This is a genomic window from Paracoccus sp. IB05, assembly GCF_016405985.1.
Lineage (GTDB): Bacteria > Pseudomonadota > Alphaproteobacteria > Rhodobacterales > Rhodobacteraceae > Pseudogemmobacter.
Window position 1 is genome coordinate 1 of sequence record NZ_JAEFCF010000026.1, and the last position, 56,593, is coordinate 56,593.

Annotated in this window: 51 protein-coding genes and 1 riboswitch (1 of these 52 cut by a window edge); of the genes, 20 read left to right on the forward strand and 31 right to left on the reverse strand. The window is 64.2% G+C overall.

The window, feature by feature from the left end; genetic code table 11:
- Positions 1 to 275: 275 nt before the first annotated feature.
- The 4 genes from JC607_RS16335 to JC607_RS16350 all read right to left on the reverse strand — a co-directional run bounded on the left by JC607_RS16335 (position 276) and on the right by JC607_RS16350 (position 3,267).
- Positions 276 to 935 (reverse strand): pyridoxamine 5'-phosphate oxidase family protein, encoded by a 660-nt coding sequence (locus tag JC607_RS16335; protein WP_198837966.1) that lies wholly within the window; start codon positions 933 to 935, stop codon positions 276 to 278.
- Positions 936 to 1,110: 175 nt separating this feature from the next.
- On the reverse strand, positions 1,111 to 1,398 hold the full coding sequence (rpmB, locus tag JC607_RS16340; protein ID WP_092895652.1) for a 50S ribosomal protein L28: 288 nt from the start codon (positions 1,396 to 1,398) through the stop codon (positions 1,111 to 1,113).
- Positions 1,399 to 1,584: 186 nt separating this feature from the next.
- Positions 1,585 to 2,565 carry a methylmalonyl Co-A mutase-associated GTPase MeaB gene (gene meaB, locus JC607_RS16345; protein ID WP_198838020.1) on the reverse strand — a complete coding sequence of 327 codons (981 nt, stop codon included), beginning with the start codon at positions 2,563 to 2,565 and terminating at the stop codon, positions 1,585 to 1,587.
- 39 nt (positions 2,566 to 2,604) lie between these two features.
- Positions 2,605 to 3,267 carry an XRE family transcriptional regulator gene (locus tag JC607_RS16350; RefSeq protein WP_092895648.1) on the reverse strand — a complete coding sequence of 221 codons (663 nt, stop codon included), beginning with the start codon at positions 3,265 to 3,267 and terminating at the stop codon, positions 2,605 to 2,607.
- A gap of 134 nt (positions 3,268 to 3,401) precedes the next feature.
- On the opposite strand from JC607_RS16350, the gene JC607_RS16355 reads away from it, so the two are divergent.
- Complete coding sequence (locus tag JC607_RS16355; RefSeq protein ID WP_198837967.1) at positions 3,402 to 4,409, forward strand: GlxA family transcriptional regulator; 1,008 nt, start codon at positions 3,402 to 3,404, stop codon at positions 4,407 to 4,409.
- A gap of 174 nt (positions 4,410 to 4,583) precedes the next feature.
- Here the strand turns inward: JC607_RS16355 and JC607_RS16360 are convergent, their stop codons facing one another.
- From JC607_RS16360 to JC607_RS16375, 4 genes are read right to left on the reverse strand one after another with little or no spacing between them, the layout of a single operon-like run.
- A complete protein-coding gene (locus JC607_RS16360; protein ID WP_198837968.1) occupies positions 4,584 to 5,171 on the reverse strand; it encodes a sarcosine oxidase subunit gamma in 588 nt (195 codons plus the stop codon).
- Entirely contained in the window at positions 5,164 to 8,115 is a 2,952-nt protein-coding gene (locus JC607_RS16365; protein WP_198837969.1) for a sarcosine oxidase subunit alpha family protein, read from the reverse strand. The genes JC607_RS16360 and JC607_RS16365 overlap by 8 nt, the downstream gene beginning before the upstream one ends.
- A complete protein-coding gene (locus JC607_RS16370; RefSeq protein ID WP_198837970.1) occupies positions 8,112 to 8,399 on the reverse strand; it encodes a sarcosine oxidase subunit delta in 288 nt (95 codons plus the stop codon). Before JC607_RS16370 ends, JC607_RS16365 begins: the two co-directional genes overlap by 4 nt.
- 11 nt (positions 8,400 to 8,410) lie before the next feature.
- Positions 8,411 to 9,664: a sarcosine oxidase subunit beta family protein gene (locus tag JC607_RS16375; RefSeq protein ID WP_198838021.1), complete on the reverse strand. Its 1,254-nt coding sequence runs from the start codon at positions 9,662 to 9,664 to the stop codon at positions 8,411 to 8,413.
- A gap of 214 nt (positions 9,665 to 9,878) precedes the next feature.
- Between JC607_RS16375 and JC607_RS16380 the strand changes: the two genes are divergently transcribed.
- Genes JC607_RS16380 through xylB form a run of 8 tightly spaced genes read left to right on the forward strand, consistent with a single transcriptional unit; the run spans position 9,879 to position 19,476 of the window.
- Positions 9,879 to 10,967 (forward strand): LacI family DNA-binding transcriptional regulator, encoded by a 1,089-nt coding sequence (locus JC607_RS16380; protein WP_198837971.1) that lies wholly within the window; start codon positions 9,879 to 9,881, stop codon positions 10,965 to 10,967.
- The gene (gene xylA / locus JC607_RS16385) at positions 10,964 to 12,280 is read left to right on the forward strand and encodes a xylose isomerase (protein WP_198837972.1); all 1,317 of its coding nucleotides are present in this window, start codon (positions 10,964 to 10,966) and stop codon (positions 12,278 to 12,280) included. The genes JC607_RS16380 and xylA overlap by 4 nt, the downstream gene beginning before the upstream one ends.
- 25 nt (positions 12,281 to 12,305) lie before the next feature.
- Positions 12,306 to 13,358: a sugar phosphate isomerase/epimerase gene (locus tag JC607_RS16390; protein WP_198837973.1), complete on the forward strand. Its 1,053-nt coding sequence runs from the start codon at positions 12,306 to 12,308 to the stop codon at positions 13,356 to 13,358.
- A gap of 16 nt (positions 13,359 to 13,374) precedes the next feature.
- Entirely contained in the window at positions 13,375 to 14,508 is a 1,134-nt protein-coding gene (locus tag JC607_RS16395) for a Gfo/Idh/MocA family protein (protein ID WP_198837974.1), read from the forward strand.
- Positions 14,505 to 16,016: a sugar ABC transporter ATP-binding protein gene (locus JC607_RS16400; protein WP_198837975.1), complete on the forward strand. Its 1,512-nt coding sequence runs from the start codon at positions 14,505 to 14,507 to the stop codon at positions 16,014 to 16,016. Before JC607_RS16395 ends, JC607_RS16400 begins: the two co-directional genes overlap by 4 nt.
- Positions 16,013 to 16,999, forward strand: a complete 987-nt coding sequence (locus JC607_RS16405) for an ABC transporter permease (protein ID WP_092895630.1) — start codon at positions 16,013 to 16,015, stop codon at positions 16,997 to 16,999. Before JC607_RS16400 ends, JC607_RS16405 begins: the two co-directional genes overlap by 4 nt.
- Positions 17,000 to 17,034: 35 nt before the next feature.
- Positions 17,035 to 17,976 carry an ABC transporter substrate-binding protein gene (locus JC607_RS16410; protein WP_198837976.1) on the forward strand — a complete coding sequence of 314 codons (942 nt, stop codon included), beginning with the start codon at positions 17,035 to 17,037 and terminating at the stop codon, positions 17,974 to 17,976.
- A gap of 54 nt (positions 17,977 to 18,030) precedes the next feature.
- Positions 18,031 to 19,476 carry a xylulokinase gene (gene xylB / locus JC607_RS16415; protein ID WP_198837977.1) on the forward strand — a complete coding sequence of 482 codons (1,446 nt, stop codon included), beginning with the start codon at positions 18,031 to 18,033 and terminating at the stop codon, positions 19,474 to 19,476.
- A gap of 9 nt (positions 19,477 to 19,485) precedes the next feature.
- On the opposite strand, the gene JC607_RS16420 is transcribed toward xylB, so the two are convergent.
- The 10 genes from JC607_RS16420 to JC607_RS16465 form a co-directional block, all read right to left on the reverse strand.
- Entirely contained in the window at positions 19,486 to 19,803 is a 318-nt protein-coding gene (locus JC607_RS16420) for a DUF3775 domain-containing protein (RefSeq protein ID WP_198837978.1), read from the reverse strand.
- 36 nt (positions 19,804 to 19,839) lie between these two features.
- On the reverse strand, positions 19,840 to 20,178 hold the full coding sequence (locus JC607_RS16425) for an AzlD domain-containing protein (protein ID WP_198837979.1): 339 nt from the start codon (positions 20,176 to 20,178) through the stop codon (positions 19,840 to 19,842).
- Positions 20,175 to 20,879, reverse strand: coding sequence for an AzlC family ABC transporter permease (locus tag JC607_RS16430; RefSeq protein WP_198837980.1), 705 nt, complete (start codon positions 20,877 to 20,879; stop codon positions 20,175 to 20,177). The genes JC607_RS16425 and JC607_RS16430 overlap by 4 nt, the downstream gene beginning before the upstream one ends.
- Positions 20,880 to 20,996: 117 nt before the next feature.
- Positions 20,997 to 23,843 carry an aminomethyl-transferring glycine dehydrogenase gene (gcvP, locus tag JC607_RS16435; RefSeq protein WP_198837981.1) on the reverse strand — a complete coding sequence of 949 codons (2,847 nt, stop codon included), beginning with the start codon at positions 23,841 to 23,843 and terminating at the stop codon, positions 20,997 to 20,999.
- A gap of 280 nt (positions 23,844 to 24,123) precedes the next feature.
- The gene (gene gcvH, locus JC607_RS16440) at positions 24,124 to 24,483 is read right to left on the reverse strand and encodes a glycine cleavage system protein GcvH (RefSeq protein WP_198837982.1); all 360 of its coding nucleotides are present in this window, start codon (positions 24,481 to 24,483) and stop codon (positions 24,124 to 24,126) included.
- 19 nt (positions 24,484 to 24,502) lie between these two features.
- Positions 24,503 to 25,624 (reverse strand): glycine cleavage system aminomethyltransferase GcvT, encoded by a 1,122-nt coding sequence (gcvT, locus tag JC607_RS16445; protein ID WP_198837983.1) that lies wholly within the window; start codon positions 25,622 to 25,624, stop codon positions 24,503 to 24,505.
- Positions 25,625 to 25,780: 156 nt separating this feature from the next.
- Positions 25,781 to 25,885: riboswitch (glycine riboswitch) on the reverse strand.
- A 113-nt stretch (positions 25,886 to 25,998) separates the two neighbouring features.
- Positions 25,999 to 27,402, reverse strand: a complete 1,404-nt coding sequence (locus tag JC607_RS16450) for an MATE family efflux transporter (RefSeq protein ID WP_198837984.1) — start codon at positions 27,400 to 27,402, stop codon at positions 25,999 to 26,001.
- A gap of 113 nt (positions 27,403 to 27,515) precedes the next feature.
- Complete coding sequence (gene gltX / locus JC607_RS16455; protein ID WP_198837985.1) at positions 27,516 to 28,847, reverse strand: glutamate--tRNA ligase; 1,332 nt, start codon at positions 28,845 to 28,847, stop codon at positions 27,516 to 27,518.
- A gap of 160 nt (positions 28,848 to 29,007) precedes the next feature.
- A complete protein-coding gene (locus JC607_RS16460; protein ID WP_198837986.1) occupies positions 29,008 to 29,949 on the reverse strand; it encodes an MBL fold metallo-hydrolase in 942 nt (313 codons plus the stop codon).
- Between the two features lie 151 nt (positions 29,950 to 30,100).
- On the reverse strand, positions 30,101 to 30,511 hold the full coding sequence (locus JC607_RS16465) for a metallopeptidase family protein (RefSeq protein ID WP_198837987.1): 411 nt from the start codon (positions 30,509 to 30,511) through the stop codon (positions 30,101 to 30,103).
- Positions 30,512 to 30,623: 112 nt separating this feature from the next.
- Between JC607_RS16465 and polA the strand changes: the two genes are divergently transcribed.
- A complete protein-coding gene (gene polA / locus JC607_RS16470) occupies positions 30,624 to 33,440 on the forward strand; it encodes a DNA polymerase I (protein WP_198837988.1) in 2,817 nt (938 codons plus the stop codon).
- Between the two features lie 223 nt (positions 33,441 to 33,663).
- Here polA and JC607_RS16475 read toward each other — a convergent pair whose 3' ends face one another.
- The 6 genes from JC607_RS16475 to JC607_RS16500 form a co-directional block, all read right to left on the reverse strand.
- A complete protein-coding gene (locus JC607_RS16475) occupies positions 33,664 to 33,849 on the reverse strand; it encodes a zinc-finger domain-containing protein (protein ID WP_198837989.1) in 186 nt (61 codons plus the stop codon).
- Positions 33,850 to 33,982: 133 nt separating this feature from the next.
- Positions 33,983 to 35,014 carry a Holliday junction branch migration DNA helicase RuvB gene (ruvB, locus tag JC607_RS16480; protein ID WP_198837990.1) on the reverse strand — a complete coding sequence of 344 codons (1,032 nt, stop codon included), beginning with the start codon at positions 35,012 to 35,014 and terminating at the stop codon, positions 33,983 to 33,985.
- A gap of 171 nt (positions 35,015 to 35,185) precedes the next feature.
- Positions 35,186 to 36,112, reverse strand: a complete 927-nt coding sequence (gene htpX, locus JC607_RS16485) for a zinc metalloprotease HtpX (RefSeq protein ID WP_198837991.1) — start codon at positions 36,110 to 36,112, stop codon at positions 35,186 to 35,188.
- Between the two features lie 60 nt (positions 36,113 to 36,172).
- The gene (ruvA, locus tag JC607_RS16490) at positions 36,173 to 36,850 is read right to left on the reverse strand and encodes a Holliday junction branch migration protein RuvA (protein WP_198837992.1); all 678 of its coding nucleotides are present in this window, start codon (positions 36,848 to 36,850) and stop codon (positions 36,173 to 36,175) included.
- A gap of 13 nt (positions 36,851 to 36,863) precedes the next feature.
- A complete protein-coding gene (gene ruvC, locus JC607_RS16495) occupies positions 36,864 to 37,376 on the reverse strand; it encodes a crossover junction endodeoxyribonuclease RuvC (protein WP_198837993.1) in 513 nt (170 codons plus the stop codon).
- Positions 37,357 to 37,701: a hypothetical protein gene (locus JC607_RS16500; RefSeq protein ID WP_198837994.1), complete on the reverse strand. Its 345-nt coding sequence runs from the start codon at positions 37,699 to 37,701 to the stop codon at positions 37,357 to 37,359. The genes ruvC and JC607_RS16500 overlap by 20 nt, the downstream gene beginning before the upstream one ends.
- On the opposite strand from JC607_RS16500, the gene JC607_RS16505 reads away from it, so the two are divergent.
- Positions 37,700 to 37,903, forward strand: a complete 204-nt coding sequence (locus tag JC607_RS16505; RefSeq protein WP_092895596.1) for a DUF1127 domain-containing protein — start codon at positions 37,700 to 37,702, stop codon at positions 37,901 to 37,903. The genes JC607_RS16500 and JC607_RS16505 overlap by 2 nt on opposite strands.
- A gap of 304 nt (positions 37,904 to 38,207) precedes the next feature.
- Here the strand turns inward: JC607_RS16505 and JC607_RS16510 are convergent, their stop codons facing one another.
- Positions 38,208 to 38,567 carry a hypothetical protein gene (locus tag JC607_RS16510; RefSeq protein WP_198837995.1) on the reverse strand — a complete coding sequence of 120 codons (360 nt, stop codon included), beginning with the start codon at positions 38,565 to 38,567 and terminating at the stop codon, positions 38,208 to 38,210.
- 120 nt (positions 38,568 to 38,687) lie between these two features.
- Positions 38,688 to 39,560 (reverse strand): 50S ribosomal protein L11 methyltransferase, encoded by an 873-nt coding sequence (locus JC607_RS16515; RefSeq protein WP_198837996.1) that lies wholly within the window; start codon positions 39,558 to 39,560, stop codon positions 38,688 to 38,690.
- A 163-nt stretch (positions 39,561 to 39,723) separates the two neighbouring features.
- On the opposite strand from JC607_RS16515, the gene JC607_RS16520 reads away from it, so the two are divergent.
- The 6 genes from JC607_RS16520 to JC607_RS16545 all read left to right on the forward strand — a co-directional run bounded on the left by JC607_RS16520 (position 39,724) and on the right by JC607_RS16545 (position 45,829).
- Positions 39,724 to 40,143 carry a cytidine deaminase gene (locus JC607_RS16520; protein ID WP_198837997.1) on the forward strand — a complete coding sequence of 140 codons (420 nt, stop codon included), beginning with the start codon at positions 39,724 to 39,726 and terminating at the stop codon, positions 40,141 to 40,143.
- A 1-nt stretch (position 40,144) separates the two neighbouring features.
- Positions 40,145 to 41,500, forward strand: a complete 1,356-nt coding sequence (locus JC607_RS16525; RefSeq protein WP_198837998.1) for a thymidine phosphorylase — start codon at positions 40,145 to 40,147, stop codon at positions 41,498 to 41,500.
- Positions 41,501 to 42,697 carry a phosphopentomutase gene (locus JC607_RS16530; RefSeq protein WP_198837999.1) on the forward strand — a complete coding sequence of 399 codons (1,197 nt, stop codon included), beginning with the start codon at positions 41,501 to 41,503 and terminating at the stop codon, positions 42,695 to 42,697.
- Between the two features lie 55 nt (positions 42,698 to 42,752).
- The gene (locus JC607_RS16535; protein ID WP_198838000.1) at positions 42,753 to 43,739 is read left to right on the forward strand and encodes an adenosine deaminase; all 987 of its coding nucleotides are present in this window, start codon (positions 42,753 to 42,755) and stop codon (positions 43,737 to 43,739) included.
- 15 nt (positions 43,740 to 43,754) lie between these two features.
- Positions 43,755 to 44,390: a uracil phosphoribosyltransferase gene (gene upp, locus JC607_RS16540; protein WP_198838022.1), complete on the forward strand. Its 636-nt coding sequence runs from the start codon at positions 43,755 to 43,757 to the stop codon at positions 44,388 to 44,390.
- A gap of 164 nt (positions 44,391 to 44,554) precedes the next feature.
- Positions 44,555 to 45,829, forward strand: coding sequence for an SPOR domain-containing protein (locus JC607_RS16545; protein ID WP_198838001.1), 1,275 nt, complete (start codon positions 44,555 to 44,557; stop codon positions 45,827 to 45,829).
- 60 nt (positions 45,830 to 45,889) lie between these two features.
- Here JC607_RS16545 and JC607_RS16550 read toward each other — a convergent pair whose 3' ends face one another.
- Positions 45,890 to 46,960, reverse strand: a complete 1,071-nt coding sequence (locus tag JC607_RS16550; protein ID WP_198838002.1) for a hypothetical protein — start codon at positions 46,958 to 46,960, stop codon at positions 45,890 to 45,892.
- Between the two features lie 163 nt (positions 46,961 to 47,123).
- Between JC607_RS16550 and JC607_RS16555 the strand changes: the two genes are divergently transcribed.
- Positions 47,124 to 48,053: a DMT family transporter gene (locus JC607_RS16555; protein WP_233092961.1), complete on the forward strand. Its 930-nt coding sequence runs from the start codon at positions 47,124 to 47,126 to the stop codon at positions 48,051 to 48,053.
- A 54-nt stretch (positions 48,054 to 48,107) separates the two neighbouring features.
- Here JC607_RS16555 and JC607_RS16560 read toward each other — a convergent pair whose 3' ends face one another.
- A complete protein-coding gene (locus JC607_RS16560) occupies positions 48,108 to 48,689 on the reverse strand; it encodes a thymidine kinase (protein ID WP_198838003.1) in 582 nt (193 codons plus the stop codon).
- Between the two features lie 649 nt (positions 48,690 to 49,338).
- On the opposite strand from JC607_RS16560, the gene JC607_RS16565 reads away from it, so the two are divergent.
- Positions 49,339 to 49,791: a hypothetical protein gene (locus JC607_RS16565; protein WP_198838004.1), complete on the forward strand. Its 453-nt coding sequence runs from the start codon at positions 49,339 to 49,341 to the stop codon at positions 49,789 to 49,791.
- Between the two features lie 19 nt (positions 49,792 to 49,810).
- Here the strand turns inward: JC607_RS16565 and JC607_RS16570 are convergent, their stop codons facing one another.
- The 3 genes from JC607_RS16570 to carB all read right to left on the reverse strand — a co-directional run bounded on the left by JC607_RS16570 (position 49,811) and on the right by carB (position 55,618).
- On the reverse strand, positions 49,811 to 51,172 hold the full coding sequence (locus tag JC607_RS16570) for a DEAD/DEAH box helicase (protein WP_198838005.1): 1,362 nt from the start codon (positions 51,170 to 51,172) through the stop codon (positions 49,811 to 49,813).
- A 300-nt stretch (positions 51,173 to 51,472) separates the two neighbouring features.
- Positions 51,473 to 52,069 carry a PRC-barrel domain-containing protein gene (locus JC607_RS16575; RefSeq protein WP_198838006.1) on the reverse strand — a complete coding sequence of 199 codons (597 nt, stop codon included), beginning with the start codon at positions 52,067 to 52,069 and terminating at the stop codon, positions 51,473 to 51,475.
- Positions 52,070 to 52,288: 219 nt separating this feature from the next.
- Positions 52,289 to 55,618, reverse strand: coding sequence for a carbamoyl-phosphate synthase large subunit (carB, locus tag JC607_RS16580; RefSeq protein WP_198838007.1), 3,330 nt, complete (start codon positions 55,616 to 55,618; stop codon positions 52,289 to 52,291).
- A 249-nt stretch (positions 55,619 to 55,867) separates the two neighbouring features.
- Here carB and JC607_RS16585 point away from each other — a divergent pair, with 249 nt between their 5' ends.
- On the forward strand, positions 55,868 to 56,593 hold the 5' portion of the coding sequence (locus JC607_RS16585) for an aminodeoxychorismate synthase component I (RefSeq protein WP_198838008.1). Its footprint extends 432 nt past the window's final position; only the first 726 of its 1,158 coding nucleotides appear in the window; its start codon is at positions 55,868 to 55,870; the stop codon falls past the right edge of the window.

Consider the following 56,593-nt stretch of genomic DNA (forward strand, 5'->3'; position numbering starts at 1 on the left):
AGACCCAATCGATTCGCCATAAAGACGCGCATAGCCCGCAGCATCAACATGCGCGCCCGCCGAAAACTCCAATGATGGCGCGCGGCTCGTAACCGGACCTGACATGACACATTCCTCCCTTGCTTCGGGCGGTCTGTGCCCCTGGCCGGGATTTCCCCCAAGGCCCGGTTTCCGCCCCGATCTGCTGGCCGGGGCCGGATCCAGGACCGCCCCCCCTGAACGCGATAGGGGGCCTCGGGAGCGGAAAGGTCAAGAAGGGGCGACAGCCTTCCTGTTCAACCGAAGGTGAAATCGCGCAGATAAGAGGGCGGATCAGCGGCAAGCCCGGGCGCCAGGTCAGGGGCCGGGCGCGGCGCCCCCATCACCATCTGCATCGGCAGAACGCCGGCCCAGACCGGCCAGCCGGCATCTTCCGGCGGGTCGGTCGGATCGCCGGCGCTGATCTTGGCCGAGGCCTCCGAGATCGGCAGTGACAAGACCGCCGTCGCCTTCAGCTCCTGCACCGTCATCGGGCGCAAAGTGTCCCAGCGGCCGGGGAATAGCCGCTCCATCATCGCCTTCAGCGCGGCCTCTTTCTCGCCCGGGTCGTGCAGCAGGACCGCCTCGCCAAAGACCATCACCGAACGATATTGCGTTGAATGTTCCAGCCCTGAGCGCGCCAGTACCATTCCATCCACCGCCGTCACCGTGACACAGACCTTCGCGCCAGACGCCGCCTTGATCATCCGGCTGGCCGAAGATCCATGCCAGTAAATCCGGTCGCCGATCCGCCATTGCAGCGTCGCGGTCACCACCGGCTGCCCGTCGATCAGATGGCCGATATGGGCCAGCGGAATGCGGTCCAGCACATCACGGATCACCTCCGGGTCATAGCTGGCCATCCCATGCTGACGGCGGGCACGGGTCAGGGTCGAAGGCGGCTTATGGTCGGACATGCTGGCTCCAGGCGGTGGCTCTGCACGCAGTCTTCGGCTGTCATGCTGCCGCCGTCCACCCCGTTTCAGCCAGCGCATCGCCCGGATCCGACAACAGAAAACCCCGCCCGGGCGTTACCCGGACGGGGTTTAAATCTCACCAGGGGCCCCACTGCTGCGTGAAGCCCGGCACGCCTCAGGCGGCGGCTTGTGCTTTCTCGATATCGCGCTTGATCTTCAGCGCATCCGAGGAGAGCTCTGCATCCTTGGCGCGCGCGAGGAACGCGTCCAGACCGCCGCGGTGATCCACGGTCCGCAGTGCGGCTGCCGAGATGCGCAGGGTATAGGTTTTGCCGAGCACGTCGGATGCCAGCGAAACCTCATTCAGGTTCGGCAGGAAACGACGACGGTTCTTGTTATTCGCATGGCTGACCGTGTTGCCGGTCATCGGGCCTTTGCCCGTCAGTTCGCAAACGCGCGACATTGCGGTATCCTTCAGGTCTGGTCAGCTTTCGCTGTATTGGGTCAGCTTGCGCTGTGTTCAAAGGACAAACCCAAGGGAATCCCCCCGCTGTCCGAATTCGATCCTGGGGCAAATACGGGGAATCCGCTCCGGCGTCAAGCGATTCACCGCGGGAAGCCGCCGGGAAACGCAGCTGTCAGGCAGCTTTCATACCGGGCGCCCAAGCGCTGCCATCATCTGCCGCGCGGCGGCCTCGGGCGTGGCTTCTCCGGCCGCGACCTGAGCCCCGAGCCGGGCGAGGATACCCTTTGCCGGTTCCCGCTCCAGCACCGCCAAAAGCCCGTGGCGCACTTCCTCCCCGAACCAATGCGCCGCCTGTTCCGACCGCCTGCGCGCCCAATGGCCCTGGTCCTTGCGCCAGGTGGCAAGCCGGGTCATCTCGTCCCAGGCCTTGTCGAGCCCTGCGCCGCTATAGGCGGAAACCGGCATCGCTTTGGGGAAGCCTTCGGGGTCCTGCGCGCGCTTGCGCAACAGCCGCAGCGCGCCGGCATAATCGGCCACGGTACGGGTCGCGGTCGCCAGCAGGTCGCCATCCGCCTTATTGACCAGAATCATATCGGCCATTTCCATGATGCCGCGCTTGACCCCTTGCAGCTCATCGCCGCCTGCCGGTGCCATGAGAAGCAAAAACACATCACAGATCTCGGCCACCATGGTCTCGGACTGGCCGACGCCCACCGTCTCGATCAGCACGAGATCAAAGCCGGCCGCCTCGCACAAAGCCACCGCCTCACGGGTGCGCCGCGCCACACCGCCCATATGGGCCTGGCTGGGCGAAGGGCGGATATAGGCATTCGGGTGGCGGGAAAGCTGCTCCATCCGGGTCTTGTCGCCCAGAATCGAGCCCCCCGACCGCGCCGAAGACGGATCCACCGCGAGAACCGCGATCTTTTTGCCGGTCTCGGCGAGCTTCATGCCGAAAGCCTCGATAAAGGTGGATTTCCCCACCCCCGGCGTGCCCGAAAGCCCCAGCCGCAGCGCCTGACGCCCCGAGGCGCGCAGCGCGGAGATCAGCTCCACCGCCTGTTCCCGATGGTCAGGCCGCGCGCTTTCGATCAGGGTGATCCCCCGCGCCAGCGCCCGCCGGTCACAGGCCAGGATCGCCCCGGCCATTGCGCCAATATCCATAGATTTCACCTCTGCGCTCCGCTCCCGCATCTGTCAGCCTCAGTTCGCCTGCGGATAGGAGATCACCGAAAGATAGCGTGCCGGCAGCGTGTTCAGCTTTTCCGGCCCATGTGGTGCATCGGCGTCAAAGAACAGGCTGTCGCCGGGCTGCATCAGGAAGGTCTGCTCGCCATGGCGGTAGACCACCTCGCCTTCCAGCATATAGAGAAGCTCGATCCCGTCATGCTGGAAGGTCGGGAAGATATCGGATTGCTCGTTGAGCGTGATCAGATAGGGTTCGACGATCACACCGCTGGCATTCTCGCCGATATGGCCAAGAAGGCTGTATTGATGGCCCGCCCGCGTGCCGGCGCGCTCAGTAATCACCGCCTCGCCCGATTTCACATGCATGACCTGACGGTTTTCCTCATAGCGGCGAAAGAACGAGGTCAGCGGCACGGAAAGCGCATGGGCCAGCACCTGCAGCGTGGTAAGCGAGGGCGAGGTGATGCCATTTTCGATCTTCGAGACCATGCCGATCGAGAGCCCCGTCTGCTTTGAGAGATCAGCGACCGTCATCCCCTTCTGGCGGCGAAAGCTGCGCACGGCGCGGCCAATGGCCACCTCGAGCACTTTCTCGCGCGGCTCGGAAACCCGGTGCGGATCCTGGGAGAGGGAGCGAAGTGGCTTGGCGGGCTCTGCTTTCTTCGGTCGGCTGCTCATCAAATCCCTCTGTTTCCCACAGTTTGCCGTCAGGCCTTGTCGGCCCGGACCTGCCGGTCCACTGACGGAGCTTGTATCATGGCCGTAAAATATGACTATGCTAGCGATAAATGTTTCCTGAGAGAATAAGAAACATGAACCAGGATGAAAGCGGCCTGCATCTGGGCTTTCTGATCTTTCCGGGCTTTCCGATGGCCTGCCTGACCTCGGCCATCGAGCCCCTGCGCGCGGCCAATGAGATCACCGGCAAACGCGCTTTTCGCTGGAGTGTGGTCGGCGAGACCGCAAGCCGCGTGGTCTCGTCTGCCGAGGTCGGTTTCGATCCCGATCTGGCGCTGGCCGATCTCGCGGATTGCGACCAGCTTTATATCCTGTCGGGCCCGGCGGGGAAGTTCAGCAATGCCCGCGGCTCAAATGCGGTGCTGCGCCGGCTCGCGCGCCATGGCACCGGGATCGGCGCCTTCTCGGGCGGCATCTTCCCGCTGGCCCGCTCCGGCCTGCTCGACGGACATAAAACCTCGGTCCACTGGTGTTATGAGGCCGCGTTCAAAACCGAATTCCCCGGCGTGATCGCGTCGGAAAAGGTGATCACCATCGACCGCGGCCGCCTGACCGCCGCCGGGGCCACCGCTGTGTTTGATCTGATGCTGCGGCTGATCGAGGAACAGCTCGGCCCCGAGGCGATGACGGAAGTGGCCTGCTGGTTCCAGCACCCTTTCATGCGCGGCGAGGAGGTCGAACAAAAGACCCCGACGCTCCGCTCGGACCGCACCGAGGATATGCTGCCCCCTCCCGTGGCCCGCGCGATCCGGCTTTTCGCCGAACATATCGAAGACCCGATCCAGATCGCCGAGGTCGCCGAGGCGGTGGACCTCTCCTCACGCCAGCTCGACCGCTCGTTCAAACGGTCAACCGGCCAGAGCCCGCTGAAATATTACCGGCTGCTCCGGCTGAAAAAAGCGCGGCAAATGGCGCTTTATTCCAACGACACGATCACGGAAATTGCGCTGGCGGTGGGCTATGCCAGCACCACCCCCCTCGTGCGCCATTATGCCCAGGCCTTCGGGGTGACCCCGCAAGAGGACCGCAAACAGGCCAATCAGTTCCGGGTGAAGGAAAACGCGCCGCTCCCGGCGGTCTGACCCCGCACGATGCGGGCCGCCCGCTTCTGTCCGGATGCGGAAGCCTCCGGCGGGGATATTTAAGAGACAGAAAATAATACAGAAGAAATCTTGCTATTTTCTGTCTCTAAATATCCCGGGGGCGAGGGGGCAGAGCCCCCTCTCCGCAGTTCCAACCTCGTGCGGCGCCGCGGATCAGAGCGCCGATTTCGCTGCAGTCATCAGCGCATGATGCAGCGAGGCCGCCGAGGAACGCCCGCCATAGACGGTGTAGCTCTTCCCCGCTGCACGACAGACCAGGATACAGCCCAGATGTTCGATAACTGTACGGCTGGCGCCACCTGAGGGCAGTTTCCCCAGATCGAGGTTCGAGAGAAGTTCGAAAACGGAAAGGGCACCCTCGCCTTCCAGATCGAATCCACCCCAGCCATCGGTCTGTTCGGTGATCGATGCGCTATCGCCGAAGCCGCGTTTCAGGATCGGCGCGATGTCTTCATGCGTGGCGAAAGGCGCCTCGATGAACCATTGCTCCGGCCCGGTCCAGATCGCGGTATAGGCGCCGCCCGTTGCACTGCGCGCCGGAGCGGGCAGATCGAAGCCAAAGAATGCCCTGGCCGCCGCATGGAACTCTGCCGGTTTCCCCTGCCGCGCGGACAGCGAGGCCAGGGCGGTGTCGGTCCGCTCAGTGATGGTCAGGCCGGGGAAGCTGTCCTTGCGGGGCAGGTCGCCCCCCAGCTGGGTGATCGGTTTGAGCGGGCTCATTTTCAGAACGGGATCAGCCACGGAGACGTTCTCCTTCCGGGTCGACAAAATGGGCGGAGACGACTTTGACCAGCGTCTCCTCTCCCGCCAGCGGGTTCACGGCGCGCAGCGTCTCGCCTTTGCGGGCGGCACCGTCTTTCAGATAGCCAAGGCCGATCGAATGGCCGAGCGAGGGTGAAAACGCGACCGAGGTCATATAGCCCTGGTCATTCTTCGCATCGGCCGGCGCGCCCTGGTTGATGAAATGCATCCCGCCAAGCAGGGGTTTCGTCGCATCAACCGGCTGGAAGCCCACGAGATTATAGGCGCCCTCGCGGTTCATCCCCTCTCGTTCCGACAGGGTCGAGCCGATCGAGTCCTTCTTCTTGTTGACCATGCCGGCCATACCGAGGTTCAGCGCCGAAGTGGTGCCGTTCAGCTCATTCCCCGCCGCATGGCCTTTCTCGATCCGCATGACGCCGAGCGCTTCGGTGCCATAGACAAGGGCATTGAACTCGCGCCCGGCCTCCATCATGGCGCGGACAAGGCCGTCGCCATAACGGGTCGGCACTGCGATTTCATAGGCCAGCTCTCCCGAGAAGGAGATCCGGAACAGCCGCGCCCTGAGGCCGCCACAAACCGTGATCTCGCCGCAGCCCATATAGGGGAAGGCCTCGTTCGAGATGTCGAATTCCGGATCGACGATCTTTTGCAGGAGCTTGCGGGCATTGGGTCCGGCGACCGAAAACTGCGCCCAGGCCTCGGTGGTCGAGATGATCTGCACATCAAGATCGGGCCAGAGACATTGCCGGGCGAATTCCATATGGCGGTAGACGCCGACCGCATTCGCCGTGGTGGTGGTGGTGACGAAGTGATCCTCGGCCAGACGGGCCGTGGTACCGTCATCCATTGCGATACCGTCTTCGCGCAGCATCAGGCCATAGCGGACCTTGCCGATACCGAGTTTGGCAAAGGGGTTGCAATAGATGCGGTTGAGGAACTCTGCCGCATCCGGCCCCTGAACGTCGATCTTGCCCAGCGTGGTCACGTCGCAGATGCCGACCGAGCCACGGGTCGCCAGCACTTCGCGGTCGACCGATTGCCGCCAGGTGGTCTCGCCCGCTTTCGGGAACCACTGGGCGCGCAGCCACATGCCGACCTCAACAAAGACCGCGCCCTGTTCCGCTGCCCATTTATGCGAGGGCGTCAGGCGTTTCGGGCGGAAATCCGCGCCGGCAGACCGGCCCGCAAAGGCCGCAATCGGCACCGGCGTATAGGGCGGGCGGTAGATGGTGGTACCGGTTTCCGGGATCGACTTGCCGGTCATCTCGGCCATCACGGCAAGGCCCGAGATATTCGAGGTCTTGCCCTGATCCGTCGCCATGCCCATCGTGGTGTAGCGCTTCAGATGCTCGACCGAGCGGAAGCCTTCCTGATGCGCCAGCTTGACGTCCTTAACGGTGACATCGTTCTGCTGGTCGAGCCAGGCGCGGCCCTTATGCGGCACATACCACAGCGGCGTAACGCGCACCGGCGCATCCTCGGCCTGGGGCAGATCGGCGGATTTCACCGTCAGACCAAGGCCTTCCAGCGCCTCGGCAGCAGCCTCTGCACCAGAGGCCAGCGCGCCGGCGGTCGAAAGCCGGCCATTCGCCGCGCCTGCAACAACCATACCCACCGGAAGCGTGCCGGGAACAAAGGCGGCAAGGTCTGCATTCCAGACCGGGAGGCCGCGCTGATGGCAGGTCAGATGGACATTCGGGTTCCAGCCGCCCGAGACGCCAAGCGCCTCGGCTGTGATCTGGCGGGTCTCGCCCGAGGCAAGTTTCACGCTGATCGAGGACAGGCCAAGGCGGCCATGCGCATCGGTCACCACGGCGCCGCGCAGATGCTCGGCCCCCTGGAAGGCAGGGCCATCGGCGCGGCTGTCGATCACCGCACTGATCTTGACGCCCTTTGCGAGCAGGTCGGATGCCGTGCGCAGCCCGTCATCATTATTGGTGAAGACCGCGACCGTCTGGCCCGGCGTCGCCGCCCAGCGATTGGCATAGGCGCGCATCGCACCGGCCAGCATCACGCCGGGACGGTCGTTGTTTTTGAACGCAATCGGGCGCTCGGTCGCGCCGGCCGCCAGCACGGCGCGCTGCGAATAGATCCGCCACAGGATCTGGCGCGGCTTGCCTGACGCCGGGGTCGCGATGTGGTCCGACACCCGCTCCAGCGCACCATAAATGCCGTGATCAAAAGAGCCGATCACAACCGTCCGCGTCAGGATGCGAACATTCGGCAGGCTCGAAAGCTCGGCAATTGCAGATTTCGCCCAGTCCGCGCCCGAGGCATCGCCAAGCGTAAAGGTCTCAGAGTTCAGCCGCCCGCCCGGGGTGAAATCCTCATCCGCAAGGATCACCCGCGCACCGGACCGTGCCGCCGTCAGCGCCGCCGCCAGACCCGAGGGCCCGGCCCCGATCACCAGCAGATCGCAATGCAGGAAGCCCTTGTCATAGGCATCCGGGTCGTCCTGCATCGAGAGGCTGCCAAGTCCCGCCGCGCGGCGGATCATCGGCTCGTACAGTTTTTCCCAAAACGCCTTCGGCCACATGAAGGTCTTGTAATAGAACCCCGCCGCGAAGAAGGACGACAGCCGGTCATTGATCGCGAGAAAGTCGAATTTCAGCGAACCGACATGGTTCTGGCTTTTCGCGCTCAGGCCTTCGAACAGTTCCGCAATGGTCGCGCGGGTGTTCGGCTCCTGGCGCGCGCCCTGGCGCAGTTCGACAATCGCGTTCGGCTCTTCGGAACCCGACGAGATCGGGCCGCGCGGGCGGTGATATTTGAACGACCGGCCCATCAGCCGCACGCCATTCGCGAGCAGAGCCGAGGCGAGCGTATCGCCCTCATAGCCTTGATAGGTCGCCCCATCGAAGGTGAAGTTCAGCGGTTTTGAGCGGTTCAGCTGACCACCGGACAGACGGTTCTTCTGGCTCATTTCGACCTTCCCCGGGCGCGGGCCACATCGCGGGCCAGCTCGACTTTGGTGATTTCATGGGTCAGCGTGTTGCGGGTCACCACAAGCCAGGACCGGTCGCCCTGTTCGTGGAACCACAGCTCCTGGTGAAGCCCCGCAGGGTTCGTGCGCTGGTAGAGATAGTCGTGGAACGTATCGACGGCGCCCTCGGCGGCCCAGTCTGGCCGGTCGATCAGGTTCGCATCGCCAAGATAGACGAATTCCTGCGAATCTCGCGGCCCCAGCAGGGGGTGATTGATAATCATCGCTCAGGTCCTCAATGCAGGTTCGGTTGGGCGCCCATGCCCTTTTCGTCGATCATCAGCCCCTTGCGGAACCGGTCGAACCGATAGGCGGTCGCCACGGAATGCGGTTGGTCATTGGCGAGCAGATGCGCAAAGCACCAGCCGCTTGCGGGCGTTGCCTTGAACCCGCCATAGCACCAGCCGCCATTGAAATAGAGCCCGTCGATATCGGTCTTGTCGATGATGGGCGAGCCATCCATCGACATATCCATGATACCGCCCCAGATCCGCAGAAGGCGCGCGCGCCCGATCATCGGCATGATCGACATGCCGCCCTCGCAGACGTCTTCCACGACCGGAAGATTGCCACGCTGGGCATAGGTATTATAGCCGTCGATATCGCCGCCAAATACCAGACCGCCCTTGTCGGACTGGCTGACATAGAAATGGCCCGCGCCATAGGTGATCACGCCCGGCAGCACCGGCTTCAGCCCTTCCGAGACGAAGGCCTGCAGCACATGGCTTTCGATCGGCAGGCGGTGGATGCCGGCCTGCGCCATGACTTTGCCCGACGACCCGGCGACCGCGCAGCCGATCTTGTTTGCGCCGATGAACCCGCGCGTGGTCTCGACCCCCAGCACCTTGCCGTTCTCGATCTTAAACCCGGTGACTTCGCAATTCTGGATAATGTCGACGCCGCGCTGATCGGCGCCGCGCGCATAGCCCCAGGCGACCGCATCATGGCGCACGGTGCCACCACGCGGTTGCAACAGGCCGCCTTTGATCGGGAAACGCGCATTGTCGAAGTTCAGGAAGGGCGCCAGTTTGCGCACGCCTTCCTGGTCCAGCAGCTCGGCATCGACCCCGTTCAGCCGCATCCCGTTGCCGCGACGGCGGAAGGCATCGCGCTGTGCATCGGTATGGCAGAGGTTCAGCACGCCGCGCTGGCTGACCATGGCGTTATAGTTGAAATCCTGCTCGAGATTTTCCCACAGCTTCATGGAAAACTCATAGAACGGCTCATTGCCATCAAGCAGATAGTTCGACCGGATGATCGTCGTGTTGCGGCCCACATTGCCGCCGCCGATCCAGCCCTTTTCCAGCACGGCGACATTCGCCTTGCCGAAGATCTTCGCCAGGTAATAGGCGGTCGCAAGACCGTGGCCACCGCCACCTATGATAATGATATCATAGTGTTTCTTCGGCTCCGGGTCGCGCCATGCGGGCGTCCAGCCTTTATGGCCCGTCAGGGCCTCTTTGATCACTTTGAAGCCTGAATACCGCATCATATCCCCGCGCCGAAACTTCAGCTCAGTGTCAGGATTTTTACCGGCCCCACCCCTCTTGTTTCAGACAGCGACCCTTTCATTTCGGACATGTCACAAAATTCTGTCAGCGGGGTAACGGATCCCGGGACCAGGTCATAATGACAGACGTATATCAGAAAATGATTGACGTATGTCATTTCCTCATCTCTTCTGCGGGCGGGAGGAGAATCAAATGCGCAAGCCGACGCTGCAGGATGTGGCGCGGGCTGCGGGCGTGAGCTACGCGACTGCGGACCGGGTTCTCAATGAGCGCGGCAATGTCGCCGAGAAATCCACGCGCCGGGTCCTGCACGCCATCGAAACGCTCGGGTATGAGCGCGATCTCCATGCCGCGAATCTGTCGCGCGGGCGCATCTATCATTTCCGTTTCCTGCTGCCGGGCGGCGATCACAGCTTCTTTCGCGCCCTGCGCCAGGCGGTTGACGCCGAGGCCTCTGCCCGCCGCACCGACCGCGTCCGTTTCACCCTGACCGAGGTGCCAACGCTTGATTCCGACGCGCTGGCACGCGCTCTGGAACAGCTGCCGCGCGATTGCGATGCCGTGGCGGTGGTGGCAACCGAGACGCCGAGAATAGCCGAGGCCATCGGCGCGCTGTGCGAAGCGCGCATTCCGGTGGTGACGCTGGTGGGCGACGCCGCGCCTGATCTGCGCGCGGCCTATGTCGGCATCGACAATCAGATGGCCGGGCGCACCGCCGGGCGCCTGATCCGGATGGCCCATATTGCGCGACCAGTCTCTTCGCCCGGGCTGATCCTGCCGGTGATCGGTGCGCTCAGCGCACGCGACCACCGTGACCGGCTGGAAGGCGCGCGCCTTGTGCTTGAAGGCGGGCCGCAGCTTATGGCCCCTGTCGTGGTGGATGACCGCCCCGACCTGATGCGGCTGCGCGTGACGGAGGCGCTGGAACAGGAACCCGGCATCACCGGCATTTATTCCATCGGCGCCGGCAATCGCGGGCTGATCGAGATCCTCGCGCAAAGGCCCGATGAACGCCCCTTCACCATCATGCATGATCTGACGCCCACCACGCGCGGCGGACTTGAAGCTGGCCTTGTCGATGCGGTGATCGACCAGAAACCGGCCCAGGAGGTCGCGCTGTCGGTCGATGTGATGAAGGCGCTCTCGGACGGGCGCGAGCTTCCCGACCCGACGCGCGACATCACGCCGACCATCTTTCTGAAAGACAACCTGCCTGCGGCATTGCCCGCGCCCCCGGCTGACCTTCAGCCTGCCCTTATGTCCACAGGAGACCCCCGTTGAGCGGTTATTTCGACTCCATCGCCCCGGTGAAATTTGCCCCCGAAACTGCCCATGAGGCCGGGGCTCTCGCCTATCATCACTACAACCCCGATGAAATCGTGCTGGGCAAGCGGATGGAGGATCACCTTCGCTTCGCCGTCGCCTACTGGCATTCCTTTGCCTGGGAAGGCGGCGACCCCTTTGGCGGCCGCACCTTTGACCGCCCCTGGTTCCCCGCCGATACGATGGCGCTGGCAAAGCAGAGGGCAGATGAGGCGTTCGACCTCTTCCGCATCCTCGGCGTGCCATATTACTGTTTCCACGACCATGATGTCCGCCCCGAAGGCGCAACCTTGCGCGAAAGCCGCGCCCGGCTTGAAGAAATCGCCGATTATTTCCAGGCGAAGATGGAGGCAGGCGGGCCCAAACTCCTCTGGGGCACCGCCAACCTCTTTACCAATCGCCGCTATATGTCGGGCGCGGCCTCGAACCCCGACCCGGATGTCTTCGCCTATTCCGCGTCCATCGTGCGCGGCGTGATGGAGGTGACGCATCGCCTCGGCGGTGAAAACTACGTCCTCTGGGGCGGTCGCGAGGGCTATGAAACGCTTCTGAACACCGATCTCGGCCAGGAGCTTGACCATATGGGTCGCTTCCTGAACCTGGTGGTCGAGCATAAGCACAAGATCGGCTTCAAAGGCACCATCCTGCTGGAGCCGAAACCGAAGGAGCCGACCAAGCATCAATACGACTATGACGTCGCCACCTGCTACGGCTTCCTCAAGCGCTATGGGCTTGAAAATGAGGTGAAACTCAATATCGAACAGGGTCACGCGATCCTTGCGGGTCACAGTTTCGAACATGAGCTGGCGATGGCGCGGACGCTGGGGCTGCTCGGCTCCATCGACATGAACCGCAATGATTACCAGTCGGGCTGGGATACCGATCAGTTCCCGAACAATGTGCCTGAAATCGCGCTGGCCTATTATGAGGTGCTGAAAGACGGCGGCTTCACCACGGGTGGCACCAATTTCGACGCGAAAATCCGCCGCCAGTCGCTGGATGCGGAAGACCTCGTTGCCGCCCATGTCGGCGCGATGGATGTCTGCGCGCGGGGCCTCAAGGCGGCGGCGAAGATGCTGGAAGAGGGCCGGCTCGAGGCCGCCCGTGCGGCAAGGTACAAAGGCTGGCAGAGCGCGGATGCCCAGGCGATGCTGGGCAAGTCCGCGACCCTCGCTTCGATTGCCGATGCGGCAGAGGCCGCCGGGCTCGACCCGCAGCCGGTTTCGGGGCGGCAGGAAATTCTGGAAAATCTGGTTAATCGCTACGTCTGAGCGCCAGCCCTGGGGAGGAAAGACCATGAAGACGATCAAAGGGCCGGGACTGTTTCTCGCGCAATTCGCAAGCGATGCGGCGCCGTTCAACTCCTGGGACAGCATCACGAAATGGGCCGCCGATATCGGCTATAAAGGTGTCCAGGTGCCCAGCTGGGACGGGCGGCTGATCGATCTCGACCGCGCCGCCTCCAGCAAGGATTACTGCGACGAGTTCAAGGGCGTGGCCGAGGCGAATGGCGTCGTTGTGACCGAGCTTTCGACCCATCTCCAGGGCCAGCTGGTCGCGGTGCATCCGGCCTATGACGAGGGCTTTGACGGCTTTGCCGCGCCGCATGTGCGCGGCAATCCGAAGGCACGCCAGGAATGGGCCGTGATCCAGGTGAAAAACGCGCTGACCGCCAGCAAACATATGGGGCTGACGGCCCAGGCGTCGTTTTCCGGCGCGCTGGCCTGGCCCTATGTCTACCCCTGGCCACAGCGCCCGGCTGGCCTTGTGGAAACGGCGTTCGACGAGCTGGCGCGACGCTGGAAGCCGATCCTCGACCATGCAGACGACTGCGGTGTCGATATCTGCTATGAGATCCACCCCGGCGAAGACCTGCATGACGGCATCACCTATGAGATGTTTCTGGAACGCACCGGCAACCATCCCCGGGCCTGCATGCTTTACGATCCCTCGCATTACGTGCTGCAATGCCTGGATTATCTGGACAATATCGACATTTACCGCGACCGTATCCGGATGTTCCATGTCAAGGATGCCGAGTTCAACCCGACCGGCCGCCAGGGGGTCTATGGCGGCTTTCAGTCATGGGTGAACCGGGCCGGGCGGTTCCGCAGCCTTGGCGATGGCCAGGTCGATTTCGGCGCGGTGTTCTCCAAAATGGCGGCGAATGATTTCGACGGCTGGGCGGTCGTGGAATGGGAATGCGCGATCAAGCATCCGGAAGACGGCGCGCGCGAAGGGGCCGAGTTCGTGAAACACCACATCATCCGCGTGACCGACAAAGCGTTTGACGATTTCGCGGATGGTGGCACTGATGAAGCCGCGAACCGCCGTATGCTCGGGCTTTGAGGGGGGATCTGACACCATGACAAAGATCAGACTGGGGATGGTCGGCGGCGGCAAGGATGCCTTTATCGGCGGCGTCCACCGGATCGCGGCGCGCATCGATGGCGAATATGACCTGGTCGCCGGCGCGCTGTCTTCGACGCCGGAACGGGCGCTGGAAAGCGGGCTGGCGCTCGGGCTGGCGGCGGATCGGTCCTATGGCAGTTATGAAGAGATGGCCGAACGCGAGGCCGCGCGTGAGGATGGCATCCGCGCCGTGTCCATCGTGACGCCGAACCATATGCATGCCGGCCCCGCGATGGCCTTTCTGAACCGCGGCATCCATGTGATTTGCGACAAGCCGCTGACCGCCACGATGGACCAGGCGCGCGACCTCGAGGCTGCGGTCAAAGCATCAAAAGCGCTCTTCATCCTGACCCATAATTACACCGGCTATCCGATGATCCGCCAGGCGCGGGACATGGTGGCCTCGGGCGAGCTGGGGAAGATTCGCGTCGTTCAGGTCGAATATGCCCAGGACTGGCTGACCGAAGCCGCAGATGACAGCAACAAACAGGCAGACTGGCGCACCGACCCCGCGCGCTCGGGCGCAGGCGGCGCGATTGGCGATATCGGCACCCATGCCCATAACCTCGCCTGTTTCGTGACCGGGCTGGCGGTGGAAAGCCTTGCCGCCGATCTGCAAAGCTTTGTCCCCGGGCGCCGGGTCGATGACAATGCCAATATCCTTCTCAGGATGCAGGGCGGTGCGCGCGGCGTGCTCTGGTGCAGCCAGGTGGCGCCGGGCTGCGAAAACGGGCTGCGGCTGCGCGTCTTTGGCGAAAAAGGCGGGCTGGAATGGAGCCAGGAGGATCCGAATTACCTCTGGCACACCCCCTTTGGCGCGGCCAAACGCCTCGTGACCCGGCGCGGCGCCGGGGCGAATGCGGCGGCGAATGCCGTCAGCCGCACCCCGGGCGGCCATCCCGAGGGCTATCTCGAAGGGTTCGCCAATCTCTATACCGAGGCCGCCCGCGCCATTCGCGCGGCAGACAGCGGCCAGATCCCGGATACCGGCCTTCTGCCGGGGATTGCGGCCGGGATGGACGGGATGCGCTTTATCGACGCCGCGATCCGCTCGTCCCGGGCCGATGCCGCATGGGTGGCGCTGTGACCACACCCGTTCTCGCCCTGAACGGCGTCAGCCGCAGTTTCGGCCCGATCGAGGTGCTGCATGGCATCTCGATCGCGCTGGCCCCGGGCCGCGTCCATGCGCTGATCGGCGAGAATGGCGCGGGGAAATCCACGACGATGAAGATCCTCGCGGGCTATCAGCCGCCGTCCTCAGGCGAGGTTCTGCTGGACGGTCGCGCGGTTGCCTTCGCCACCATGGGTGAGGCCGAGGCTGCGGGGATCTCGATGATCCACCAGGAATTCAACCTGGCCGAGCAGCTGACCGTCGAGGAAAACATCTTCCTTGGCCGCGAGCTGAAACGCGGCCTCTTCCTCAACAAAGCCGCGATGCGGGCCGAGGCCAGGACGCTTCTGGACCGGCTGCAATGCCGGGTCGCGACGGATCGCCCGATCTCGAGCCTGTCGAATTCCGACAAGCAGATGGTCGAAATCGCGAAAGCCCTGTCGCGCGAGACCCGCGTCCTGATTATGGACGAGCCGACCGCGGTGCTGACCAAGGCCGAAACCAGGATTCTGATAGACCAGGTCCGGGCGCTCAGGGCCGCCGGCACGGCCATTCTCTTCACCTCGCACAAGCTCGACGAGGTGAAAGAGATTGCAGACGACCTGACCATCATGCGCGATGGCGCGGTGGTCTATTCCGGCCCCGCCGATGCGATGGACGAACATGGCATGGCCGAAGCAATGGTCGGGCGCGAGATGTCGCAGCTTTACCCCGCCAAAGACGGCACCCCCGGCGAGATCGTGCTGGAAGTCTCTGGCCTGACAGTGCCGGGCTTCGCCGAAGATATCAGCTTCAGCCTGCGCGCGGGCGAGATCCTCGGCATTGCCGGGCTGATCGGTTCGGGGCGGACCGAGACATTCGAGGGCCTAGCTGGGCTGCGCCCTGCCACCGGTTCGGTCAAAGTCAAAGGCCGCGCGGTCACCATCCGCCACAACTGGGAGGCGCTGGAGCTTGGCCTGTGCTACCTGACCGAAGACCGCAAGATGCGCGGACTGCTGTTGCAAAAGGGGATGCGTGAGAACCTCACCCTCCAGGCCCTGCACCGGTTCTCGCATGGGCTGCTGGATCAGCGCGCCGAAGAGGCGGCGCTTGACCAGGCGATCCGCGATTTCGACATTCGTGGCGCGCGCGGGATCAATGTCGGCCATCTGTCCGGCGGCAATCAGCAAAAGCTGCTCTTCGCGAAAACCATGCTCTCGGACCCGCAGATCATCGTGATCGACGAGCCGACCCGCGGCATCGACATCGGCACCAAACAACAGATGTACGACTTCATCCGCCGCCTTGCCCGCGAGGGCCGCGCCATCGTGGTGATCTCCTCGGAAATGCAGGAGGTCATCGGCCTTGCCGACCGCGTTCTGGTGATGCGGCAGGGCCGGATCCAGGGCGAGGTGACCGGCGATACCATCACTGAGGACGCCATCGTGCGCCTCGCCATGGGGGTCGGCCAGGCCGCCCCTCTCGCAAAGGAGTTACAGGAATGAGTGTTGCGGCAGCTCCGGCGCGCCGGGTGCAGATGAGCGTGATCGGCCCGATCCTCGCGCTGGTGATCCTCGTGATCATGGGCGCGATGATGAACCCGAATTTCCTCGGCCTCGACAATATCACCAATGTTCTGGCGCGGTCGGCCTTTATCGGCATCATCGCGGTGGGGATGACCTTCGTGATCACGGCAGGCGGGCTTGACCTCTCGGTCGGCTCGATGGCGGCGTTTATCGCCGGGCTGATGATCCTTGTGATGAACAAAATGCTGCCCTCGATGGGCGTGGGCGTGCCGATTGTCCTTGTGGGGATGCTGGTCGCACTTGGCGCCGGGATCATCGCGGGGCTGATCAATGGTCTTCTGATCACCCGGCTGGGGATCGAGGCCTTCATCGTCACGCTCGGCTCGATGGGGATCTATCGCAGCCTCGTCACCTGGCTTGCAGATGGCGGCACGCTGAGCCTCGATTTCGGCCTGCGCACCTTCTACCAGCCGGTCTATTACGGCGGCATTTTCGGCGTCACCTGGCCGATCATCGTCTTTGCTGTGGTGGTGATCCTCGGCGAATTGCTGATGCGCTCCACCGCCTTTGGCCGCCATTGCGCCGCCATCGGGTCAAATGACCAGGTGGCGAAATATTCATCCGTGCGCGTCGGCCGCGTGCGGCTTCTGACCTATGTGATGCTTGGCGCCCTCGTCGGGCTGGCCGTCATCATGTATGTGCCGCGCCTTGGCTCGGCCTCGTCCGCCACCGGCCTCCTGTGGGAGCTGGAGGCGATTGCCGCCGTCATCATCGGTGGCACGGCCCTCAAGGGCGGTTTCGGCCGCGTCTGGGGCACGGTTGTGGGGGTGCTGATCCTCGTGCTGATCGGCAATCTGCTGAACCTGACGGATTACGTCTCGCCCTATCTGAACGGAGCAATCCAGGGCGCGATCATCGTTCTCGCTGTCGTTTTGCAGCGCGGAAGCAAAGCGGGCCAGTGACCCCTGGCCCAAAATTACTCAAGGGAGGAGAAACTATGAAACATTTCGTATCGGCATTGGCGCTTGCGGTGGCGCTTGGCGGGCCGGCCCTGGCCCAGGACACCAAAGTGATCGGCGTGTCGATCCCGGCGGCGACCCATGGCTGGGCGGGCGGCATGAACTATTTCGCCAAAACCACGGTAGAGCGGCTGGAAGCCACCTATCCCGAGCTGGATTTCGTGCTGGCGACCGCCTCGGACCCGGCCAAGCAGGTCAATGATATCGAAGACATGCTGGCCACCCGCAAGATCAGCGCGCTCGTCGTGCTGCCTTTTGAATCCGAGCCGCTGACCGGTCCGGTGCAGAATGTCAAAGCCTCGGGCGCCTGGGTGACCGTGGTCGACCGTGGTCTGGCGGTTGACGGCATCGAAGACCTCTATGTCGCAGGCGACAATCCCGGCTTTGGCCGCGTCGCGGGCGAATTCATGAAATCCCACATGCCCGATGGCGGCAAGGTTGTCGTGCTGCGCGGCATCCCGACCACCATCGACAATGAGCGCCTCGAAGGCTTCCAGGGCGCCATTGAGGGCTCGGGGATCGAAGTTCTTGCCGCCGAACATGGCGACTGGAACCGCGACAAGAGCTTTACCGTGATGCAGGATTTCCTGTCGAAATATCCGGAAATCGACGCGGTCTGGGCCTCGGATGACGATATGGCGCTTGGCGCCCTGGCCGCGATCGAAGCCGCCGGCCGCAAAGACATCAAATTCGTGCTCGGCGGCGCCGGTATGAAAGAGATGATCAAGCGCACCATGGACGGCGATGCGATGATCCCGGCCAATGTGACCTACCCGCCGTCGATGATCGCCACCGCAATCGAAATCACCGCGGTCGGCCTCGTCTCGCCGGCGCCGGTCTCGGGCGATTTCATCATCGGCTCGGTTCTGGTCACGCCGGACAATGCGGCCACCTTCTACTACCCCGACAGCCCGTTCTGAGGCATTACGACCCCGGCCGGTTCGCGCCGGCCGGGGCAATTCCATGAGGTGAATATGTATCTCGGTCTCGATCTCGGCACCTCTGGCATCCGCGCGTTGCTGATGGATGAAGAACAGCGGATCATCGGTTCGGCCAGCGCCGCGACGCCGGTGTCACGCCCCCATCCCGGCTGGTCCGAACAGGATCCCGAAGACTGGACCACAGCCTGCAAAGAGGCCGTGGCGGCCCTGCGCGCCGCCCATCCCGCTGAATTCGCCGCTATTCGCGGCATCGGCCTGTCGGGCCATATGCATGGCGCCACGCTGTTTGACCGCAGCGACCGCGCGCTGCGCCCCTCGATCCTGTGGAATGACACCCGCGCCAGCCTTGAGGCCGCCGCAATGGATGCCGATCCGCGCTTTCGCCAGGTGACCGGCAATATCGTCTTCCCGGGCTTTACCGCCCCGAAACTGGCCTGGGTGGCAAAGCACGAACCCGCCCTCTTCGACCAGACCGCCATGGTCCTTTTGCCGAAAGACGCGCTGCGGCTCTGGCTGACGGGCGAGCATATTTCCGAGATGTCGGATGCCGCCGGAACCAGCTGGCTGGATTGCGCGGCGCGCGACTGGTCGGATGACCTGCTGACGGCTTCCGGCCTTTCCCGCGCACAGATGCCGCGTCTGGTCGAGGGCTCGGCGCCTGGTGGCCACCTGCGTGCCGAACTTCTGACAGACTGGGGCCTCACCGGCCCGGTGATCGTCGCCGGTGGTGCGGGGGACAACGCCGCCTCGGCCATCGGCATGGGCACCATTCGCGAAGGCCAGGCCTTTGTCTCGCTCGGCACTTCAGGTGTGATCTTTGCCGCCAATGACGCCTTCCGCCCGCTGCCTGAAAGCGCAGTTCACGCCTTTTGCCATGCGCTGCCGGACCGCTGGCATCAGATGGGCGTGATCCTGTCCGCCACCGATGCGCTGAACTGGTATGCCGGCATCACCGGCACCGCCGCCGCCGATCTCTCGCGCGAACTCGGCGACGATCTGGTCGCGCCGGGTTCGGCCAGCTTCCTTCCCTATCTCTCGGGCGAGCGCACGCCGCATAATGATGCGAAGATCCGGGGCGCCTTTACCGGCCTCGGCCACGAATCCGACCGCAAGGCCCTGACCCGCGCAGTGATGGAAGGCGTCGCTTTCGCGCTGAAAGACAATCTGAATGCACTGCGCCAGGCCGGAGCCCGGATCGGGCGCGTCACCGCAGTCGGCGGCGGCTCAAACTCGGGCTATTGGCTAAAGGTCATCGCGACCACGCTTGGCATCCCGGTCGATCTGCCGGTCGGCGGCGATTTCGGCGCAGCCTTTGGCGCGGCGCGGCTGGGGCTGATGGCCGCCAGCGGCGCAAGCCCGGAAAGCATCTGCACCGCCCCCGCCACCAAAGCCAGCATCGCGCCGGATGCGGGCCTCATCGCGGCCTTCGACGAGGCCTATGCGCGCTATCGCAGCCTCTACCCCGCGCTGGCGGGGTAAGAGCTGGCCTCACAGCAGATCCTCTTCCTCGCCCGTGACATCGACGCCAAGCGCCTCCAGCCCCGCTTCGAGATTTTCCGGAAGATGCGGCATCCCCATCAGGTAATCTGCGGTGGGGGTGGTCGCTTCGGTATAGGCCGTGCGCAGCGCCTCGGCATAATCCTCGGTCTCGAACGCGCCGCGCCCGACCCAGGCAATGGCGGTCAGATGCGCCTTTTCCTCGTCATTCAGCCCGTCGATAAAGGCATATAGCTGCGCCTGGCCTGCCGGCCCCTCGCGCGACAGGAAAATCACCTGCACCACTTTGCTGGGAGAGATTTCGATCATGGGACACCTCCTGCCGCCATGATCCCGCTTTCGCCTTCAGGGTGCAAGCGCCGGATGCATCAGCGCAAAAGCGATACCGTAAGCCAGTGACCCCGCAAGCGTCGCCACCACGACCGAACGCTTCGGCAGGAAGGCCAGCACCGTGACCACGGTTCCCACCGCCAGGGGCACGAGATCCGTCTGCTGCGGCCAGAGACGCGGCAGGACCGAGGCCACGAACAGCGTCGCAATCGCCGCCGGCCCGGTCGAGGCCAGAAACCCCGCCATCAGCCCGCCCGGCTTCGCCTCGCCCCGCATCAACAGGACCGGCAGCGCCCGGAAAGCCCAGTTCGCCAGCCCCGCAAGCACCGCCATCAGCACCAGATCCGGGTTCATCCGCGCCCCCTGACCAGCCCGCCGGCCATTCCCGCCAGCGCGCCGCAGATCATGCCTGCAAGGATCCCGGCCGTCGCCGACCAGACCACGGTGCCAAGGCAGGTCGCGATCACCGCAACCACAATCGCCGGCATCGCAAGCCGCGACAGGATCGAGAGCAAAAGTGCCAGAAACAACGCCGAAAGCATGAAATCAAGGCCCGCGCTCACCGCCGGCCAGCCATCCAGCGCGCCCCCGCCGGCGAAGGCGCCAACCGCCGTTCCCAGCACCCAGGACGCATAGGCCGCCAGCCCCAGCCCGAACATATAGGCCTCGGAAAATCGCTGCCCCCGCGCCAGCGCCCCCAGCGCCTGACCAAAAACCTCATCGGTCAGCCCCCAGGCCCAGACCCAGGCAAAGCGGCGCGAACCCTCCGCTCCCGCCTCCTTCATCAGCGCCGGTCCGTAAAGCACATGGCGCACATTCATCGCGATCAGGGTAAAGGCCGCCACCAGCACCGGCGCGCCACTGGCAAACAGCGTCAGCGCCAGGAATTGCGAGGCCCCGGCATAGACCACCAGCGAGAGCATCACCGCCTCGGCCTGGCTCAGCCCGCCTCGGGTGGCCGCAACGCCAAAAGAAAATGCAATCGGGAAATATCCCATCACAATGGGCAGGGCCGCCAGCAGGCCGCTTTGAAAAGAGGCAGGTTTTTCACTCATGATACCGCAGCGCTATCCCGGCACCTGGCCATTGTCAAAACCCCGCCCGCTTATTTTCTGTCTCTAAATATCCCGCAGGGGTCCGGGGGGCGCGAAGCCCCCCGGCTTCATCACGCCTTACTCCGCGGCATCGAGATAGCTCTCCAGCGGCGGGCAGGTGCAGACGAGGTTCCGGTCACCGTAAACATTGTCGATCCGGCCAACCGGCGGCCAGTATTTATCGACCCGGAACGCCGCCGGCGGAAAACAACCCTGTTCGCGGGTATATTTCCGGTCCCACTCCGCCACCAGGTCCTGCACCGTATGCGGTGCAAAGCGCAGCGGGCTTTCCTCTGCCGAAATCTCCCCCGCCTCGACGGCCCGGATCTCCTCGCGGATCGCCAGCAGCGCGGTGATGAAACGGTCGATCTCGGCCTTGGTCTCGGATTCCGTCGGCTCCACCATCAGCGTGCCGGAAACCGGCCAGGACATGGTCGGCGCATGGAAGCCGTTGTCGATCAGCCGCTTGGCGATGTCATCCACCGTCACGCCATGATCGGCAAAGGGGCGTGTGTCGAGGATACATTCATGGGCCACCCGGCCACGATTGCCCATATAGAGCACATCATAAGCCCCTTTCAGCCGCGCCGCGATATAGTTGGCGTTCAGGATCGCCACCCGCGTCGCCTGGGTCAGCCCCGAGCCACCCATCATCAGGCAATAAGCCCAGGAGATCAGCAAAATGCTCGCCGAGCCATAAGGCGCCGCCGAGACCGGGCCGGCATCGGTTTCCGGACGCCCCTCGGGATCCCCCGGCAGATGCGGCGCGAGATGCGCACGCACGCCGATCGGCCCCATGCCCGGCCCCCCGCCGCCATGCGGAATGGCAAAGGTCTTGTGCAGGTTCAGGTGGCTGACATCGCCACCGATCTCGCCCGGCTTCACCAGCCCCACCATCGCATTCATATTGGCGCCGTCGATATAGACCTGGCCGCCATGATCATGGGTGATCTTGCAGACCTCGCGCACGGTCTCCTCGAACACGCCATGGGTCGAGGGATAGGTGATCATGCAGGCCGCGAGCCGGTCGCCGGCCTTCGCCGCCTTGTCACGGAAATCATCCAGATCGACATCGCCGTTCGGCGAGGACCTGACCACCACAACCTCCATCCCCGCCATCTGCGCCGAAGCCGGGTTGGTGCCATGCGCCGAGATCGGGATCAGGCAGATCCGGCGGTCATGATCGCCACGCGCCTTGTGATAAGCGAGAATGGTCAATAGCCCGGCATATTCCCCCTGGGCGCCGGAATTGGGCTGCATGGAAAACGCATCATAGCCGGTAATCTCGCACAGCTTCGCGGTCAGATCCGCAATCGCCTCGCCATAACCCGCCGCCTGATCGCGCGGCACGAACGGGTGCAGGCTGCCAAATTCCGGCCAGGTGATCGGCATCATCTCGGCGGCCGCATTAAGCTTCATCGTGCAGGACCCGAGCGGGATCATCGCCCTGTCGAGCGCCAGATCACGATCCGAGAGCCGGCGCATATAGCGCATCATCTCGCTCTCGGCCCGGTTCATCTGAAACACCGGATGGGTAAGATAGGCGCTTTGCCGCAGCATCGTCTCGGGGAAGCCGAGGCCTCCGCGATGCGGCGGTACGCCCTCGATCCCGAAGGCCCGCAACACCCGGCTCAGCACCTCTTCCGAGGTGGTCTCATCGAGGCTGATCCCGATCCGGTCATTGCCGATCCTGCGGAAATTCAGTCCCTCGGCCCGCGCTGCGGCAAGAATGCCGGCCTGGCCCACACCGACCTCGACCGTGATCGTGTCGAAAAAGGCCTTCGGCGAGACCCTGGCCCCCGCCGCCATCAGCGCGCGTGCCAGCCGCTGGGTCAGGAAATGCACCCGCTCGGCAATCGCCCTGAGCCCGTTCGGCCCGTGAAACACCGCATACATCGAGGCCATGACCGCCAGAAGCGCCTGCGCCGTACAGACATTCGACGTCGCCTTCTCGCGCCGGATATGCTGCTCGCGCGTCTGCAAAGACAGCCGGTAAGCCCGCGTCCCGTGGCTGTCGATCGAGACACCCACAATCCGCCCCGGCATATTGCGCTTCAGATCATCGCGGCAGGCCATGAAAGCCGCATGCGGGCCGCCATATCCCATCGGCACGCCGAAGCGCTGCGACGAGCCGATGGCAATATCCGCCCCCATCGCACCCGGCTCTTTCAGCATGCACAAGGCCAGCAGATCGGTCGCGACAATGGCCAGCGCCTTATGCGCATGCAGATGCGCGATTTTCGCCGTGAAATCCGTCACATGCCCATAAGACCCCGGATACTGGAAGATCGCGCCAAACACGCTTGAAGGCTCCAGCAGCCCGACATCGCCCTCAATGATCTCGATCCCCAAAGGCTCGGCCCGGGTGCGGATCACCGCAATCGTCTGCGGGTGGCAGAAACGGTCGACAAAGAACGCTTTGGCTTTGGACTTCGCCGAACGCTCCGCCATCGCCATGGCTTCCGCCGCCGCCGTCGCCTCATCCAGAAGCGAGGCATTGGCAACATCGAGGCCCGTCAGATCACAGACCATGGTCTGGTAATTCAGCAGCGCTTCAAGCCGCCCCTGCGCGATCTCGGGCTGGTAAGGCGTATAGGCGGTATACCAGGCCGGGTTCTCAAGGATATTGCGCTGAATGGCCGGCGGCGTCACCGTGCCGTAATAGCCCTGCCCGATCAGCGAGGTCATCACGCGGTTCTTCCCCGCCACCTCCTTCATCTTCGCCAGCAGCTCATGTTCGGCCAAAGGTGCCCAGGACAGCGGCTTTTCCTGGCGGATCGAGGCCGGCACTGTCTCGGCAATCAGCGCGTCCAGCGAGGCCGCGCCCACCGCCTTCAGCATCTCCTCCATCTCGGCCGGAGAGGGCCCGATATGGCGACGATTGGCGAAATCATAGGGGTTATAATCGGTCGGAGTGAAACTCATCGCGCACCTCCGGACAGTCGGGCGACGCACCGCGCTTCTCCCATTTTCTGTCCATAAATATCCCAGGGGGCCCGGGGGACTGGTCCCCCGGCTCTCAGTTCGGTCTGGGGGACTGGTCCCCCGGCTCTCAGTTCGGTCCGGGGGACTGGTCCCCCGGCTCTCAGTTCGGCCCGGGGGACTGGTCCCCCGGCTCTCGGTTCGGTCCGGGGGACTGGTCCCCCGGCTCTCGGTTCAGTTCGGGGGGACTGGTCCCCCGCTGCTCAGAAAAACCGCATCAGCCTCAGCCGATGAAATCCTTATACTCATCCTCATCCATGAACTGATCGACCACCGAGAGATCATCGACCTTCAGCTTGAAGAACCAGGCGCCGCCCAGCGGATCCTCATTCACCAGCCCCGGATTGTCCGAAAGAGCCTCATTCACCTCGACGATCTCGCCCTCGACCGGCGCGAGGATATCCGAGGCCGCCTTGACGCTCTCGATCACCGAGATCTCATCTCCGGCCGCCACCTGTATTCCCGCTTCGGGCAGTTCCACGAACACCACATCGCCAAGCGCTTCGGCAGCATGTTCAGTGATCCCGACCACGATCAGGTCACCCTCGACGCGCAGCCATTCATGTTCCTTGGTGAATTTCATCTTTTCGATCCCCTGGGACTTAACGTTTGTAATGGGTTGGGTGGAAAGGCGTGGCCGCAACCACAACCGGAAGCTTCCTGCCGCGCAGCTCGGCCTCGATGCCGGTGCCGGGGGCCGCAAAGGCGCTTGCAACATAGCCCATGGCAACCGGCGCCTGGACCGAGGGGGCAAAACCGCCCGAGGTGATCGCGCCAATCGGCGTGCCATCCGTTGCAAACAGGGCCACACCTTCGCGCATCGGTGCACGCCCCTCCGGGCGCAGCCCCACGCGTTTGCGCGAGGGGCCATCCGCCAGCTCGGCAAGGATCCGCGTCTCGCCCGGGAAACCGCCCGCCCGCGCACCGCCGGCGCGACGTGCCTTCTGGATCGCCCAGCCAAGACCCGCCTCGACCGGACTGGTGGTCTCGTCAATATCATGGCCGTAAAGGCAAAGCCCGGCCTCAAGCCGCAGACTGTCGCGGGCGCCAAGGCCAATCGGCGCCACTCCGTCCAGCGCTAGCAGCGCCCGCGCGAAATCAGGAACCGCAGCCTCCGGCACCGAAATCTCGAACCCGTCCTCGCCGGTATAGCCCGACCGCGAGATCCAGAGTTCTCCGAACACTGTCGGGACCGAAGCGACATCCATGAACTGCATCGCCGTCACATCCGGCACCAGGACCGCCAGGACCGATTCGGCCTCCGGCCCCTGCAGCGCCAGCAGCGCCCGCCCGGTCTGGATGTCGATCTCGGCCTCATCGGCGAGATGCCGGGTCAGATGTGCGAAATCATGTGTCTTGCGCGCCGCATTCACCACCAGAAGGTAGTCGGTCCCGCGATTGGCAAACATCAGATCATCAAGAATGCCGCCGGTCTCGCTGGTGAAAATGCCATAGCGCTGGCGGCCCGGTGCTACGCCCAGCACATCGACCGGCATCAGCCGCTCCAGCGCCAGCCCGAGACTCTCCATCGACCCTTTCGGGCGCAGCACGACCTGGCCCATATGGCTCACATCGAAGAGCCCGGCTGCCGCTCTCACATGCAGATGTTCCGCCATCACCCCGGCCGGATATTGCACCGGCATCTCATAGCCCGCGAAGGGCACCATTTTCCCGCCAAGCTCCAGATGGAGCCCGTGCAACGGAAGGCGCAAAAGGTCGGTCAAACCGCCTCTCCCCTGTCTGTCGGCCGAAAATATCCGGCACCGTTCACGGCAGTTCCCCTGCCGCCCGGTGCCCCCTCTGTCCTTGCCCGCAATCGGGGCGCCTGAGATCGTTATCCCTTCGGCGGGCGCCTCACGCGCCACTCTCCAGAGTCTTCAAATGCAGTAACGGTCCCTTGCGCCTGAGAGTTTACCGGGGCGGTTGCTCCTTCGGCACCGGACCCGCCCTGTCAGGGGCTGCCCGGATTCTCCCGATCCTGCCCGTTCTGACTAACCCGAGGCTCCCCCATCAGGCAAGTGAAAATCCGTATACGACGGTATTCCCCCGCAAGACGACATGCGTGATACGGCAAGGCTCGGCAAACCGGCGCCTCAGATCAGGCCCGCCGCTCGCCCGGCGCTGCGGCTTCCGCCTCGGGCTGGCTGACCGCGACCGGTGCCGGTGCACCGCGCCCCGTCGGCAGGTTCGGATGCGCGATCGCGAGGCGCGCAAAAATCACCGCCAGAAGACCAAAGGCGACCCCGCCCACCGCCTGCCCGATCAGCACCCCCTGGGCGCCCCAGATCTGTCCGAACCAGATCGCGAAAGGAATCGTGCCCAGGGTATGGCGCCCCCAATTCACCACGGTCGACCAGAACGGCCGGCCAAGATTGTTGCAGACGGCGTTTCCGGCAAAGATCAGCCCGTTGAAAAACCACATCAAAGCCAGTGGCCCGCAGAACAGGTAGACGATCTCGCGCGTGAGGCCCTGCGCGTTGAAGAGATCGGCAATCGGCGCGCGCAGCAGGAACAAAAGCCCCGAGACCACGAGGATCACCAGCCCGGTAAAGATCACCGCATCGCGAAAGGCCTGTCTGACACGGTCCATCCGCCCCGCGCCGATATTCTGCCCGATGATCGGCCCGATGGCGCCCGCCAGTGCAAAAATCACCCCGAAGGCAACCGGCGTCAGCCGCCCGGCAATCGCCATCCCCGCCACCGCCGCCTCGCCAAAGCCCGAGGCCGTGCGGGTCACAAAGGCCTGCCCCACCGGCGTCGCCACCTGGGTCAGGATCGCGGGAATACCAATCGCCCAGACCGGCGCCATATCATGCCATACCTGCCGCAGCGAAGGCCGGTCAAAGCCGCCATAGCGCGTCACAATCGGCCGCACCGCCATGAAAAGGATCACCGCGCGGCTGACCAGCCCGGCCAGCGCCGCACCGGTCAGATCAAGGCCGAAGCCGAAGATCAGCACCGGATCAAGGCCCGCCGTCACCACCGCGCCCCAGACCGTCGCCATCATCGCGGCCCGCGCATCGCCATGGGCGCGCAATACCGCAGATCCGATCATCCCCAGCATCAGCATCGGCTGCCCAAGGGTCACGATCTGCAGATAATGCACGGCCAGATCATGGGTCTCGCCCTCAGCGCCCAAAAGTCGCACCATCGGCGACAGCAAAAGCCAGACCAGCCCCGCAAACGGCACCCCGAACAGCAACCCGAGCAGCATCCCGGTCGTCGCCTTCTCACGCGCAAGCCGCAGATCCCGCTGCCCGATGGCCCGGCTCACCAAAGCCGAAACCGCAATCGACAACCCGATCCCGAAGGAGGTGGTAAAGAACAACACCGCCCCGGCATAGCCGACAGCCGCCGCCAGCTCAGACCTCCCGAGCCAGGAAATATAGGCCATATTGATCAGATCGACGACAAAAACCGCCATCAGCCCGATGGAGGAAGTCAAGGACATCACCACGATATGGCGGAAGAGATTGCCCTGAACGAATTTCGCCTCAGCCATCCCTCACCCCCGTAGCAAAAGGCCGCGCCTCTTCCTCTTGATTAAAATACTCCCGGGGGGAGGCGCAGGCAAAGCCTGCGACCGGGGGGCAGGCAGCCCCCCGTTACCCGGCCTCAAAGCGCAGGCAGCTTTTGCAAAAGCGGCAGGACATCCGACATATCCGGCCCATGTGCCTGGCCTGTCAGCGCCTTGCGCAGCGGCATGAACAGATCTTTGCCCTTGCGCCCGGTGGCAGTTTTGACCGCGCCGGTCCATTGACCCCAGGTCTCTTTCGTCCAGGGCCGTGGCGGCAAAAGTGCGAGCGCCTCGCGCACGAAATCGCGGTCGGCCTCGTCAATAACCGGCTCTGCCCCTTCCGAGAACAGCTTCCACCAGCCCTCGAGATCCGCCGGCACAGTGATATTGTCTTTGGCCACACTCCAGAACTGCCCGGCCTGGTCTTCCGGCACGCCAAGCGCCAGAATGCGCTCGCGCACCTGATCGAAAGGCCAGGCCTGGACGTAATGCCGGGTCAGCGGGAAAAGATCGGCCGGGTCGAATTTCGTCGGCGCCGCGCCGAAGCTTTCGATGTCGAAACCCTCGGCCAGCTCGTCGATCGAGGCAACCGGCTCCACCGGTTTCGAGGATCCCAGCCGCGCCATCAGCGACAAAAGCGCCATGGGCTCGACGCCCTGCGCGCGCAGATCGCGCAGCGAAAGCGCGCCGAGGCGCTTGGACAGCTCTTCGCCTTTCGGCCCCGAGAGCAGCGAGTGGTGGGCGAATTCGGGCGGCGTGCCGCCCATCGCTTCCATGATCTGAATCTGGGTCGCGGTATTGGTCACATGGTCGGCGCCGCGCACGATATGGGTCACGCCCATTTCGACATCATCGACCGAGGAGGCGAAGGTATAAAGCACCTGGCCATCGGCGCGGATCAGCACCGGATCCGAGACCGAGGCCGCGTCGATCGAGATATCGCCGATGATCCCGTCATGCCATTCGATGCGGTTCTGGTTCAGCAGGAAACGCCAGTAGCCGGTCTTGCCTTCGGCACGGAACGCGGCCTTTTGCTCTTCCGTCAGCCCAAGTGAGGCGCGGTCATAGACCGGCGGGCGCCCCATATTCAGCTGTTTCTTGCGCTTGAGATCGAGTTCGGTCGGGCTTTCAAATGCCTCGTAGAAACGACCACTGGCGCGCAGCTTTTCGGCGGCCTCGTGATAGCGGTCATAGCGGGCGGATTGCCGCTCGATCCGGTCCCAATGCAGGCCGAGCCAGTCGAGATCCTGTTTCAGCCCGTCAATATATTCCTGCTTTGAGCGTTCCTGGTCGGTATCGTCGAGGCGCAGGATGAAGGTCCCGCCAGCCTTGCGGGCGATCAGGTAATTCATCAGCGCGGTGCGCAGATTTCCGACATGGATATAGCCGGTGGGCGACGGGGCAAAGCGGGTGACGACAGGTTTCGACATGGGCGGATCCTCGGGCAGGCGCGACCGGGCCTGCGACGCCCTTCCTCTGTCACAGGCGCCCGGTTTTGTCCAGTTTTGACCGGGTGACGGAAGGGAGGGGGCCAGCCCCCTCGCCCGTTCCGGGCTCACCCCCGGGATATTTAGGGACAGAAAATGTGGCTCAGGGCTCGAAAGCGAGTTGATAGCTGTGGGGGACGAAGCGGAAGCCTGTGCCTTTCGGTTCGGCATAGCCAAGGCCCGGGAAGGGCATATGATAGCCGATGAAGGGCAGATGGTCGGCCGCGATCATGCCGAAGATGCGCTTGCGGGTGGCGGCGGCCTCGGTCTTGTCGAGATCGAACCGGACCTCCCAGTCGGGGTTTTCCAGGGACCAGACATAGTGATTTGCGGTGTCGGCGGTGAGAACCAGCAGCTTGCCCTCGCTCTCGATCATCCAGGCCATATGGCCGGGGGTATGGCCATAGGCCGCAAGCGCGGTGATGCCGGGGGCGGCCTCGCCGCCATCGGTGACGAACCTCGTCAGATCGCGCAGCGGGCGGACCTTTTTCTCGAAGCCTTCATTCTCCTGGCCGGCCCAGTAGTCATATTCGATCTGCGAGGTGATGTAGCGCGCGCGCGGGAAGACCGGCGTGGCGCCATCCGATGTGGTCAGCCCGCCGATATGATCGGCATGCATATGGGTCAGCACCACCGCATCCACCTGTTGCGGCGAGACGCCCGCCTGGCCGAGCGCCGCCAGCACGCCTTCGGCCGCGAGCCCGGTGTCAAAGAGGATCAGCTCCTTGCCGGTATTGACCAGCACCGGCGTGAAGAAGTTCACGGCGCGGTCGACAGGAATAAACGCCGCCTGCGAGGAGGCGGCGAAATCCGCGTCGCTGACATTCAGCCCGAAAGTGCCTTTCGGATTGGAATTCTCACCCGTACCGGCAAGGAGCGTCGTCACCTCGAATGCGCCATGGCGGAAGCGGCGGAAGAGGCCGCCTCCGGCGCCCTGCAATTCGGCCTGGGCGCTGGCTTTTTGCGGCAGGCCCACGGTTGCGGCGGCGGCAAAAGGCAGGGCGGCGGTGGCAAAAAGCGCGTGGCGGCGGGTCAGTCCTGACATTCGGAATTCCTCTGGGCGGATCGGCGGATGGCGCCTCCGGCCGATGCGCAGGCATCAGAGAAACGCGTCGGTCGGGCGGCCCGCAGAAGATAGCCGCCCCATGTGACAGAGGCACATCACAGTCCCGTCAGGCGGGTGGGGGTCGGCGGGTTCATTCCCACCAGCGGTCGACCTCGGAAATTTCCGCATCGGACCAGCCGAAATGATGCGCCAGTTCATGGATCACCACATGGCTGACCAGTTCCTGGAGCGAGACATTGCCGCGCTCGGCCCATTCATCAAGGATCGGGCGGCGGAACAGCCAGACCATATCCGGATGCAGTGCCTGATCCGAAACCGATTTCTCGGTCAGGGGAATGCCTTCATAGAGCCCGGTCAGCTCGAACGGATCATTGAGATCCATCGCCTCGAGCATCTCTTCAGGCGCGAAATCCTCGACCCGGAGCACGACATGGGTCGCGGGCACCCGCCAGGGTTCCGGCAGGGTCGCGACCGCCTCGCGGGCGAGGCTTTCGATCAGGTCAAGCGAAGGGGCGATGGCATCGGGCGCGGGATTTGTCATATGCCCAGACTAGCCCCGCTGCCCGCGCGGGAAAAGGCCAAAGCCTCCGCCCGGCTGGACCGCGCCGCCCGTCTCTGCCATACCTGCCGCCTGACAGAACGGGGAGCATGACATGACGTTCGGTAAAGGCCATCACCTGCATCTGATCGACGGCTCGGCCTATATTTTCCGGGCCTATCATGCGCTGCCGCCTCTGACGAAATCCGATGGCACGCCGGTGGGCGCGGTGCAGGGGTTCTCGAATATCCTCTGGGGCGAAATCACGAAAGAGCGCGCGTCGGGCGCCGCCACCCATATCGCCGTGGTGTTCGACCATTCGTCAAAGACCTTCCGCAACGATATCTATCCCGACTATAAAGCGAACCGTCCGCCGCCGCCCGAGGATCTGCGCCCCCAGTTCCCGCTGACACGCGAGGCGACGCGCGCCTTCAATGTCGCCTGTATCGAACAACCAGGCTATGAGGCCGATGACATCATCGCAACGCTGGCGCGGCTGGCCGTTGAGGCCGGGGGGTCGGCGACGATCATCTCCTCCGACAAGGATCTGATGCAGCTGGTGCGCCCCGGCGTCGATATTCTGGAGCCGATGAAGAACCGCCAGATCGGCCCGGATGAGGTATTCGAGAAATTCGGCGTCGGGCCGGAGCGGGTGATCGATGTGCAGGCTTTGGCCGGGGATGCGGTCGACAATGTGCCGGGCGCGCCGGGCATTGGGCTGAAGACTGCGGCCCTGCTGATCAATGAATACGGCTCGCTCGAAGAGCTGCTGGAGCGCGCGGGTGAGATCAAACAGCCCAAGCGGCGCGAGACATTGATCGACAACCGCGCCCAGATCCTGACCTCGAAACGGCTTGTCTCGCTTGATGCGGAAGTGCCGCTTGAGGTGACGCTGGATCAGCTGGAAGTGCTGAAGCCCGATGCCGAAAAGCTGCTGGGCTTTCTGACCCATATGGAGTTTCGCGGCCTCTCGCGCCGGGTGGCCGAAAAGCTGAAGGTCGAGGTGCCGGTGATTGAGGCGGCTAAACCCGCCACCGCCGCCGTGACCGAGGTGGAGGCGCCCGCCATCAGCGAGGCGGGTTACGTCACCATCATCGATCATGCCACGCTGGATGCCTGGATCGCGCGTATCCGCGAGATCGGCCATGTCGCGGTCGATACCGAGACCACCTCGCTTGATGAGATGCAGGCGGATCTGGTGGGGATCTCGCTTTCCGTCGATACCGGCATTGCCGCCTATATCCCGCTGGCGCATGTGAAGGGCGGCGATGATCTCTTCGGTGCGGCCGAGCGGGTTGCGGGCCAGCTGGATCCGGCTGAGGTGCTGGCAAAGCTGAAACCGGTGCTGGAGGATCCGTCGATCCTGAAAATCGGCCAGAATATCAAATATGACTGGAAGATTTTCGCGCGCCAGCATCCGTCAATCCGGATCGCGCCCTTCGACGATACGATGCTGATGAGCTATGCTATGTTCGCCGGGCTCAACAATCACGGCATGGATGAGCTTTCCGAGAAATACCTTGGTCACCACACCAAACCGATCAAGGATCTGATCGGTACCGGCAAATCTCAGGTGACCTTCGACAAGGTCGAGATCGCGGCAGCTTCGGCCTATGCGGCGGAAGATGCCGATGTGACCCTGCGCTTCTGGCAGCAGTTCAGGCCGCGCCTGCACCGCGAAAAGGTCACCACCGTCTATGAAACGCTGGAACGCCCGCTGGTCACGGTGCTGGCGGAAATGGAGATGGCGGGGGTCAAAGTCGACCGCGACACGCTGTCACGCATGTCGAATGCTTTCGCGCAAAAGCTTGCGCAATATGAAGACGAGATCGTTGAAATCGCGGGGGAAAAGTTCAACCCCGGTTCCCCGAAACAGCTGGGCGAAGTGCTGTTTGACCGGCTTGGCGTGCCGGGCGGCGAGAAAGGCAAGACCGGCGCCTATGGCACTGGTGCCGATATTCTCGAAGACATCACCACGCTGGAAGACAGCCATCCGCAGGGCGCGAAGCTTGCGGCAAAGATCCTTGACTGGCGTCAGATTGCCAAACTGAAATCAACCTATACCGATGCGCTGCAACAGGCGATCAACCCCGAGACCGGGCGGGTCCATACGTCCTATTCCATCGCGGGCGCCAATACCGGGCGCCTCGCCTCGACCGATCCGAACCTGCAAAACATTCCCGTCCGCACCGAAGAAGGCCGCCGCATCCGCGAGGCCTTTGTGGCACCGGAAGGCCGGGTGCTGGTCTCGCTCGACTATTCCCAGATCGAACTGCGGATCCTCGCCCATAGCGCCGATATCCCGGCGCTGAAACAGGCGTTCAAAGACGGGCTGGACATCCACGCGATGACGGCCTCCGAGATGTTCGGCGTGCCGGTCGAAGGCATGGATCCGATGATCCGCCGCCAGGCGAAAGCGATCAATTTCGGGGTGATCTACGGGATTTCAGGCTTTGGTCTGGCGCGCAACCTCCGCATTCCCCGCGCCGAGGCCCAGGGCTTCATCGACCGCTATTTCGAACGCTTCCCCGGCATCCGCGCCTATATGGACGAGACCATCGATTTCGCGAAAAAGCATGAATTCGTGCAGACCCTGTTCGGGCGCCGCATCAACACACCGCAGATCAATGCGAAAGGCCCCGGCGCCGGTTTCGCCAAACGCGCCGCGATCAACGCGCCGATCCAGGGCACCGCTGCCGATGTGATCCGCCGCGCCATGATCCGGATGCCCGCCGCAATTGCAGGCATCGATGCGCGGATGCTCCTCCAGGTGCATGACGAGCTTTTGTTCGAGGTGGCGGAAGCTGAGGCAGACCGTCTGATTGCGGTTGCGAAAGAGGTGATGGAAACCGCCTCTGACCCGGCGGTAAAGCTGGATGTCCGCCTTGTCGTCGAGGCCGGAACCGGGCGCAACTGGGCCGAGGCGCATTGAGCCCCCCGATCCCCGCGTTGCACGGCGCAAAGCGCACTGCGCGGGGATCAGGTCTGCGACATACCTCTGTTGCAGCGCGATCTCCCTGGGAAAACGCTGCACGAAATGGCCTGCGGCCAAAGGTATAAAAGTCAATCAGCGCAGACAGACCTCTCCGTCGCGGAGTCGGAAGGAAAACTGCATCGCTGGTTTGCGAAATGAAGGCCGGGGTTAGCGGGCTTTTTCAGTGATCATCATGCGCATGGGCACGGTCGATCTCGAACCGGCGGTCGCAATAGCCGCATTCGACAAAGCCGCTCTCCTGCGGGATCGCAAGCCAGACGCGCGGATGCCCCAGAGCGCCCTCGCCGCCGTCGCAGGCCACTTTCCAGGTGGTGACAATCTTGGTGTCCGGGGCTGGCAGGGTCATAGCGGGCATCCTTGGGGGCTTAACGTCTTTGCGCCTATATTACCCCTATGGCCCCGCCGGGTGCAAGAAGCCCCGGCGCGGCAGCCAGCGCCCGGCGTCTTAAGTCTGAATATTTATCCCAGAGTGCAGGGGATCAGTCCTGGAAGAAATCACTCTGCCCCTGAGGCGGGCGCGGTGCCACGAGCCCGAGATGGCGCCAGGCTTTGGCGGCAAGCATCCGCCCGCGCGGGGTGCGCTGAATCAGACCCTGTTGCAACAGATAGGGCTCGATCACCTCTTCCAGCGCGTCGCGCGGCTCTGACAGCGCGGCGGCAATGGTCTCCACGCCGACCGGGCCGCCGCCGTAATTCTCGGCAAGCAGCGAGAGGTAGCGGCGGTCGGCCCCATCGAGCCCGATCGTGTCAACGCCAAGCCGGGTCAAAGCACGGTCGGCGAGCTCGCGGCTGATGCGGCCGCCGGCCTCGACCAGCGCGAAATCGACCACCCGGCGCAAAAGACGGCCGGCGATACGGGGGGTGCCCCGCGCGCGCCGCGCGATCTCGCGGCAGCCCGGCTCATCGGCCTCGATGCCAAGCAGGCCCGCGCCGCGCGAGACAATGCGAAACAGCTCCTCCTCGGTGTAGAATTGCAGCCGGGTCGGAATGCCGAACCGGTCGCGCAGGGGTGTGGTCAGGAGGCCAAGGCGCGTGGTGGCGCCGACCAGAGTGAAGGGTTGCAGGTCAATCCGGACGGTGCGCGCCGCCGGCCCCTCACCGATCACCAGATCCAGCGCGAAATCCTCCATCGCCGGGTAAAGCACCTCTTCGACGATCGGGGACAGCCGGTGGATCTCGTCGATGAACAGCACATCGCGCGGCTCGAGATTTGTGAGGATGGCGGCAAGATCACCGGGACGCGCCAGAACGGGCCCCGAGGTCATGCGAAAGCCCACGCCAAGCTCGCGCGCCATGATCTGCGCCAGGGTGGTTTTGCCAAGGCCGGGCGGGCCATGGAACAAAGTGTGATCCATCGCCTCGCCGCGCATTTTCGCGCTTTCGATGAAGACGCGCAGATTGGCGCGGGCCTCGGCCTGGCCGGTAAAATCCTCCAATGCCTGAGGGCGCAGCGCGCGGTCACTGTCTTCGGGCAGGCGGTCAGGGCGAAGCGAGGGGTCGGGCTGGGTCATGGCCGGAACAATCCCCGAACGGCGCGCGCTTTGCAAGCCGCCGGAAGAGGCAAATCCAGGCAGGGTGCCGCACCTTGTGGCGCGATGCCTCCGGCGGGAGTATTTAAGTCAAGAGGAAGCTCATTTCCCCTTGATCCAAATACTCATCTGACGCCGGGCAGGCGCGCGTGCTCAGCCCCATGGGTCCTGGCGGATGTTCCGCCCGGATTTTGGCACTGAACTGCGGCCAGTTGAACTTCCTGCGATATTGCCCTTCTGACGGGTCGGGCGCAGCTCCATCAGGGCCGCGATCCGGTTTTCTGTCGCGGGATGCGTGGAAAAGAGGTTATCGGCGCCGCGCCCGTTCAGCGGGTTGATGATGAACATATGGGCCAGCGCCGGATCCTTCTCGGCCTGGACATTCATCCGCCCCCGCGCCAGCCCGTCGATCCTGCGCAGCGCGGAGGCGAGCCAGTCCGGGCGGCCGCAGATCTCGGCGCCAAGCCGGTCCGCCTCATATTCCCGGCTCCGCGAGATGGCCATTTGCACGATCCCTGCCGCCATCGGCGCAAGGATCATCAGTGCGATGGTTCCGATCATGCCACCAGGGCGGTCGCGGTCGGAATTACCGAAGAACATACCGAAATTCGCCAGCATCGCGATGGCGCCGGCGAAAGTCGCGGTCACTGTCATCGTCAGCGTGTCGCGGTTTTTGATATGTGCCAGCTCATGCGCCATCACCGCCGCGATCTCTTCGCGTGAGAGGCTGTTCAACAGGCCCGTCGTTGCCGCCACTGCGGCATTCTCCGGGTTGCGCCCGGTGGCAAAGGCATTGGGTTGCGCGGTCTCCATTATATAAACCTTCGGGCGCGGCATCCCGGCGGCATCCGCCAGCTGGTTCACAATACCGACCAGATCCGGGGCTGAACGCTCATCCACGGCCCGGGCGCCGGTCATCCGCAAGACCGATTTGTCGGAATTCCAATATGTATAGAGGTTCATCGCCGCCGCGATCAAAAGCGCGACAACGGCGCCGGTCGCGCCTCCGAGCAACGCGCCCAGCCCCATAAACAGCGCGGTCAGCACCGCCATCAGGACGAAAGTGCGGATATTTCCCATCGGTTTGCGGTCTCCTTCTCTCAAAGATATGGAGAACCGCCGGTCCGCATCAAGCCCCGCTTAACGCGGCGCGAGATGTTTCAGCGCCAGCCGGATCAGCGCCGCCGTATCTGCTTCGGGGTTTTCACCCGAGACCCGCGCCACCGCTTCGGCTGCATCCGAGGTGCCATAGCCGAGATTGGCCAGCGCCGAGAGCGCATCGGCGGTATAACCGGCGCGGATCGCCCCCTCGGACGGGGGTTTCGGCTTTGCGGCTTTGCGCGGCACAGGCGCGGCCTCGGGTTCTTCCAGCACCGGTGCATCGCCATGAGCGAGGCCCGCGCCGCGTGCCATCAAAGACGGCGCTTTCGATTTCAGCTCGAGGATCACGCGCTGCGCCAGTTTCGGCCCAACGCCCGGCGCCGCCTGGACCGCCCGCGCATCCCCCAGCGTGATCGCCCGCGCGGCGCCCTCGGCCCCGAGCGCACCAAGGATCGCCATCGAGGCCTTGGCCCCCACCCCCTGCACCGTCATCAACAGCTTGTGCCATTCCTTTTCCATCATGGTCGGAAAGCCGAAGAGCTGCAAAAGATCCTCGCGCACGAGAAGATCGGTATAAAGCGCCACCATCTCGCCCTCGGGCGGCAGGCCCGCCAGCGTGCGGTCGGAGACATGGACAATATAGCCCACGCCCCGGCAATCGATCAGCACCGTGTCGATCCCCTTCCAGTCCAGCCGCCCCGAAATCTTTCCGATCATCCCCCAAATCCTTTCAACCGGCGGCCCTCTTCACGGCGGCCTGCAACCGGCCCGCGCTTTGCGTGTGATGCGCGTGGCAGATCGCGATCGCAAGCGCATCCGCCGCATCCGGCCCCGCCACCTTCGCGCCCGGCAAATGCAGCCGCACCATATGATCCACCTGTTGTTTAGCGGCATGGCCGACCCCGACCACCGTTTTTTTCACTGCATTTGGCGCATATTCCCCGACTTCCAGCCCGAATTGCGCCGGAACCAGCAATGCGATCCCCCGCGCCTGGCCGAGCTTCAGCGTCGCGACCGCGTCTTTATTGACGAAGGTATGTTCGACCGCCGCCGTTTCCGGCTGCCAGTCCTGAAACACCCGGGTCAGCTGGAAATGCAGCGAGGCGAGGCGGCGCGCGAGATCTCCGGTCGTCGCATCCGAATGGCAGATGCCATTCGCGACATGGGTCAGGCGCGATCCCGCGACATCAATCACCCCCCAGCCAAGGTTCCTGAGCCCCGGATCAATGCCGATTACGCGCATGACTGCCCTCTTTTTGCTTTTCAACCGTACTAGCACGAAAAGAGAACATCCGCCAATCGCGTTCTTTCTGCCTGGAATTCCCGCGCAGAGATCCGGTTTCGGGGCTGAAAGCGACACCCGGCGCCATGCCGCCGACAGGATGCTGCACGTGCAGCATAAGGCCGGGGTGAATCATGGCAAATTTGTGGCCTGAGGCATGCAAGAACTGCATTGCAGGCTTGCTGGCGCATGGCTTGCTTTGCACCTGCAGCACGTTTATCTGGCTACACGAGGCGCAAGACGCCCGCAAAACAGTCAGTTTAAAAAGATAAGGAAACAGTCCCATGGCCGCCATCGAAACGAGCCGCCCTGCGCCGTTCGGCGCCATCACGACGTATCGCGCCGTTAACGGCTTTGGTGGCATTTTTGCTGCCTTCAAAGCCTGGAACGACGCACGCGTCACCCGGAAGGCCCTGTCGAAGCTCTCGGATCGCGAGCTTGACGATATCGGCCTGTGCCGCGGTGACATCGAGATGCTGGGTCGCTGAGGTCACTCCTCAGTCTCCCTGACCGAACGGGTCACAGGACAAGTAAGGGACCGTCTCGCGACAGAAGTCGCAGGCGGTCCTTCTGCTTTTCAGGGTAATGATTATATCAGGGTGTTGGTTTTCTGTCGCCACGCCAGTCTGATGCCAGCCCCTTGCGCCCGTCCCGGATGCGCCTGCCTGCACCCCGAATGGGAAAACCGCCACGCGGCATCGGCCGGGGCGGTCTCGCGCAAAACAGTATACGGAAGATCAGACGACAGCGACCAGCCGGTGCGGAACCTGGGCGCGCAGCCTTGAGGCCTGGTTACTGGCGCTGTGCCGGGAAGACTTCGCCCAGGAAAGAGGCCACCAGCTTTGTCACCGGATCGGCGGACATGATTTTCGCTGCGATCGGGTCGAAATCGCTGCCGGTCGCCAGACCTGCCACGCGCTGCTCATAAACCTCGTCGCCAACGTAAAAATAGATGGCGCCCTTCATGATCCAACCGATCATGAGCAGGACCAGAACAACACGGATCGTCTTGCCAAATGTACGCTCACGCCGCCAGCTCGAGGACCGGCCCATAGTGCCCTGGGCCTCGAAACCATAGCCCTTGCGATGGGCCTTTTCGATCCGGCGCAGACGCCCGGAGAAAGTTTTGTAATTCGGGTCAGCCAAAGTCATGACCAGCTACTCCCATGGCCCCCGCCATAAGGAATTCATGCGGTTTAAATATGGCGGAATTGGGGAAATTGCCCCGAACACCTTCAAATCATTGCAATTTTTATTTGCATTTTCAGGTGTTTACACACGCTCCATGATCAATGCCGACCATTCACCCAGATCGTTTCTGTCTTGCAAACGAAACTGCGAAGCCACGTAACTTTCAACGATGCTTTCCGCCTGAACGACCAGCAGGCCGGAAAGAATCACCTTCGATCCCGGCTTTGTCATTTTCGACATGATCGGTGCCAGTTCGACCAGCGGCCCTTTCAGGATATTGGCAAAGACCAGATCCCAGGGCGCCTCGTCGCGCAGCCTGCGGTGATCGAACCCGGCGGCCTCGACGCAGTCGATGCGGCCCTCCAGATCATTGATCGCCACATTGGCTTTGGCGACATCCACCGCCACCGGGTCGATATCCGAGGCAATCACCAGCGCATCGGGCAGCATTTTCGCCGCCGCCATCGCCAGCACCGCCGTGCCCGCGCCGATATCGGCGACTTTGGCGGGGCGGTAGCCCTCTTCGTAAAGCTTGTCGAATGCCAGAAGGCAGCCCAGCGTGGTGCCGTGATGGCCGGTGCCAAAGGCCATGGTCGCCTCGATCTGCAAGGCAACGCGGCCCTCGGGCACTTTATCGGCATCGTGGCTGCCAAACACGAAGAAGCGCCCGGCATCGACCGGATGCAGCTCGCGCTGCACTTTCGCGACCCAGTCGACCTCGGGAAGCTCAGAAATCAGGAAGCTTTTCGCGCCATAGGCGGCGGCGAGGATATCCAGCACGATGTCATCGGGCACCTCGGTATAATAGGCGCCAACCTCCCAGAGGCCGGACCCGTCCTCGACCTCGAAAACGCCGACGCCATAGGGCTCGGGCTCCTGGTCCTCGATCGCCTCGCCAAGCGCGCGGGCGGCCTCTTCGCCGGTAAGCGTCGTCAGAGCGGACCAGGTTGGCATGGTGTTTTCTCCGGATCTGGGGTTGATCTGGTCCTAGACCCCGCCCCCGTCAGGGTCAACCTGCCATGGTCAGGCTGTGCCGCCCTCAACACCCGTCCGATCAGCCCGCTTGCGGCGCAGGCGCCTTCGCGCCAGAGTTGGCCGGCATATCCCGGAGTAACCGATGCCGAATGAGAGCCTGCGCGCGCCCGCAACCCGCATCCGCGATCATGCCTATGCGCCCTATTCGGGCTTTAAGGTCGGGGTGGCGCTGCGCACGACCAGCGGCGCGGTCTTTACCGGCGTCAATGTCGAGAACATCGCCTATCCCGAAGGCACCTGCGCCGAGGCCGGCGCCATCGCCGCCATGTGTGCCGCCGGAGAACGCCGGATCGCCGGCCTCCTGGTCATCGCCGACAGCCCCGAACCGGTGCCCTGTTGCGGTGGCTGCCGTCAGAAAATCGCGGAATTCGCTGCCCCAGATGTGGTGGTGACACTCGCCACCACCGAGGGCAAGACCCTGAACATGACCGTGGCCGAGCTGTTGCCCGGCGCTTTCGGCGCGGCACATATGGCCCGCGCCGAAAGCGGCGGGGCCGCCTGATATGGAGCCCGCCCGCGTCATTGCGACCCTCCGCGACGGCAATACCCCCGATGAGGAAGACCTGCGCGGCTTCGCGCTCGGGCTTGCCAGCGGCGCGGTCTCGGACGCCCAGGCGGGGGCTTTCGCAATGGCGGTGCTTTTGCGCGGTCTGTCGGATGAAGGGCGCGTCGCGCTGACGGAAGGCATGCGTGACAGCGGGCGCCGGCTGCGCTGGTCGCTGCCCGGCCCGGTGGTGGACAAGCATTCGACCGGCGGCATCGGCGATTGCATTTCGCTTTTGCTGGCGCCGGCGCTGGCCGCCTGTGACGCCTGGGTTCCGATGGTCTCGGGGCGCGGACTGGGGTTTACCGGCGGCACGCTTGATAAGCTCGAGGCGATCCCGGGGCTGCGCACCGCGCTTCCCGAGGCCGAGATGCAGCTTCAGGTCTCGCGGATCGGCTGCGCGATCGTGGCGGCGGGCGAGGCGCTGGCCCCGGCGGACCGGAGGCTTTACGCGATCCGCGATGTCACCGGCACGGTCGAAAGCATCGACCTGATCACCGCCTCGATCCTGTCGAAAAAGCTCGCGGCCGGGGTGGGGGCGCTGGTGCTTGACGTGAAATGCGGCTCGGGGGCCTTCATGAAGACCCTGGAAGATGCCGAAAGGCTGGCGCGGGCGCTGGTGAGCGTGGCGCAGGGCGCGGGCTGTCAGGCGCGGGCGCTGATCACCGATATGGATCAGCCGCTTGCGACCGCCGCCGGCAATGCGCTGGAGGTGATCGAGGTGATGGAGACGCTGACCGGCACTTCGGTCAATTCCGACCTGCGGCTGTTGACCGGCGATCTGGGCGGCGAGGCGCTGGCGCTGGCGGGGCTGGCCTCTGATGCACAGGCCGGGGCCGCGAAGATCCTCGCAGCCCTGGATTCCGGCCGGGCGGCAGAGATCTTTGGCCGTATGGTCGCGGCCCAGGGCGGGCCTTCGGATTTCGTCGAACGCTGGCCTGACCGCCTGCCCTCGGCCCCGGTGGTGATGGAAGTGCTACCGCCCGCCGGCCTGACAGATGGCGGTATCATCACCGCGATTGACGGCGAAGCGCTTGGCCATGTGGTGGTGGCGCTTGGTGGCGGCAGAACGCGCGAAGGGGCGCGGATCAACCCCTCAGTCGGGCTTTCCGATCTGGCGGCGCCGGGCGAAGATGTGGCGGATGGCGCGCCGCTGGCCATGGTCCATGCCAGCAGCATCGAAAGCGCCGAGGCCGCCGTGGCCGCAGTGCAGCGCGCCTACCGGATCTCGGATCCGGCGGGCTTTGCGCAGGATCGCATGGCCGGCGGCTGCACGCCTGGCGACGGGCCGCTTGTGCTGAAAAGGATCGGCTGAATGGCGCGCGCCTTTCTGATCGTGCTGGATTCCGTGGGCTGCGGCGGTGCCCCTGATGCGGCAGCTTTTGGCGATGAAGGCGCGAATACGCTCCTCCATATCGCCCGCGCCTGTGCGGCAGGGACAGCGGATCAGGGCCGCAAGGGCCCGCTTTTCCTGCCCAATCTTGACCGGCTGGGCCTTGGCGCGGCAATTCGGCTGGCCTCGGGCGCGGCGGCGCCAGGGCTCGGGGCCACGCCCGAGGGCCTTTGGGGCGCGGCTGAGGAAGTCTCGAACGGCAAGGACACGCCTTCGGGCCATTGGGAGCTCGCGGGCGTGCCGGTGCCCTGGGACTGGACGCTTTTCCCCGATGAGACCGCGGCCTTTCCGCCGGATCTGGTGGCCGAGGTCTGCCGCCTGGCCGGAACCGAGGGGATCCTGGGGAACTGCCATGCCTCGGGCCTGCCAGTGATCCGGCGCTTTTGCGAGGAGCACAAACGCAGCGGCTGGCCGATCTGCTATACCTCGGCCGACAGCGTGTTCCAGATCGCGGCGCATGAGGACTGGTTCGGGCTGGACCGGCTGCTGGCCCTCTGTGCAGCGCTTGCGCCCTCTCTGCATGCGCGCCGGGTTGGCCGGGTGATCGCGCGGCCCTTTACCGGAGATTGCGACGCGTTTCACCGCACCGCCAACCGGCGTGATTTTGCGCATCTGCCCCCGGCCCCGACGCTGCCGGAACATGTGATGGCTGCGGGCGGCAAGGTGCATGGGATCGGCAAGATCGGCGATATTTTCTCGATGCGGGGGATCGGGACGCTCTGGAAGGGCCAGTCCGATGCCGATCTCTTTGACCATCTGGTCCGGCTGGGAGCCGAGGCCGAAGACGGCGCTCTGGTATTCGCGAATCTCGTTGAATTCGATACGCTTTACGGCCATCCCCGAGATGTGGCGGGCTATGCGCGGGCCCTGGAAAGCTTTGACGCCGCCCTGCCCCGGTTTCTCGACCGGCTTGGACCCGGGGATCTGGCGATCTTTACCGCCGATCATGGCAATGACCCGACCTGGCGCGGCACGGAACATACCCGCGAACGGGTGCCGGTGCTGGGCTATGGCGCGGGGCGGTGCGGGATCGGGCTCCGGGCCTTTGCGGATGTGGGGGCAAGTGTGGCGGCGCATCTGGGGGTGGCATTGCCCGGGCCGGGGCGGTCGTTTTTGTGAAAGGCGTCGGACCGGGGGCCAGCCCCCGGGCCCCCGGGATATTTGAGGACAGAAAATGAGTGATTTCAGTGCCCTGCCAAAGGTGGAGTTGCATCTGCATCTGGAAGGGGCGGCGCCTGCCTCATTCATCCGGGGGCTGGCGGCGGAGAAGCGTGAGGATATTTCCGGAATTTTTGCCGCGGATGGCAGCTATGCCTGGCGTGATTTCCCGCATTTCCTGACAGTCTGTGAGGCGGCTGCATCGGTTTTGCGCCGGCCCGAGGATTACCACCGGCTGATGCTTGCCGTGGCGGAGCAGAGCGCGGCTTCGGGGGTGATCTATAGTGAGATTTTCATCTCGCCCGATCTTTGTGGCGGTGGCGATGCGGCGGCATTCGCTGATTACATCGCGGCAATCCGCGAGGCAGCCGCCGCCGCCGAAGCGGGGTTCGGCGTCACCTTCCGCACCATAGCCACCGCGATCCGCCATTTCGGGCCAGAGCGTGCGAAACGCGCGGCGCTGGCGGCGGCAGAGGAGGCGGGGGAGTTTCTCACCGGCTTTGGCATGGGGGGCGATGAGACCGTGCTCGACCCCGGTGATTTCGCCTGGGGCTTTGACTGCGCCCGTGAGGCCGGGCTGTGCCTGAGCGTCCATGCCGGCGAATGGCGCGGCCCGGAGGCGATCCGCGACGCGCTCCGCACGCTGAAACCTGCGCGGATCGGGCATGGCGTGCGCGCCATCGAAGATCTCGCGCTGGTGGAGGAACTGGCGGAACAGGGCATTGTATTGGAGGTCTGCCCGCTTTCGAATATCGCGTTCGGGCTTTACCCGGATATGCGCCACCATCCCGTCAGCGAGCTGGACCGGCGCGGCGTCAGGGTGACGATCTCGACCGATGCCCCGCCGTTCTTTCACAGCAGCATGGCGCGCGAATATGAAGAATTGCACCGCGCCTTCGACTGGGATGAGGGGCAGTTCCGCAAACTGGGCCTTCAGGCGCTTGACGCCGCTTTCTGTGATGCGGATACGAAGAAGAGATTAGCCAAAAAGCTGGAGGCCTGAACCATGTCGGATATTCTGACCCCGAACCACCTGACGGTCGTCACCCATCCGCTGGTTCAGCACAAGCTTACGATCATGCGCGACAAGGACACTTCGACCGCGAGTTTCCGCAAATTGCTGCGCGAGATCAGCCTCTTGCTGGCCTATGAGGTGACGCGTGGCCTGCCGATGACGACCCGCCGCATCGAGACGCCGATCGAGCCGATGGATGCCCCGGCGATCGAAGGCAAGAAGCTTGCCCTGATCTCGATTCTGCGCGCAGGGAACGGGCTGCTTGACGGCATCCTTGAGCTGATTCCCGCCGCCCGCGTCGGCTTTATCGGCATGTATCGCGACCCCGAAACGCTGCAGCCGGTGCAATATTACTGCAAATTGCCGGAACATATGGAAGAGCGCATCTCGATCGTGGTCGATCCGATGCTGGCGACCGGCAATTCCTCGGCGGCGGCGGTGGATCTGCTGAAACAGTCGGGGGCGAAGAATATCCGCTTCCTGTGCCTGCTGGCCTCGCCCGAGGGAATCGCCAAGATGAAAGAGGCGCATCCCGATGTGCCCATCGTCACGGCAGCGGTCGACCGGCAACTTGACGATCACGGCTATATCGTGCCCGGGCTTGGCGATGCCGGGGACCGGATGTTCGGCACGAAATGACCCTGCCGGGGTAAACAAGGTCGCGGACAGGGGGCCGGGGGCGCAGAAAGGGGCAGAGCTCCGTCGCAATCGGTCGCCGCTCTGACGGGCCATGGCTTTACTCACCCGCAGAAACCCTTAAAAATCGGCTCAGCTGTCTCTTCCGCTGCCCTGGGAGTACCCCGATGTCTGCCAAGATCCTGCCCGTCGCCGTTCTGGCGGCGGTTTGTTTCGCTGCACCTGCATTTGCCGATCTGCGCGGCCCGGCGGAACTGCCGCCGGCCGGGTATAAAGGTCAACAATATGTCGACAGCCGCGGCTGCGTCTTTCTGCGGGCAGGCTATGGCGGGCGCGAGACCTGGGTGCCGCGCGTCGCGCGCGACCGTAAACAGCTTTGCGGCTATGCGCCCTCGGGGCGGCCGACAGAGACCGCTGAAGCGGCACCGGCAGCAGGTGCACCCGCAGCAGTTCCGGCTGCGAAATCGACCGGGACGTCATTCTCACCCTCCGCCCCCAAACCAGGCGCTCCGCTGCCGCTGCCCGCGCCGATGCAGAGCGCCTTTGAGTCCGCCGGGAAAAAACCGGCCGCTGCGGCTTCTGCTCCCGCCCCGAAAACGGCTGCGACCAGCTTTGCCGCTGCCAAAGCTCCCGCCGCCGCACCGCGCATCGTCACCGGGACCGGGCCTGAAGGCTACCGGCTCGCCTGCCCCGGCTCGGTCCCGGTCGCGCAGAAATTCCGCGTCGAGGGCGGCGGCACCAGGACGCTTTGCACCAAAGGCGATGGTTCGCTTGAGGGCGCAAGCTTTCCCCGCCTTGTTACCGGCGGCACTGACAGCTGGGCAGGCACCGCCACGGCGGTGGCGACAGGGCAGACCATCACCGTCGCCCCCCGCAAGGCCGCAACGGCAAGCGCCATTCCGACGCCCCCGCCGGGCTATAAACGCGCCTGGGAGGATGACCGGCTGAACCCTCGGCGCGGCCAGCAGACCGCGCAAGGCATCGCGGATCAGGAGACGGTCTGGACCAGAACAACCCCCGCGGAACTGCATGACGGCATGGGTCGCGAGACCATGGTGAAGGTGCGCCGCAGCGATGGCAGCACGCGGATGGAGCCCGCGATCGTGACCACCGCAGCCGATGGCGCGCAAAGCATGGTCTTGCTGGCTGCCCCATCCATCTCGAACTCATCGAAATCCACGGTGACGGTGGCAAAACCGGCGGCAGCCCCTGCGGCCCATGGTCGGGTCTTTGTTCAGGTTGGGACATTCGGCGTCGCCGCCAATGCCGAAGGCACGGCGGGCCGGCTTAAAAGCCTGGGCCTGCCCGTAGCGCGCTCGACGATCCGGGGCGGGGCGCTCCAGGTGGTCTATGCCGGCCCCTTCGCCAGCGCAGGCGAAGCCCGCGCCGCGCTGTCACAGGTGCGGGGCGCGGGTTTTGGCGATGCGGTGATCGTGCAGTAAGGCCGGATCGGACCTGCGGGCCCGCCCCGGCGGTGCCTGCGGGCCGCCCCCTCTGCGGCCTCAGCCGCTGCAGACCGATTGCAGCGCGATCCAGTCGTCATCGGGCATCAGCGGGCTCGAGATCCGGCCCTGGAACGGGTCGGCGGCGACCAGTTCCGCTGCCTTTTCCGCCGGGATCACGCCATTGGCCGCCAGCCAGTTGGCGTAGGGCGTCAGCGGCACCTGGGCGGTCTCGAAAGCGGACTGGAGGCGCGACAGTGCCGGCAGCTCATGCTCGTCGCGGATAAACGCCTCGCCGAAACCTTCCAGTGCGGTAACCGGCAGCTCGCCCGAAACCAGCAGGTCAAAACTGGCTTTCAGCCCGGCATGATCCAGAATGCCGCGCATCGGATCAGCGATCCCGGCCTTGATCCCCTCGGCCAGCGCCGCCCCGGCAAGGGCATCGGGTGCGTCTTCGTCAATCAGCGAGCCCGGGAGCAGGATTACGCCACCTGGCAGATGTGCCGGGCGCGCCAGGCCCTCGGGCAGGACATAGAGGATCGGTGTATTCTCTGCTCCGAAGACGCGATCCGACAGTTCGGCCAGCGCGGGCAGCCCCAGCTCTCCCGCACAGGGCGCCCCGGTCAGGCGGATCACATCATCGAGGGCCCGCATACCGATCTCGACCTGTTTCGATGGCGGCACTACGGCGACCGTATGCGAGACGAGGATGCGCGGCAGAACCAGCGTCACGAGACCGAGAAGCCCAAGCGCCGCCCCGCCGATCAGCGCGAAACGCAGCCGCCCGGGATGCGGCGAATCCGCCCGAACGGCCGAATTCACCATTTTCAGCGCGGCGAGCATGGTCTCATCGTCGATCTCGACCGATTCCGGACTGTCTTCCCCGGGCGAGAACAACGCCGGCTGCTGGCCCGGATTTATCCGCCTGACCGCCGGCAGCGACCAGTGGCTGAGCGGCGTTCCCGAGCGCGGATCGCTGAGCACCAGCGTCGCCTCCCCCATCAGCACCACCACCTCGCGGCGCTGGCCATCTTCGGTATCGCGCCACAGGCCGAGCGATTCCAGTCGCTGGAATTTGCTCAGCGCGGTGCCTGACCCCTGTGCCAAAGAACTGCCCGTTCGTCTTTTCATCTCCTGACCTTAGCCGCCCCGCGCCTGCGCCACAACGCCCCGCATCGGGATGGGCAGGTATCGGATGCCCGGGATGCACAGAGCAGGCAGCGAATGTCGCATTCAGACGCGCAGAGGTTGCGCAACCGGGCTTCACAGGAAAGGGAATGGGATGAGGAAGCCGATGACTGTCTCTGTGATGGCACCCGACCGCACGCTGATGGCGGTGGGGCTGACCCTGATCTATGCCGCGATGGTCGGCTTCAGCGATAATTATGTGCAGGCGGTGGCCGGGAACACCGGGCTCTGGCAGTTCCATGCGACGCGCAGCTGTCTTGCGCTTCTGATGATGGGGCTGGTGGCGCCCTTTCTGGGCCTGCGGCTCAGACCGCGTAATGTGAAAGCAGTGGCGGCACGGGCTTTGCTGCAGGGCATTGCGATCATGATTTATTTCGGCGCTCTGGCCTTCATGCCGGTCGCGGTGGCGGCAGCGGGGCTTTTCACCGCGCCGATCTTCGTATTGCTGATTTCGCGTCTGGTTTATGGCGAGCGGATCGGCCCGGTGCGGCTGGTGGCGGTGGCTCTGGGGTTTCTGGGCGTCGTGCTGGTGCTTGGTCCCCGCGCGCTGGCCGGGGCGGGGCTCATTGGCCTCGTGCCAGCCCTGGCAGGCGCGGTTTATGCCATGGCCAATATCGCCACACGGCGCTGGTGCGCCGACGAAAGTGCCAGCACCCTGCTCGCCGGGTTCTTCGTGAGCCTTGGCCTCCTTGGGCTGGCGGGGCTGGTGGGGCTGGCGATCTGGCCGCAAGCTGTGCCCGAAGGCAGCGATGGCTTTCTGCTGCGCGGCGCGGTCTGGCCGGATGGCGAATACCTGTCTTGGATGCTGCTCCATGCCAGTTTTTCCGCGATCGGGGTCGGGCTTTGCACCAGAGCCTATCTTCTGGCAGATGCAGGGCGGGTCAGTGTGGTGGAATATATGGTCCTGCCGACATCCGCGATCTGGGGCTGGGCGATCTGGGGCGAGCGCCTCGGCGCCCTCGCCTGGATCGGCATCCTGCTGATCATCCTCGCCGGCACGATCATCGCCCTGCGCGCGCGGGATCAGGAGCGGTGATCGAATTCCTTCAGAGGAATTCGGCGAAAAATTCTTTCTCAAGAATTTTTTCGCTCAGCGGTCGTTGACCGCCTCGCGCCAATGGCGGCGGCAGAGGCTCTGATAGGTCTCATTGCCGCCAATCACCACCTGGTCGCCATCGGTCAGCACCTGGCCAGCCGGCCCCTTGCGCACCACCATCGTCGCCTTGCGGCCGCAATGGCAGATCGTGCGCACCTCGCGCATTTCATCGGCCCAGGCCAGCAATGCCGCCGAGCCGGGGAAAAGATCGCCCCGGAAATCGACCCGGAGCCCGTAGCACATCACCGGCACGCCCAGATCATCCACCGCCTGGGCGAGCCGCCAGACCTGGGCCCGCGACAGGAATTGCGCCTCGTCGATAAAAACGCAATCGACCGGGCCGCGCGCCTGCCGCGCCGCGATCATCGCGAAAAGATCGTCTTCGGCTCCGAAAACATCCGCATCCATCCCGATGCCGATGCGGCTTGCGATGCGGCCCGCGCCGGCCCGGCCATCCATCTGCGCGGTGATCAGATAGGGCGACATGCCGCCTTCCTGGTAGTTATAGGCAGCCTGCAACAGCAGGGTCGATTTGCCCGCATTCATCGTCGAATAGTGAAAATAGAGCTTGGCCATGCTCCTGCCCTGCCCCTTTGGTCCGGGCTCTGTCAAGCCCGCAGGCGGATCCGGGCCAGGACAGCGCCGGACCTGAAGGATCGCTCTTATGCTGCGCCCGCTTTGCGGCCTGGTGGAGCTGTAGCCCCGAATGTGCCGCATCCCGCCTTCCCTCCCAGACGCTTCTGCCCTCCCAGACGCTTCTGCCGCCCGGAGCCCCTGTCTCGCGGAGCACCACCGCCTCCCCGCCGCGAGGCCTCTGGCGCCCCGCCCCAGGGCACCGCCCGTTCTGATCTTGCCATCAGACGCCCCCGGATATGATCCGGGCCTGCGCGAAGCTGGAGGGCCATTCAGCCACCAATTACCCGCAGACGAGGGCCTGCTTCACGCGTTACATCCTGTCCGGCCTGCGGGCTGCCACCCGCATCTGCCTGAAGTCGGAAACCTCAGACAGCCCCCACCCGCACCGGCAGTACACCGAAGCTCTGCGGCGTTCCGGACACGCGCTAAGACCCCGGCTCCCCGGTCCCTCCTTTATCGGTGACAAAGGCTTGCCGTGAGATTAACAGGAAAAGATTGAATTATTTAGCGCTGCTGCACCCGGATCGCCCCGCCAGACTGCCCCGCCAGACTGCCTCGCGCCGCATCCCGGATCTGAATGAGGTTGGCCATGTCTGTGGCGAGATATCTGAAAAAACACACCGAAACCCTGGTCAAGGATGTCGGCATCGAGGCCGCCTGCGCGCTGACCGGAAAATCCAAAGCCACGCTGGGGCGCTACTATTCCGACAGCGACGAGCATGAGGACCGTTTCATGCCGGTCGACGTGGTGGCCCAGCTCGAGGCCGCCGCGCGTTTCCCGCATGTCACCTCGGCCCTGGCCGACCTGCGCGGCATTACGCTCGCCTATGACAATGACCGGAAAGAACCGGAAACCTCGGGCATCAACCAGGATGTTGTGGCCCTCGCGCAGCGCTTTGCGATGCTGATGAGCGAATATAACCTGGCGATTGCCGACGGGAAAATCAGCATCAACGAATCGAAACGTCTCCTGCGGGAGACCATCGCGATCCAGCATGTGCTGTTGCAGATGAAGCTGAACCTTGAGGATGAGGCGATCTGAGCCGCCTCATCTGATCGCCTCAGCCGCGCGGTTTCGGGCGCCGCGACGGAGCCGCTGCGCCCCCCTGGGGCCGTGCTGCAGCAGGCTTCGCCCCACCCGGACGGCCGCCCTGTGGTTTGCCCGCGCCCGGGCGCGATGCTTTCGGCGGCAGCGGCTTTGATCCGGCCTTCTGCCCACCACGATTCTGGCCACGCGCCTGATTTTGCCCGCGATTCTGCCCGGGTTTGGGAGCAGCCGCGATTGCGTCCGCCGCCCAGGGCGCGCCGCCCATCACTGGCAGCGTTTTTTTCAGCAGCTTTTCGATATCGGCCAGCTCGCCCATCTCGGCGGGCGAACAGAAGCTGATCGAAGAGCCGCTGGCCCCGGCCCGCGCCGTCCGCCCGATCCGGTGAACATAGTTGTCGGCGACATTCGGCAGATCGTAGTTATAGACGTGCCGCACGGTCGGAATGTCGATGCCGCGCGCGGCGACATCGGTTGCAACCAGCACATCGACCGCGCCGGATTTGAACTCGGTCAGGATGCGGTCACGCTGGTTCTGGCTGCGGTTCCCGTGAATCGCCCCCACTTTAAAGCCCCAGCCGCCCAGCACTTTGGCCAGCTTATCGGCACCGTGCTTGGTGCGCGAAAAGACCAGCGCCTGCTCGCCCGGGTGCTTTTTGAGATATTCCTCAAGCAGCTTTGCCTTGTCGCCATTGGGGATAAAATGCACGCCCTGGGTGACTTTCTCAGCCGGCTTGCCCGGCGGTGCGACCTGCACCTTGACCGGATCCCGCAGATAGGTCTCGGCGATCTCATTGATATCCTTCGGCATCGTCGCCGAGAACATCATCGTCTGGCGCCGCACCGGAATATGTTTCGCGATCTGACGCAGCGAATGGATAAAGCCCATATCAAGCATATGGTCGGCCTCGTCGAGGACGAGATAGCCGCATTTCTCAAGGCTGACATCGCCGCGCCCGAGCAGGTCGATCAGGCGGCCAGGCGTCGCCACCAGCACATCGGCGCCGCGCACCAGCGCCTGGGCCTGTTTGTTGATCGAAGCACCCCCGACCACAATCACCACCTTCACCGCAGTTCCCTGGGTGAACATGGTGATATTGTCTTTGATCTGCGTCGCCAGCTCGCGCGTCGGCACAAGGATCAGGGCGCGGATGTTCTTCGGCCCCGGCGGGTGGCCAAGGTCAAGGATGCGGTGCAAAAGCGGCAGGCCGAAAGCGGCGGTCTTGCCGGTGCCGGTCTGCGCGAGGCCCATCAGATCCTTTCCCGCCATGATATGCGGGATGGCCTGGGCCTGAATGGGGGTCGGCGCCTTCAGCTGGGTCTTTTCCAGCGCGGCGAGAATTTTCGGCGAAAGGCCGAGATCTGCGAAAGTCGTCATGTTCGTTCCATACGTCAAGGAAGACAGCGGCCCTCGCCCCCGGAGAATTCCGGATGCCGTGCGCGCCATCGGCGCCCCTGCGTGATGGTGGGAACCTGTCGTCCGGGCCTTTCAGTGCTCACGCGGCACGGGCTGTCGGACCGGGCAGAAATGGGCTTACCACGCCCGAAAGTCAAGACAGAACGACCCGCAGCTGACTGCGGGCCGTCCCGACCAGGATCGTGGGCATGGAAATGATCCTGGTCATACACCCGCCAGGCCCTGAGCCCGCCCGACGGGTGATCGGGATGAGACTTGCGCTTACTGCGCAGGCTCCCAGGCAGGCAGCGCTTTCAGCGCCTCGGCGCCAAGCGTGGTCGCCGCGATCACCGTGCCGCTCTCATTGCGGTAAAGGGTGACCTGGTCATGGCCCAGATTGACGCGATGCGTGCCGATCCCAAGGAAGCCGCCGACATCGGCGACGACGCCCTGAACCGGTCCTTCGGTGCTGAGCACAAGGTCGGCGACCGACCCCATATTCGAGCCATCCGCCGCATAGAGCGTGGCGCCCATAAGCTGATCGGCGGTCACAGCGGTCCAGTCGCTGACCACACTATAGCCTTCGGGCACGGTGAAAGTGTCAGTGGCAGGCATTTCGGCGGGGGCCACCGGGGTCTCGGTCGCATCGGGCAAAGGCGGCACATCTGCGGTTGCCGGGTCAGGCGCTGCCGGCGTGGCCTCGGGTTGCCCTTCAATCATCGGATCTGCAGGGGCGCCGGTCTCATCGACAGTGCCGGCTTCCGGCATCGTCTGCGCCGGATCAGATGTGGCCTCCTGCGCCAGGGCGGCGGTGCCAAGCATCAGCGAAGCGGCAAGCGCGATAACCGGCGGGGCGGCGAAGGGGGGGATCCGTTTCATGGTTCACTCCTTTGGTTCGTTAGCCTCACGTCCAGTGGACGCAGGGATAACGGGCCGAATGCGGAATGGGTCCATGCGCCCCGAAAGCATGGCGAAGCCTCGCCGGAATCGTCATGAAAACATGGGGGGAAACCGCCAGTTCACGCGATTGTTGGGAATTCTGACGAAAAAGCCGCCCCGAAGGGCGGCTTTTGCCGGATGAGTGCTGCTCGGGGCGGATCAGCCCTGCAGCGTCCTGACCCCATAGCCTTCGCCGCGCGCTTTCATCGCGGCGACAGCGGCCACCGAGGCCGCGGCCGTGGTGAAATACGGGATGCGGTCCATCAGCGCCACGCGGCGGATGTCACGGCTGTCGGCGACGGACTGGGTGCCCTCGGTCGTGTTCATCACCAGCGCGATGTCTTCATTTTTCAGCCGGTCGACGATATTCGGGCGGCCCTCATAGACTTTATTGACCGATTCCGCCTCGATCCCTTCGGCTTTCAGCCAGGAGGCCGTGCCGCGCGTGGCGACGATAGAAAAGCCCATCGAGATCAGATCGCGCGCCGCCGAGGCCAGCGCCTCAGACTTGTCGGCATCCTTGACCGAGAGGAACACGCGCCCCGTCTCGGGCAACACCATGCCCGCGCCCATCTGCGCCTTGAGGAAGGCCAGCGCGAAGCTGCGGTCCCAGCCCATAACCTCGCCGGTCGAACGCATTTCCGGCCCGAGAAGCGGGTCCACACCGGGGAAGCGGGCGAAGGGCAGCACTGCCTCTTTCACCGAATACCAGGGCGTGATCGGATCGGCGAGCGTCATCGCATCCGCGAGCGGCAGCGGGCTGTCCGGGCCGACGCCTGCATCATAGGGCGCGCGCTGCGGGAAGGCCGAGAGCTTCTCGCCCGCCATCAGCCGCGCCGCGATCGAGGCAATCGCCGAATCGGTGGCCTTGGCCACAAAAGGCACCGTACGCGAGGCGCGCGGGTTGACCTCCAGCACGTAGATCACATCATCCTTGATCGCAAATTGCACGTTCATCAGGCCGACGACCTGCAATGCCAGCGCCATCTGCACGGTCTGTTTCTTCAGCTCGGCCACGGTCTCGGCTGACAGCTGGTGTGGCGGCAGGCAGCAGGCAGAATCGCCCGAATGGACACCCGCCTCTTCGATATGTTCCATGATTCCCGCGACATGGACCGATTCGCCATCCGAGAGCGCGTCGACATCCACCTCGACCGCGCCCGAGAGATAGCTGTCCAGAAGCACCGGGCTCGTGCCCGAGACCTGCACGGCGGTCGCGATATAGCGTTCCAGCTGTGCGTCATCGCGCACGATCTCCATCGCGCGACCGCCGAGCACATAGGACGGGCGGATCACCAGCGGGTAGCCGACGCGGGCGGCGATCTCGAAAGCCTCGTCGCGGCTGTGGGCGATGCCGTTGACCGGCTGTTTCAGCCCGAGTTCGTTCAGGAGCGCCTGGAAGCGTTCGCGGTCTTCGGCGAGGTCAATCGCGTCCGGCGTGGTGCCAAGGATCGGAATGCCCTCATCCTTCAGCGCCTGGGCGAGTTTCAGCGGCGTCTGGCCACCGAACTGCACGATCACGCCATGCAGCGTGCCGTTCTCCTGCTCGACCCGCAGAATCTCCAGCACATGTTCCAGCGTCAGCGGCTCGAAATACAGCCGGTCCGACGTGTCGTAATCCGTCGATACGGTTTCCGGGTTGCAGTTGACCATGATGGTCTCATAGCCGGCCTCGGTCAGCGCGAAACAGGCATGGCAGCAGCAGTAATCGAACTCGATCCCCTGGCCGATCCGGTTCGGACCACCGCCGAGGATCACCACCTTCTTCGCGTTCGAAGGTCTGCTCTCGCATTCGACATCGCCCATCGCGGGCATCTCATAGGTGGAATACATGTAAGGCGTCTGCGCCTCGAATTCGGCCGCGCAGGTGTCGATGCGCTTGAACACCGCCGTCACGCCAAGGCCACGGCGCGCGCGGCGCACCGAAGATTCCGCCTGGCCGGTCAGCCGCGCCAGACGCGCATCGGTAAAGCCCATGATCTTGAGCGCACGCAGCCCTTCCGCCGTCGACGGCAGGCCATGGGTGCGGATTTCATGTTCCTGATCGATGATTTCGCGGATCCGCGCGAGGAACCAGGGATCGAAAGAGGTGATCGCCTGGATCTCGTCATTGGTCAGACCCTCGCGCATCGCCTGCGCGATCACGCGCAGCCGGTCGGGGGTCGCGACACTCAGCGCTTTGGAAATCGCGGCGCGGTCAGGCGCGCCGGCAATCTCGATCTCATCAAAGCCGGACAGTCCGGTTTCCAGCGAGGCCAGCGCCTTTTGCAGCGATTCGTGGATGGTGCGGCCAATCGCCATCACCTCGCCCACCGATTTCATCGCAGTGGTCAAAAGCGGCTCAGCGCCGGGGAATTTCTCAAATGCGAAGCGCGGGATCTTGGTCACGACATAGTCGATGGTCGGCTCGAACGAGGCCGGGGTCACCTTGGTGATGTCATTGTCCAGCTCATCAAGCGTGTAGCCCACCGCCAGTTTCGCGGCGATTTTCGCAATCGGGAAGCCGGTCGCTTTCGAGGCCAGCGCCGAGGACCGCGACACGCGCGGGTTCATCTCGATCACCACCATACGGCCATCAGCCGGGTTGATCGCCCATTGCACGTTGGAGCCGCCGGTCTCGACCCCGATCTCGCGCAGGACGGCAATCGAGCCGTTGCGCATAATCTGGTATTCCTTATCGGTCAGCGTCAGCGCCGGGGCGACGGTGATCGAATCGCCGGTATGGACGCCCATCGGATCGATATTCTCGATGGCGCAAACGATGATGGCGTTATCCGCTTTGTCGCGGACCACCTCCATCTCGTATTCCTTCCAGCCAAGCAGCGATTCATCGACCAGAACCTGCGCCATCGGCGAGGCTTCGAGGCCGGACTTAACAATCGCTTCATAATCGTCACGGTTGTAAGCCACGCCGCCGCCGGTGCCCCCGAGCGTGAAAGCGGGGCGAATGATCGCGGGCAGACCGATATGTTCCAGATCGCCCATGGCTTTCGCGACGCCTGCCGCGATGTCGTATTTGCCGTTCGGCAGCTTCGGCGCCGCGACGATGGTCGCCTTCGGGTTCTCGATCCCCAGCCGGTCCATCGCCTCGCGGAAGAGCTTGCGGTCCTCTGCCATTTCAATGGCTTCGCGCTTGGCGCCGATCAGCTCGACATTGAACTTGTCCAGCACACCCAGATCCGCCAGCGCCAGCGCGGTGTTCAGCCCGGTCTGACCGCCCATGGTCGGCAGAATCGCATCGGGGCGCTCTTTCTCGATGATCTTCGCCACGACTTCCGGGGTGATCGGCTCGATATAGGTGGCATCCGCCAGCCCCGGATCGGTCATGATCGTCGCCGGGTTCGAGTTCACGAGGATGACCCGATAACCCTCTTCGCGCAGCGCTTTGCAGGCCTGGGCACCGGAATAGTCGAATTCGCAGGCCTGGCCGATCACGATAGGACCAGCGCCGATAATCATGATCGAGTGGATATCTGTCCGCTTCGGCATGTCGGGAACCTCAGGTTTTTGGGCTGGCTGTCGCTAAATTTTCCGGGGTTATAGAGGGGCGCGGCATGGGCGCAAGGGCAAACCGACACCCGCGCCAGAGCACGCCGGGCCGCGTCTCCCATCGCGCGCCCATCGCGTCCCCCATCGCGCTCCCTGTCACGCCACCGATCTCCGCCAGTGGTCGCAAAGGCTCCCACCCGTTATTCCGGCTGGCGCAGTCCTCCGCCAGCCCCTATTCCTGTGCCCATTATGCAAAGCAGCAGACGCCAGATTTTTTTCGAACACGGCCCCGGGGAGCGCCCGGCGCTGTTTGATGACGCGTTGTCGGTGAAAACCGCACGCAACCCTGAAGAAGTCGAGGCGGTTTTGCGCGACGCCGAAGAGGCGCGCCGGGCCGGGGCCTGGATTGCGGGTTATATCTCGTATGAGGCGGGATATGCGTTCGAGGACCGGCTTCTGGCGCTGATGCCCGGGGATCGCCGCCTGCCGCTGGTGCATCTCGCGACCTTTACCGGCCCCCGTGACCCCGCAGCTGTTCTGGCGAGGATGGAGGAAGAGGCCGGGGCGACCCGGATCGCCGCCCCCGAGCCGGTGATCTCGCGCGAAGACTACAACCGCGCGATTGCCCGGGTGCTGGATCTGATCGCGGCTGGCGATATCTACCAGGCCAATCTGACCTTCCCGATGGTCTCGCGCCTGCTTTCGGGCTCGCCCGAGGGGCTTTACGGCCGGTTGCGGCGCTCTGGCCCGGTCGGGCATGGCGCCTTTGTCGATCTGGCGGGCGAGCCGGCGCTGGTCTCGCGCAGCCCCGAACTGTTCTTCCGCCTTGAGGCCGATGGCCGGATCACCACCCGCCCGATGAAAGGCACCCGCCCCCGCGACGCCGACCTCGCACGCGACGCGGATCTTGCGCAGGAGCTGCGCTCCAGCCCCAAGGACCGGGCCGAGAATCTGATGATCGTCGACCTGCTGCGC

Excerpts from the sequence above, each read along its gene's own strand:
- JC607_RS16335 (WP_198837966.1), bottom strand. The coding sequence starts at position 935 with ATGTCCGACCATAAGCCGCCTTCGACCCTGACCCGTGCCCGCCGTCAG.
- rpmB (WP_092895652.1), bottom strand. The coding sequence starts at position 1,398 with ATGTCGCGCGTTTGCGAACTGACGGGCAAAGGCCCGATGACCGGCAAC.
- meaB (WP_198838020.1), bottom strand. The coding sequence starts at position 2,565 with ATGGATATTGGCGCAATGGCCGGGGCGATCCTGGCCTGTGACCGGCGG.
- JC607_RS16350 (WP_092895648.1), bottom strand. The coding sequence starts at position 3,267 with ATGAGCAGCCGACCGAAGAAAGCAGAGCCCGCCAAGCCACTTCGCTCC.
- JC607_RS16355 (WP_198837967.1), top strand. The coding sequence starts at position 3,402 with ATGAACCAGGATGAAAGCGGCCTGCATCTGGGCTTTCTGATCTTTCCG.
- JC607_RS16365 (WP_198837969.1), bottom strand. The coding sequence starts at position 8,115 with ATGAGCCAGAAGAACCGTCTGTCCGGTGGTCAGCTGAACCGCTCAAAA.
- JC607_RS16370 (WP_198837970.1), bottom strand. The coding sequence starts at position 8,399 with ATGATTATCAATCACCCCCTGCTGGGGCCGCGAGATTCGCAGGAATTC.
- JC607_RS16375 (WP_198838021.1), bottom strand. The coding sequence starts at position 9,664 with ATGCGGTATTCAGGCTTCAAAGTGATCAAAGAGGCCCTGACGGGCCAT.
- JC607_RS16380 (WP_198837971.1), top strand. The coding sequence starts at position 9,879 with ATGCGCAAGCCGACGCTGCAGGATGTGGCGCGGGCTGCGGGCGTGAGC.
- JC607_RS16390 (WP_198837973.1), top strand. The coding sequence starts at position 12,306 with ATGAAGACGATCAAAGGGCCGGGACTGTTTCTCGCGCAATTCGCAAGC.
- JC607_RS16395 (WP_198837974.1), top strand. The coding sequence starts at position 13,375 with ATGACAAAGATCAGACTGGGGATGGTCGGCGGCGGCAAGGATGCCTTT.
- JC607_RS16405 (WP_092895630.1), top strand. The coding sequence starts at position 16,013 with ATGAGTGTTGCGGCAGCTCCGGCGCGCCGGGTGCAGATGAGCGTGATC.
- JC607_RS16410 (WP_198837976.1), top strand. The coding sequence starts at position 17,035 with ATGAAACATTTCGTATCGGCATTGGCGCTTGCGGTGGCGCTTGGCGGG.
- xylB (WP_198837977.1), top strand. The coding sequence starts at position 18,031 with ATGTATCTCGGTCTCGATCTCGGCACCTCTGGCATCCGCGCGTTGCTG.
- JC607_RS16420 (WP_198837978.1), bottom strand. The coding sequence starts at position 19,803 with ATGATCGAAATCTCTCCCAGCAAAGTGGTGCAGGTGATTTTCCTGTCG.
- JC607_RS16425 (WP_198837979.1), bottom strand. The coding sequence starts at position 20,178 with ATGAACCCGGATCTGGTGCTGATGGCGGTGCTTGCGGGGCTGGCGAAC.
- JC607_RS16430 (WP_198837980.1), bottom strand. The coding sequence starts at position 20,879 with ATGAGTGAAAAACCTGCCTCTTTTCAAAGCGGCCTGCTGGCGGCCCTG.
- gcvP (WP_198837981.1), bottom strand. The coding sequence starts at position 23,843 with ATGAGTTTCACTCCGACCGATTATAACCCCTATGATTTCGCCAATCGT.
- gcvH (WP_198837982.1), bottom strand. The coding sequence starts at position 24,483 with ATGAAATTCACCAAGGAACATGAATGGCTGCGCGTCGAGGGTGACCTG.
- JC607_RS16450 (WP_198837984.1), bottom strand. The coding sequence starts at position 27,402 with ATGGCTGAGGCGAAATTCGTTCAGGGCAATCTCTTCCGCCATATCGTG.
- gltX (WP_198837985.1), bottom strand. The coding sequence starts at position 28,847 with ATGTCGAAACCTGTCGTCACCCGCTTTGCCCCGTCGCCCACCGGCTAT.
- JC607_RS16460 (WP_198837986.1), bottom strand. The coding sequence starts at position 29,949 with ATGTCAGGACTGACCCGCCGCCACGCGCTTTTTGCCACCGCCGCCCTG.
- JC607_RS16465 (WP_198837987.1), bottom strand. The coding sequence starts at position 30,511 with ATGACAAATCCCGCGCCCGATGCCATCGCCCCTTCGCTTGACCTGATC.
- polA (WP_198837988.1), top strand. The coding sequence starts at position 30,624 with ATGACGTTCGGTAAAGGCCATCACCTGCATCTGATCGACGGCTCGGCC.
- JC607_RS16475 (WP_198837989.1), bottom strand. The coding sequence starts at position 33,849 with ATGACCCTGCCAGCCCCGGACACCAAGATTGTCACCACCTGGAAAGTG.
- ruvB (WP_198837990.1), bottom strand. The coding sequence starts at position 35,014 with ATGACCCAGCCCGACCCCTCGCTTCGCCCTGACCGCCTGCCCGAAGAC.
- htpX (WP_198837991.1), bottom strand. The coding sequence starts at position 36,112 with ATGGGAAATATCCGCACTTTCGTCCTGATGGCGGTGCTGACCGCGCTG.
- ruvA (WP_198837992.1), bottom strand. The coding sequence starts at position 36,850 with ATGATCGGAAAGATTTCGGGGCGGCTGGACTGGAAGGGGATCGACACG.
- ruvC (WP_198837993.1), bottom strand. The coding sequence starts at position 37,376 with ATGCGCGTAATCGGCATTGATCCGGGGCTCAGGAACCTTGGCTGGGGG.
- JC607_RS16505 (WP_092895596.1), top strand. The coding sequence starts at position 37,700 with ATGGCCGCCATCGAAACGAGCCGCCCTGCGCCGTTCGGCGCCATCACG.
- JC607_RS16500 (WP_198837994.1), bottom strand. The coding sequence starts at position 37,701 with ATGGGACTGTTTCCTTATCTTTTTAAACTGACTGTTTTGCGGGCGTCT.
- JC607_RS16510 (WP_198837995.1), bottom strand. The coding sequence starts at position 38,567 with ATGACTTTGGCTGACCCGAATTACAAAACTTTCTCCGGGCGTCTGCGC.
- JC607_RS16515 (WP_198837996.1), bottom strand. The coding sequence starts at position 39,560 with ATGCCAACCTGGTCCGCTCTGACGACGCTTACCGGCGAAGAGGCCGCC.
- JC607_RS16520 (WP_198837997.1), top strand. The coding sequence starts at position 39,724 with ATGCCGAATGAGAGCCTGCGCGCGCCCGCAACCCGCATCCGCGATCAT.
- JC607_RS16525 (WP_198837998.1), top strand. The coding sequence starts at position 40,145 with ATGGAGCCCGCCCGCGTCATTGCGACCCTCCGCGACGGCAATACCCCC.
- JC607_RS16530 (WP_198837999.1), top strand. The coding sequence starts at position 41,501 with ATGGCGCGCGCCTTTCTGATCGTGCTGGATTCCGTGGGCTGCGGCGGT.
- JC607_RS16535 (WP_198838000.1), top strand. The coding sequence starts at position 42,753 with ATGAGTGATTTCAGTGCCCTGCCAAAGGTGGAGTTGCATCTGCATCTG.
- JC607_RS16545 (WP_198838001.1), top strand. The coding sequence starts at position 44,555 with ATGTCTGCCAAGATCCTGCCCGTCGCCGTTCTGGCGGCGGTTTGTTTC.
- JC607_RS16550 (WP_198838002.1), bottom strand. The coding sequence starts at position 46,960 with ATGAAAAGACGAACGGGCAGTTCTTTGGCACAGGGGTCAGGCACCGCG.
- JC607_RS16555 (WP_233092961.1), top strand. The coding sequence starts at position 47,124 with ATGACTGTCTCTGTGATGGCACCCGACCGCACGCTGATGGCGGTGGGG.
- JC607_RS16560 (WP_198838003.1), bottom strand. The coding sequence starts at position 48,689 with ATGGCCAAGCTCTATTTTCACTATTCGACGATGAATGCGGGCAAATCG.
- JC607_RS16565 (WP_198838004.1), top strand. The coding sequence starts at position 49,339 with ATGTCTGTGGCGAGATATCTGAAAAAACACACCGAAACCCTGGTCAAG.
- JC607_RS16570 (WP_198838005.1), bottom strand. The coding sequence starts at position 51,172 with ATGACGACTTTCGCAGATCTCGGCCTTTCGCCGAAAATTCTCGCCGCG.
- JC607_RS16575 (WP_198838006.1), bottom strand. The coding sequence starts at position 52,069 with ATGAAACGGATCCCCCCCTTCGCCGCCCCGCCGGTTATCGCGCTTGCC.
- carB (WP_198838007.1), bottom strand. The coding sequence starts at position 55,618 with ATGCCGAAGCGGACAGATATCCACTCGATCATGATTATCGGCGCTGGT.